The 56,666-nt window shown below is 71.3% G+C and carries 53 protein-coding genes and 1 pseudogene (1 of these 54 running past the window's edge); 20 read left to right on the forward strand and 34 right to left on the reverse strand.

The genetic code is table 11. The features are described from left to right. Positions 1–49: 49 nt before the first annotated feature. The gene (locus tag H958_RS0121645; protein ID WP_028060177.1) at positions 50–328 is read right to left on the reverse strand and encodes a hypothetical protein; all 279 of its coding nucleotides are present in this window, start codon (positions 326–328) and stop codon (positions 50–52) included. 253 nt (positions 329–581) lie between these two features. Between H958_RS0121645 and H958_RS0121650 the strand changes: the two genes are divergently transcribed. The 3 genes and pseudogenes from H958_RS0121650 to H958_RS0121655 all read left to right on the forward strand — a co-directional run bounded on the left by H958_RS0121650 (position 582) and on the right by H958_RS0121655 (position 2,082). Next, a complete protein-coding gene (locus H958_RS0121650) occupies positions 582–1,277 on the forward strand; it encodes a response regulator transcription factor (protein ID WP_028060178.1) in 696 nt (231 codons plus the stop codon). Then, a pseudogene (locus H958_RS49150) lies at positions 1,278–1,506 on the forward strand (two-component sensor histidine kinase); the annotation flags it as partial. It abuts the gene before it with no gap. A gap of 144 nt (positions 1,507–1,650) precedes the next feature. Beyond that, entirely contained in the window at positions 1,651–2,082 is a 432-nt protein-coding gene (locus H958_RS0121655; RefSeq protein WP_028060179.1) for a hypothetical protein, read from the forward strand. Positions 2,083–2,221: 139 nt separating this feature from the next. On the opposite strand, the gene H958_RS39420 is transcribed toward H958_RS0121655, so the two are convergent. The 9 genes from H958_RS39420 to H958_RS0121700 form a co-directional block, all read right to left on the reverse strand. Then, a complete protein-coding gene (locus H958_RS39420) occupies positions 2,222–4,963 on the reverse strand; it encodes an ATP-binding protein (RefSeq protein ID WP_051324647.1) in 2,742 nt (913 codons plus the stop codon). Between the two features lie 41 nt (positions 4,964–5,004). Then, entirely contained in the window at positions 5,005–5,490 is a 486-nt protein-coding gene (locus H958_RS47755; RefSeq protein ID WP_028060180.1) for a ferritin-like domain-containing protein, read from the reverse strand. A 77-nt stretch (positions 5,491–5,567) separates the two neighbouring features. Then, positions 5,568–6,278, reverse strand: a complete 711-nt coding sequence (locus tag H958_RS0121670; RefSeq protein ID WP_028060181.1) for an alpha/beta fold hydrolase — start codon at positions 6,276–6,278, stop codon at positions 5,568–5,570. A gap of 185 nt (positions 6,279–6,463) precedes the next feature. After that, positions 6,464–7,753, reverse strand: a complete 1,290-nt coding sequence (locus H958_RS39425) for an NAD(P)/FAD-dependent oxidoreductase (RefSeq protein WP_037411124.1) — start codon at positions 7,751–7,753, stop codon at positions 6,464–6,466. Next, entirely contained in the window at positions 7,750–8,628 is an 879-nt protein-coding gene (locus H958_RS0121680) for an NHL repeat-containing protein (RefSeq protein WP_028060182.1), read from the reverse strand. Before H958_RS0121680 ends, H958_RS39425 begins: the two co-directional genes overlap by 4 nt. Continuing rightward, entirely contained in the window at positions 8,625–9,551 is a 927-nt protein-coding gene (locus tag H958_RS0121685; RefSeq protein WP_037411107.1) for a 3-hydroxyacyl-CoA dehydrogenase NAD-binding domain-containing protein, read from the reverse strand. Before H958_RS0121685 ends, H958_RS0121680 begins: the two co-directional genes overlap by 4 nt. Before the next feature lie 8 nt (positions 9,552–9,559). Then, a complete protein-coding gene (locus H958_RS0121690) occupies positions 9,560–10,324 on the reverse strand; it encodes a crotonase/enoyl-CoA hydratase family protein (RefSeq protein ID WP_028060184.1) in 765 nt (254 codons plus the stop codon). Beyond that, positions 10,321–11,538 (reverse strand): CaiB/BaiF CoA transferase family protein, encoded by a 1,218-nt coding sequence (locus tag H958_RS0121695; RefSeq protein ID WP_028060185.1) that lies wholly within the window; start codon positions 11,536–11,538, stop codon positions 10,321–10,323. The genes H958_RS0121690 and H958_RS0121695 overlap by 4 nt, the downstream gene beginning before the upstream one ends. 5 nt (positions 11,539–11,543) lie before the next feature. Next, positions 11,544–12,767, reverse strand: coding sequence for an acyl-CoA dehydrogenase family protein (locus H958_RS0121700; protein WP_051324673.1), 1,224 nt, complete (start codon positions 12,765–12,767; stop codon positions 11,544–11,546). A gap of 132 nt (positions 12,768–12,899) precedes the next feature. Here H958_RS0121700 and H958_RS48900 point away from each other — a divergent pair, with 132 nt between their 5' ends. Next, the gene (locus tag H958_RS48900; RefSeq protein ID WP_051324648.1) at positions 12,900–15,578 is read left to right on the forward strand and encodes a LuxR C-terminal-related transcriptional regulator; all 2,679 of its coding nucleotides are present in this window, start codon (positions 12,900–12,902) and stop codon (positions 15,576–15,578) included. A gap of 204 nt (positions 15,579–15,782) precedes the next feature. Here H958_RS48900 and H958_RS0121710 read toward each other — a convergent pair whose 3' ends face one another. Together H958_RS0121710 and H958_RS0121715 are read right to left on the reverse strand one after the other, a co-directional pair. Then, the gene (locus H958_RS0121710; RefSeq protein ID WP_196807484.1) at positions 15,783–15,944 is read right to left on the reverse strand and encodes a hypothetical protein; all 162 of its coding nucleotides are present in this window, start codon (positions 15,942–15,944) and stop codon (positions 15,783–15,785) included. Between the two features lie 52 nt (positions 15,945–15,996). Then, entirely contained in the window at positions 15,997–17,301 is a 1,305-nt protein-coding gene (locus H958_RS0121715) for a PucR family transcriptional regulator (protein WP_156028134.1), read from the reverse strand. A 224-nt stretch (positions 17,302–17,525) separates the two neighbouring features. On the opposite strand from H958_RS0121715, the gene H958_RS0121720 reads away from it, so the two are divergent. Further along, positions 17,526–17,783, forward strand: a complete 258-nt coding sequence (locus H958_RS0121720) for a hypothetical protein (protein ID WP_028060190.1) — start codon at positions 17,526–17,528, stop codon at positions 17,781–17,783. 155 nt (positions 17,784–17,938) lie between these two features. Here H958_RS0121720 and H958_RS0121725 read toward each other — a convergent pair whose 3' ends face one another. After that, positions 17,939–18,493, reverse strand: coding sequence for a GNAT family N-acetyltransferase (locus tag H958_RS0121725; protein WP_028060191.1), 555 nt, complete (start codon positions 18,491–18,493; stop codon positions 17,939–17,941). Between the two features lie 402 nt (positions 18,494–18,895). Between H958_RS0121725 and H958_RS0121730 the strand changes: the two genes are divergently transcribed. The 6 genes from H958_RS0121730 (at position 18,896) to H958_RS0121755 (ending at position 26,978) form a co-directional block, all read left to right on the forward strand. Then, positions 18,896–22,183 (forward strand): S8 family serine peptidase, encoded by a 3,288-nt coding sequence (locus tag H958_RS0121730; RefSeq protein ID WP_156028135.1) that lies wholly within the window; start codon positions 18,896–18,898, stop codon positions 22,181–22,183. 655 nt (positions 22,184–22,838) lie between these two features. After that, the gene (locus H958_RS0121735; protein WP_028060193.1) at positions 22,839–24,068 is read left to right on the forward strand and encodes an efflux RND transporter periplasmic adaptor subunit; all 1,230 of its coding nucleotides are present in this window, start codon (positions 22,839–22,841) and stop codon (positions 24,066–24,068) included. After that, complete coding sequence (locus H958_RS0121740) at positions 24,065–24,769, forward strand: ABC transporter ATP-binding protein (protein WP_028060194.1); 705 nt, start codon at positions 24,065–24,067, stop codon at positions 24,767–24,769. Before H958_RS0121735 ends, H958_RS0121740 begins: the two co-directional genes overlap by 4 nt. Further along, positions 24,766–25,986 (forward strand): ABC transporter permease, encoded by a 1,221-nt coding sequence (locus H958_RS0121745; protein WP_028060195.1) that lies wholly within the window; start codon positions 24,766–24,768, stop codon positions 25,984–25,986. The genes H958_RS0121740 and H958_RS0121745 overlap by 4 nt, the downstream gene beginning before the upstream one ends. A 30-nt stretch (positions 25,987–26,016) precedes the next feature. Continuing rightward, positions 26,017–26,550: a DUF5666 domain-containing protein gene (locus H958_RS43855; RefSeq protein WP_051324649.1), complete on the forward strand. Its 534-nt coding sequence runs from the start codon at positions 26,017–26,019 to the stop codon at positions 26,548–26,550. Next, on the forward strand, positions 26,547–26,978 hold the full coding sequence (locus H958_RS0121755) for a hypothetical protein (protein ID WP_028060196.1): 432 nt from the start codon (positions 26,547–26,549) through the stop codon (positions 26,976–26,978). The genes H958_RS43855 and H958_RS0121755 overlap by 4 nt, the downstream gene beginning before the upstream one ends. A gap of 152 nt (positions 26,979–27,130) precedes the next feature. Here H958_RS0121755 and H958_RS0121760 read toward each other — a convergent pair whose 3' ends face one another. Together H958_RS0121760 and H958_RS39435 are read right to left on the reverse strand one after the other, a co-directional pair. Then, a complete protein-coding gene (locus tag H958_RS0121760) occupies positions 27,131–28,060 on the reverse strand; it encodes an LLM class flavin-dependent oxidoreductase (RefSeq protein ID WP_051324650.1) in 930 nt (309 codons plus the stop codon). 116 nt (positions 28,061–28,176) lie between these two features. Then, positions 28,177–28,710: an alpha/beta hydrolase fold domain-containing protein gene (locus tag H958_RS39435; protein WP_051324651.1), complete on the reverse strand. Its 534-nt coding sequence runs from the start codon at positions 28,708–28,710 to the stop codon at positions 28,177–28,179. Between the two features lie 215 nt (positions 28,711–28,925). Here H958_RS39435 and H958_RS46555 point away from each other — a divergent pair, with 215 nt between their 5' ends. From H958_RS46555 to H958_RS39445, 5 genes are all read left to right on the forward strand, one after another. After that, the gene (locus H958_RS46555; protein WP_156028136.1) at positions 28,926–29,678 is read left to right on the forward strand and encodes a preprotein translocase subunit YajC; all 753 of its coding nucleotides are present in this window, start codon (positions 28,926–28,928) and stop codon (positions 29,676–29,678) included. A gap of 53 nt (positions 29,679–29,731) precedes the next feature. Next, positions 29,732–30,640, forward strand: coding sequence for a LysR family transcriptional regulator (locus H958_RS39440; RefSeq protein WP_051324652.1), 909 nt, complete (start codon positions 29,732–29,734; stop codon positions 30,638–30,640). Between the two features lie 80 nt (positions 30,641–30,720). Then, entirely contained in the window at positions 30,721–32,325 is a 1,605-nt protein-coding gene (locus tag H958_RS0121790) for a thiamine pyrophosphate-binding protein (protein ID WP_028060200.1), read from the forward strand. After that, positions 32,322–33,716, forward strand: coding sequence for a type I glutamate--ammonia ligase (locus tag H958_RS0121795; protein WP_196807485.1), 1,395 nt, complete (start codon positions 32,322–32,324; stop codon positions 33,714–33,716). The genes H958_RS0121790 and H958_RS0121795 overlap by 4 nt, the downstream gene beginning before the upstream one ends. Then, positions 33,700–34,914: a M20 metallopeptidase family protein gene (locus H958_RS39445; protein WP_051324653.1), complete on the forward strand. Its 1,215-nt coding sequence runs from the start codon at positions 33,700–33,702 to the stop codon at positions 34,912–34,914. The genes H958_RS0121795 and H958_RS39445 overlap by 17 nt, the downstream gene beginning before the upstream one ends. On the opposite strand, the gene H958_RS0121805 is transcribed toward H958_RS39445, so the two are convergent. The 6 genes from H958_RS0121805 to H958_RS0121830 are packed head-to-tail and all read right to left on the reverse strand — an operon-like array spanning position 34,860 to position 39,314. Then, complete coding sequence (locus H958_RS0121805; protein WP_028060202.1) at positions 34,860–35,684, reverse strand: DUF6885 family protein; 825 nt, start codon at positions 35,682–35,684, stop codon at positions 34,860–34,862. The two genes, H958_RS39445 and H958_RS0121805, sit on opposite strands and share 55 nt — an antisense overlap. After that, positions 35,684–36,517: a carbon-nitrogen hydrolase family protein gene (locus tag H958_RS39450; RefSeq protein ID WP_051324654.1), complete on the reverse strand. Its 834-nt coding sequence runs from the start codon at positions 36,515–36,517 to the stop codon at positions 35,684–35,686. Before H958_RS39450 ends, H958_RS0121805 begins: the two co-directional genes overlap by 1 nt. 23 nt (positions 36,518–36,540) lie before the next feature. Continuing rightward, on the reverse strand, positions 36,541–37,083 hold the full coding sequence (locus H958_RS39455; protein ID WP_051324655.1) for a thiamine pyrophosphate-dependent enzyme: 543 nt from the start codon (positions 37,081–37,083) through the stop codon (positions 36,541–36,543). Further along, the gene (locus H958_RS0121820) at positions 37,070–37,591 is read right to left on the reverse strand and encodes a thiamine pyrophosphate-binding protein (protein ID WP_231379338.1); all 522 of its coding nucleotides are present in this window, start codon (positions 37,589–37,591) and stop codon (positions 37,070–37,072) included. Before H958_RS0121820 ends, H958_RS39455 begins: the two co-directional genes overlap by 14 nt. Then, positions 37,588–38,361, reverse strand: a complete 774-nt coding sequence (locus tag H958_RS0121825) for an RraA family protein (RefSeq protein WP_037411110.1) — start codon at positions 38,359–38,361, stop codon at positions 37,588–37,590. Before H958_RS0121825 ends, H958_RS0121820 begins: the two co-directional genes overlap by 4 nt. Beyond that, positions 38,361–39,314: a polysaccharide deacetylase family protein gene (locus tag H958_RS0121830; RefSeq protein WP_051324657.1), complete on the reverse strand. Its 954-nt coding sequence runs from the start codon at positions 39,312–39,314 to the stop codon at positions 38,361–38,363. Before H958_RS0121830 ends, H958_RS0121825 begins: the two co-directional genes overlap by 1 nt. A 41-nt stretch (positions 39,315–39,355) precedes the next feature. On the opposite strand from H958_RS0121830, the gene H958_RS39460 reads away from it, so the two are divergent. Beyond that, positions 39,356–40,030, forward strand: a complete 675-nt coding sequence (locus H958_RS39460) for an HpcH/HpaI aldolase/citrate lyase family protein (RefSeq protein WP_051324658.1) — start codon at positions 39,356–39,358, stop codon at positions 40,028–40,030. Here the strand turns inward: H958_RS39460 and H958_RS0121840 are convergent. The 9 genes from H958_RS0121840 to H958_RS0121880 form a co-directional block, all read right to left on the reverse strand. After that, entirely contained in the window at positions 40,027–41,145 is a 1,119-nt protein-coding gene (locus tag H958_RS0121840) for an aminotransferase-like domain-containing protein (RefSeq protein ID WP_051324659.1), read from the reverse strand. The genes H958_RS39460 and H958_RS0121840 overlap by 4 nt on opposite strands. A 7-nt stretch (positions 41,146–41,152) precedes the next feature. Next, positions 41,153–41,929, reverse strand: coding sequence for an SDR family NAD(P)-dependent oxidoreductase (locus H958_RS0121845; protein ID WP_028060207.1), 777 nt, complete (start codon positions 41,927–41,929; stop codon positions 41,153–41,155). A 9-nt stretch (positions 41,930–41,938) separates the two neighbouring features. After that, positions 41,939–42,688, reverse strand: a complete 750-nt coding sequence (locus H958_RS0121850) for an SDR family NAD(P)-dependent oxidoreductase (protein ID WP_028060208.1) — start codon at positions 42,686–42,688, stop codon at positions 41,939–41,941. Positions 42,689–42,697: 9 nt separating this feature from the next. Then, the gene (locus H958_RS39465; RefSeq protein ID WP_051324660.1) at positions 42,698–43,387 is read right to left on the reverse strand and encodes a cysteine hydrolase family protein; all 690 of its coding nucleotides are present in this window, start codon (positions 43,385–43,387) and stop codon (positions 42,698–42,700) included. Positions 43,388–43,396: 9 nt separating this feature from the next. Continuing rightward, positions 43,397–44,878 carry an APC family permease gene (locus H958_RS0121860; RefSeq protein ID WP_196807486.1) on the reverse strand — a complete coding sequence of 494 codons (1,482 nt, stop codon included), beginning with the start codon at positions 44,876–44,878 and terminating at the stop codon, positions 43,397–43,399. 86 nt (positions 44,879–44,964) lie between these two features. After that, entirely contained in the window at positions 44,965–45,780 is an 816-nt protein-coding gene (locus H958_RS39470) for a carbon-nitrogen hydrolase family protein (RefSeq protein WP_051324661.1), read from the reverse strand. Further along, the gene (locus H958_RS39475; protein WP_037411112.1) at positions 45,780–46,751 is read right to left on the reverse strand and encodes a cyclase family protein; all 972 of its coding nucleotides are present in this window, start codon (positions 46,749–46,751) and stop codon (positions 45,780–45,782) included. Before H958_RS39475 ends, H958_RS39470 begins: the two co-directional genes overlap by 1 nt. A 112-nt stretch (positions 46,752–46,863) precedes the next feature. Continuing rightward, positions 46,864–47,613, reverse strand: a complete 750-nt coding sequence (locus H958_RS0121875) for a FadR/GntR family transcriptional regulator (protein WP_028060210.1) — start codon at positions 47,611–47,613, stop codon at positions 46,864–46,866. Between the two features lie 10 nt (positions 47,614–47,623). Then, positions 47,624–48,781, reverse strand: coding sequence for an acyl-CoA dehydrogenase family protein (locus H958_RS0121880; protein ID WP_156028138.1), 1,158 nt, complete (start codon positions 48,779–48,781; stop codon positions 47,624–47,626). A gap of 82 nt (positions 48,782–48,863) precedes the next feature. On the opposite strand from H958_RS0121880, the gene H958_RS0121885 reads away from it, so the two are divergent. Continuing rightward, on the forward strand, positions 48,864–50,078 hold the full coding sequence (locus H958_RS0121885; RefSeq protein WP_028060212.1) for a CaiB/BaiF CoA transferase family protein: 1,215 nt from the start codon (positions 48,864–48,866) through the stop codon (positions 50,076–50,078). A gap of 108 nt (positions 50,079–50,186) precedes the next feature. Here H958_RS0121885 and H958_RS39480 read toward each other — a convergent pair whose 3' ends face one another. The 4 genes from H958_RS39480 to H958_RS0121905 all read right to left on the reverse strand — a co-directional run bounded on the left by H958_RS39480 (position 50,187) and on the right by H958_RS0121905 (position 55,422). After that, positions 50,187–50,492 (reverse strand): cupin domain-containing protein, encoded by a 306-nt coding sequence (locus tag H958_RS39480; RefSeq protein ID WP_255325445.1) that lies wholly within the window; start codon positions 50,490–50,492, stop codon positions 50,187–50,189. A 31-nt stretch (positions 50,493–50,523) separates the two neighbouring features. Next, positions 50,524–54,663 carry a GH92 family glycosyl hydrolase gene (locus H958_RS43860; protein ID WP_196807487.1) on the reverse strand — a complete coding sequence of 1,380 codons (4,140 nt, stop codon included), beginning with the start codon at positions 54,661–54,663 and terminating at the stop codon, positions 50,524–50,526. A 286-nt stretch (positions 54,664–54,949) separates the two neighbouring features. Next, a complete protein-coding gene (locus H958_RS0121900; RefSeq protein WP_156028139.1) occupies positions 54,950–55,117 on the reverse strand; it encodes a hypothetical protein in 168 nt (55 codons plus the stop codon). Positions 55,118–55,161: 44 nt separating this feature from the next. Then, positions 55,162–55,422 (reverse strand): hypothetical protein, encoded by a 261-nt coding sequence (locus H958_RS0121905; protein ID WP_028060214.1) that lies wholly within the window; start codon positions 55,420–55,422, stop codon positions 55,162–55,164. An 86-nt stretch (positions 55,423–55,508) separates the two neighbouring features. Here H958_RS0121905 and H958_RS0121910 point away from each other — a divergent pair, with 86 nt between their 5' ends. Beyond that, a complete protein-coding gene (locus H958_RS0121910) occupies positions 55,509–55,946 on the forward strand; it encodes a transposase (protein ID WP_028060215.1) in 438 nt (145 codons plus the stop codon). Positions 55,947–56,106: 160 nt separating this feature from the next. After that, a protein-coding gene (locus H958_RS0121915; RefSeq protein WP_028060216.1) for a glutathione S-transferase family protein crosses the window boundary here: on the forward strand, positions 56,107–56,666 show its 5' portion. It continues 94 nt past the right edge of the window; 560 of the gene's 654 nt are visible here — the first part of the coding sequence; its start codon is at positions 56,107–56,109; the stop codon falls past the right edge of the window.

The following is a 56,666-nucleotide window of genomic DNA, read 5'->3' on the forward strand; positions in this document are numbered from 1 at the left end:
GGTCGGTAGGCGGCGGCGCGTGTGCGCCGCCGCCTACGTGTGCACGCTCCTACGGTGTCGTGGTGGACAGCGTGAACGTCAGCGTCTTGCTGTAGCTGCCGGTGCGCAGCGCGTCGTTGGCACCGATCCTCTGGCGCAGCGCGATCGTCACCGGGTCGTGGCTGACCGGGGCGCTCCAGCTCAGCAGCGCGAGCGGGTCGCCCGAGACCGGGGCCAACGCGCTGCCCGAGCCCGCGGCGGGGCTGCCGGCCTGGGCCCGCAGCGGTTGCGGCAGAGAGAACGAGCCGTTGACCAGGTGACCGGCCGCGACGCCGCTCGGGTCGGCCACCGACAGTGCCGCTTGCGCGACGCGTTTCGCAACTTGGTCACGTGCGCCGATTCCGTGTCACATACCGCGTCCTTGTGGAACTGAAGCTGGATGCCCGCGTGCGCCGTCGTGGACCATCCCTCCTCCGCGGGCCGTGCGCGGATCGTCGTCGACGGCCGCCTCTGGGGCACGATCGCCGGCGGCCGGCGGTGTTGCCGGCACGTATGCGATTTTCGATACGCCGACGATATGCGCCCGCTCGTAGCATCCGAGCATGCGCGTGCTGATCGTCGAGGACGAGCCCTACATGGCGGACGCCATCCGCGATGGTCTACGCCTGGAAGCGATCGCGGCAGACATCGCAGGCGACGGCGACACCGCCCTGGAGCTGCTGAGCCTCAACGCCTACGACATCGCCGTCCTCGACCGCGACATCCCCGGACCCTCCGGCGACGAGATCGCCAAGCACATCGTCGCCTGCGGCAGCGGCATGCCGATCCTCATGCTCACCGCCGCCGACCGCCTCGACGACAAGACCACCGGGTTCGGGCTCGGCGCCGACGACTACCTCACCAAGCCCTTCGAACTCCAAGAGCTCGTGCTCCGTCTCAGGGCGCTCGACCGCAGGCGTGCGCACCACCGGCCACCCGTGCGAGAGATCGCAGGCCTGCGACTGGACCCGTTCCGGCGCGAGGTCTACCGCGACGGCCGCTACGTCGCGCTCACCCGCAAGCAGTTCGCCGTGCTCGAAGTGCTCGTCGCCGCCGAAGGCGGAGTCGTCAGCGCCGAAGAGCTGTTGAAACGGGCGTGGGATCAGAACGCCGACCCGTTCACCAACGCCGTGCGCATCACCGTCTCGGCACTGCGCAAACGCCTCGGCGAACCCTGGATCATCGCCACCGTGGCCGGCGCCGGGTACCGCATCGGCCCCGCACCCGGCTCCGGGCGCGAGGGAGGAGACGGTGGATAGAGCCCTGGTTTGAAGCTGCAGATGGCTACGAACCTCGTGCACAACGCGATCGTCCACAACCTGCCCGACGAGGGCACCGTGTGGGTCACCACCAGCATTCACCCCAAGAGCGTCGTGCTCACCCATCACCCAAGCACACGACGGAACTCTCACCCTCACACCCCGCGCCGCCGGCGGACTGTGCGGTACGGTGCAACTCCCCGCCACCGCGCCGCACACTGACAGATGAGCTTCGGCGGCCGCGATCGTAGCCGCCGCCCCAGAACATCGCGGCGGCTTCGAAGGCGTCGATCTGAGGAAGTCGGGCGCGGAAATCTCGGCACGCGCCGGTTCAGGCCCACGCCGCGAACGTTGAGCGATATCCGAGGCCGCAGTGGTCGAGCTTGACGCCGTCGCGGTGTCGTGGGATGGTCGGACCACTGCACAGCGAGAGGAGGACCCCATGCAGCAGATCTGCCTGGTCCTGCCCGTGAGTTCAGGCCGCGGCACAAACGCGCGGGACTTCATGCAGGAGCTGGAGGAATCCCGCAAGCAGGACTACGCGCGCTCCGAGGAGCGCATCGGGATCACCAAGGAAGTCTGGTACCTCGCGCCGTTGCCCGCGGGCGAGGTCCTGGTCGCGTACATGGAGACAGAGGACTTCGGGAAGGCTTTGGGGCTCTTCTCAGAGTCCCGTGATGACTTCGACATGTGGTTCAAGCGTCGGTTGGCCGACGCGACCGGCGTGGACTTGAACGACCCACCCGAGATGACGCTCCCGGAGCTGCTGTCGAGCTACAGCGCGACGCCCGCACCGGTCCAGTAAACGCCCCCGTCCCGGCGCCGCAGGACGCTTGTGACCTGCATGGCGTCCGGCCGGACGCAGTGCCCACCGCGAGATTCTCCGTCGTGGGATCGGCGAGGCCGCGGCGCGCCCGCCGAGCACAGTCCTCGGCGTGCGTCGGCTAACGACCGTCGTCAGCCGCGTCCGGGGCCAACGGGACCGGCGTGAGCGCGCCGCCCAGCTCGCCGCGCGAGGTGATGCCGAGCTTCGGGAACACGCGGTACAGGTGCGTGCTGACCGTTCGATGCGAGAGGTAGAGCCGCCGCCCGATCTCGCGGTTGGAGAGTCCCTCCGCCGCGAGCTGCGCGATCTGCAGCTCCTGCGCCGTGAGTTGGTCGCGCGCCTCGGGCTCCCGCCGGCGGCTCCGCTCGCCCGAGGCGCGCAACTCGCGCCGCGTCTGGGAGCTCCACGAGGTGCATCCCAGCGCGTCGAAGGCGTCGCGGGCCGCCCGCAGGGCCGCCCGCGATTCAGTGATCTCACGGCGACGCCGGAGCCACCGGCCGTAGGCGAGGAGCAGGCGGGCCCGGTGGTAGGGCCACCGGGTCAGATCCGCGCCGAGGGCGGCCTCGAAGCGGCTCGCGGCGTCGTCCTCCGCGAGCACCGCGCAGGCGTGGCGCAGGTTCAGCGCGATCCACGGTGCGGGATGTGCGCCCACCGCGGTCTCGATCTGCGCAAGCCGTTTCCGGCCTTGCGCGACCCGGCCAGCCTGCAGCGCGGCCTCTGCGAGATCTCCGATGACCCAGCGGGCCAGCATCGGGTGGTGGGCGGGATCGAGCGGATCGAAGAGCCGTTCGGCGAACTCGTATGCCTCGATCGGCCGGCCGGCTCCGAGAGCCGCCGCGACGCGACCGAACTGGGCTTGGGCGACGATGGCGTTCACCCTTGCCGGGAGTCCGAATTCCTCAGCTCGGGCGGCCCCCGCCTCCGCCGCATCCTCGTCTCCGCGCATGCCGGCGATCAGCGAGGCGGCGAAGTCGCCGCCTGCCGCGTAGAGGGGCTCATTCAGCTCACTGGCCAGCCGCCGGAGCTCCTCCGCGGCCGGCCTTGCGGTTGCCCAATCGGCGAGGAATGCGGCCACGGTCGCCTGCAGCGAGAGCATGCGTGGCAGAAGCCCGAGACGGCCCTCGTCGCGGAGGCCGTCGACCGCGCCGGCGAGAAAGACGCCGGCGCTCTCGAACTCGCCGACCACAGCCGCAGCCGGTCCGAGGTGCAGCGCCGCATCGGTCGTGTAGCCGCCCTCCGCGGCGACCCTCCGAAGTCGTGCTGAGAGCGCCGCCGGCGGGTTGAGTGGATCGGCGGCGAGTCGAATGGCGAGCCCGCGACCATCATCGGCCGGAGGGCTGAGGCGCCGGACCGCCTCGACGAGGATCCGCCGGGTCGCGGGACTCGGGTCCGCATACCAGGCGCGCGAGACCACGAGCCAAAGCAGGTCAGCGTCATCCCCGGCCTCGGCGATCGCCAGCAGCGCGGTCACGCGCTGCTCGTCGAGCGGCTTCGGGTCGACCATCTCCTCGATCCAGGCGAGGCGTGCACGCTCCGGCGCGCTTGGACGCAGCGGCTCGATCTCTCGCAGGAGTCCGACCACGACGTCCGGCTGACCCGCTTCGAATGCGAGCTCGGCCGCGGCCAGCAGTCGCCGGCCGCGCTGCGCAGTCTCGCCGAGCTCGGCCGCGCGCCGCGTGGCGGTCACAGCCACCGCCGTCGCTCCGCGCCGCCTTGCGCGACGGCCCGCCTCCTCGAGCTCCACGGCGACATCCTCATGCGTCCCGCTGATGAGCGCCGCGCGGTGCCACGCACGCCGGTCTCGATCCTCCAGGACGTCCGCAAGCGCCTCGTGGACGCGCCGCCGGTCCGCGAGGCCCGCGCTCTGCGCGACGGCCGAGCGAATGAGCGGATGCCGGAAGCGGAACGTGTGCAGGTCGACGTCGGCGATACCCGCCTCAGCCGCAGGCTCGGCGGCGCCGAGATCCAGCCCCGTGCCGGCGACCGCGCCGGCGGCCCGGAGGATCTCGTCGATCGCGTCCTCTTCGCTCAGCGCGGCGACCAGCAGGACGACGCGAGTGTCGCCGGGCAGATCGGACACGCGATCCGCGAATGCGCGCTCGAGGCGCTCGCTCAACGGCAAGCCGCCTGGCAGCGCATCCTCTGGCCGGCCCGCGGCCGCGGGCAGCTCGAGGAGGGCGAGCGGATTCCCGGCGGCCTCACGCAGCACGCGGTTGCGCGTGGTCGGCGAAAGGTGCGCAGCCGAGGCGTCGAGCAGGGCCGTGGCCGTTGCGTCCTCGAGACCGGCGAGCCTGTGCTCCGGCAGCCCCGCATCGGCGAGTGCCGAGGGGTAGCCGTCGCGCACGGCAGCGAGCAGGAGCACCGGGTCGGACTCGATTCGCCGGGCGACGAAGGCCAGGACGTCCGCGGTGGGGAGGTCGAGCCAGTGCGCGTCCTCGACGACCAGCAGCAACGGGGCGTCGGCGGCGACCTCGGACACGAGGTCGAGCGAGGCCATCGCGATCCGGTAGGGCTCGGGTGCGACGTCGTGCTCCAGACCGAATGCTGCGTCGAGCGCGGCGCGCTGGACGGCCGGCAGCTCGACCACTCGCTCGCGTACGGGACGGAGCAGCTGATGCAGCCCGGCGAACGGCAGATGCGCTTCGGATTGCACCCCGCTGGTGGTGAGCACCGTCATTCCCCGGTCGCGCGCCGCTCCCGCGGCCACCGACAGCAGACGCGACTTGCCGATCCCCGGCTCGCCGCGAAGCACGAGCGCCTGGCCGCGCTCGGCCACCCCGTCCAACAGCGACGTCAGGAGCGCCTGCTCCTGGGCGCGACCGAGGAGCGGAGTGGCGACGTCGCGGCGCGTGCCGACCATGAAACGTCCATACTGGCACCCCCGCGCTCGTAGCGAGGGATCTAGTCCGCCAACTGCGACCGCAGCATCCAGAGCTGGTCTTCGAGCTTGCGCTGCACCCCCGTCAGCACGTGCTGGGAAACGGCGTCGAGCGTGCCGACCAGCGCTCCGCGCCTCCGGACCCGAAGCGCCACATCCCAGAGCTGTGAGCAGAGCCGCTCGACGGCGCATCCGACCTCGGTGAAACCCGGCTCCAACGGCCGATGATCGTCCAGTTCGATCACCGCGGCAGAGCTCCAGTCGAGCGCGATCCCGATCGCGGCCGCGCGCCCCGCGACGACATCCTCGAGCTCTCGCCATTCGCCGACGACCTGATCCAGGTGACGGTGGACGCTGACGAACTCACGGCCGTAGGAAGTCCATTGCGACTGCTTCCCGGCCAGTGACAATGCGATCAGCTCGACCAGCGTGAGCTGAAGCTGCTTCCCGATCTCCTCGGATACCTCATCGGGAAGCGGCGGGTTCGGCCTTTCGGGCTGTCTTGACACGGCGAGCTCCGATCCGGTGCATGGACCCGAAGTGCGGGCGGCCGGCAGGTCCAGCAGCGTCCTGCCGGCCTTCGCGGTCAGGCCGCCCCCGCCGCCTCGACGAGGGCTCCTTGCGCCGCGCGCTCGATCAGGTCGGCGGTCACGCGGGGCTGAGACACGTAGATCGAATGGCTGCCAGGCGCTTCGACGACGGTCGAGCCGGCCCGCTCGGACATCGCTCGCTGCGCGGGCGGCGGGATCATCCGGTCATCCGCGGCGACCAGATACCAGCTCGGCTTGCTGCGCCACGCCGGCTCACTGACCGCACCGCCGAGCGCATCGACGCCCCACGGGACCTGAGAGTCAGCCATGAACGCCGCATCGTCTGCCGGGAGGTCCGCGGCGAACGACCCCGCGAACTTGGCGCGGTCGAGGAACAGGAACCCGTCCTGCGGCGGCAGGATCGGCGGCACCGGCGCATCCGGAGGCGGATCGGCGATCAGCGTGTTGACCGACTCACCGGCATCGGGCGCAAACGCCGCGATGTACACGAGCCCCGCGACGCGCTCGTGGCGGCCGGCCTCGCTGATGACCGCTCCCCCGTAGGAGTGGCCGACGAGGATCGCCGGGCCGTCCTGCTGGTCGAGCACGTTGCGGGTGGTCTCGACGTCGCTCTCGAGCGAGAGCGTCTGGTTCTGCACGACGCTCACGGTGTACCCGTCCGCCTTCAGCAGGTCATAGACGCCCCGCCAGCCGGACCCGTCCACGAATCCGCCGTGGACGAGAACGACGTTCTTCACATCGGTCATGGATGACCTCCTTGGTCGGTGACCGGCCTCGAATGATGTGCAACTTGGTCATCCGGACTCTTGTCCGCACCCCCGCGGCATCGCATGCGTCAGGTGACGACATTCTCGGGCGGCCATGTACGTACGCGCTCGACGCCGTCGAGGACGAGGCCCTCGCAATGCCGGGAAGCGGGTGGTGCTGTTGGTCATCCGAGCTCCTTCTTTCTCGCGAACACTTGCCGCTCGGTGATCGTGCGCTGCCGGCGACCGTGGCCGAGGAACGCCACGGCCCAGTTGGCCGCCGCCGCGAACCGGTTCTTGAAGCCGGTCAGGAAGACGAGGTGCACGAGCAGCCACGTCAGCCATGCGGCCAGTCCCGTCAGGCGCACGCGGCCGATGGAGACGACCGCCCGGAAGCGGGAGATGGTGGCCATCGTGCCGAGGTCGCGGTAGCGGAACGGCCGCCCGCGCGTGTCGCCGCGCAGTCGGCGTGCGATGGTTCGTGCCGCGTGGGCGCCGGACTGCATCGCCACCTCGGCGACGCCCGGTAGTCCGTCGAGGCGCATCAGATCGCCGATCACGAACACCTCCGGGTGGCCGGGCAGCGTGCAGTCGGGTCGCACGGAAACCCGCCCGGCGCGGTCGACGGTAGCGCCTACCTGCCCGGCGATCATCGCGCCGAGCGGCGACGCCTGCACGCCGGCCGCCCAGATCTTCGTCCGCGCGTCGATGCGGCCGTCCACTCCGTCTCGCGTGACATCGAGCCCTTCCTCGTCGACACCTGTGACGAGCGTGTCCAGACGCACCTCGACGCCGAGCCGCTCGAGGTCGTGCCGCGCGCGGTGTTGCAGCGGTTCGGGGAACGGTGCCAGCACCTTGCCGGCGGCCTCGACGAGGATTACGCGCGCGTCCGCCGGATCGAACGTGCGGTAGTCGCGCTTGAGGGCCCGGCGCGACAGCTCGGCGATCTGCCCGGCCAGCTCGACGCCGGTCGGCCCCGCCCCCACGACCACGAAGGTCAGCCACGTGTCCCGCCGCTTCGCCTCGGCCTCCAGCTCGGCCAGCTCGAAGGCGCCGAAGATGCGCCCGCGGAGCTCGAGCGCGTCGTCGATCGTCTTCATCCCCGGCGCGTGGACGGCGAACTCGTCGTGGCCGAAGTACGACTGGGCCGCTCCGGCGGCCACGATCAGGCTGTCGTAGGCGATTCGCGACCGCTCGCCGACCGTGTCGACGACCAGCTCGCGCGCTTGCAGATCGACGTCGATGACCTCGCCCAGCAGCACGCGGGCATTGCGCTGGTTGCGCAGCACGTCGCGGATCGCCGGCGCGACGTCGCCCTCCGAGAGCACGCCGGTCGCCACCTGGTAGAGCAGCGGCTGGAAGAGATGGTGGTTCGTGCGATCGACGACCGTCACGTCGACCGGCGCCCGGCGCAGGGCACGCGCCGCGAACAGCCCACCGAACCCGGCGCCGACGATCGCGACACGGTGGCTCATGCCGCGAGCTCCGCGTAGGCGATGCCCGTGAGGTTGCCCTGTGCGACGCGGAGCACCCGGCGGCCGGAGCCGTCCATGCCGGCCTCGTACACGCTGCCCGCGAGGTCGGTGATGAACATCCGGCCGCCGCGGCGGTCGAGCGCGATCCCGATGCCCTCCATCAGGTGGTTGCAGAGGATCTCCGGCTCGCGGGAGCCGTCGACCGGCGCGCGGTTGACGGTGTTGCCGCGCGGCGGGTCGCCGCGGTCGGTCCAGTACAGCGTGCGGGTCGCGAGGTCCAGCTCCAGGTCGATCGGCTCGGGCAGCCCGTCGAAGAGGACCTCGACGTCGCGGCGTTCAGCCGCCGTCGCGCCGGCGGGCAGCTCGATCGCGGCGCGCAGGATCCTCCCGAGACCCCCATCGCTCGGGCCCTTCTGCGTCCAGTAGAGCTGCCCGCCGGCGGCATCGACGGCGACCCCGACGCACCAGCGCGTCTGATCGCGCCGGTCGTCGTCGCCTTCCCCTGTCTGCACGAGCGTCTCGACGTGCGAGCCGTCGAGGTCGCAGCGCATCACCCGCATCCCTTCGCGATCGGACCAGTACAGCTTGCGACCGACGGGCTCGAGCTGCAGCTGCTTGGGCGTGTATGTGACGCCGCTGGGAACGATCGTCACGCGGTTGGCGCCGTCCAAGTCGGCGCGCTCGATCGCGCCGTCGTCCGCCGGCGGGTTGCCCATGTCGGTCCAGTAGACGTACCCGTTCTCGACGTCGACCGCGACACCGTCGGGGATCCGGCAGCCGGTGACGAGGACGGCCTTGCCGGAGCCGTCCGGGTTCAGCGAGACCACGCGGCCGCCGCCGCTGATCTCGAGCATGAAGAGCCGCCCCGCGCTCATGGTTGGTACCTCGCGCGCACGCCCTCCAGCGCGATCAGCATCGCGTCGCGCTCCGCGGCGAGGTCGTCGATCGAGCGGCCGTTCGCCTCCGCCACCACGCCCTCGACGATCTTGTGCTCCAGCTCGGGCGTCACCTGCGGGTTGCCGAGCGCCGGCCACATCGCGGCCATCGGACCCATCAGCGTGTCCATGAAGTGCTGGATCCCGCCCTCGCCGCCGCCGAGGTGCCACAGCAGGCTCGGACCCATCACGCCCCAGCGCAGGCCGGGGCCCCAGGAGACGGCGTCGTCGGCATCGGCGACGCCCAGCACGCCTTGGTCGATCAGATGCACGACCTCGCGATACAGCGCCGCCTGCAGGCGGTTGGCGACGTGGCCCGGCAGCTCCTTGCGCAGGCGGACCGGCTTCTTGCCGATGGATGCGTAGAACACCATCGCACGCTCGATCGTCTCCGGGGCTGTCCGCTCGCCGCCGACCACCTCGACGAGCGGGATGACGTGCGGCGGGTTGAACGGGTGGCCGATGACCGTCCGCTCCGGACGCCGGCACTCGGCCTGCATCACGCTCATCGTGATCGCGGACGAGCTCGACGCGATGATCGACTCCACCGGTGCGGCGTCGTCGATCTCGGCGAGCAGCTTCACTTTGAGCTGGGGCCGCTCCGGCGCGTTCTCCTGCACGAAGACGGCGTCCGCCACGGCCTCCCGCAGGTCGGCCGTGAAGCGCAGGCGATCGCGTGATGCTCCGGGCACGACGCCGAGCGTGCTCGCCGCGTCCCAGGCCGCGTCGACATACGAGCGCAGCGCCGCCTCGGCGCCGGGCGCGGGATCGGTTGCCACGACGTCGAAGCCGCGAGCGAGATAGTGGGTCGCCCAGCTCGCGCCGATGGTGCCCGTCCCGATGATCGCGATCTGCGCTGACATCGAACTCCTCACCGTCCTCGCCACACCGGCGCGCGCTTCTCGGCGAACGCCTGCGCGCCTTCGCGCACGTCCTCGCTCGAGAGCAGCCCGGCAATCATTTGGTCCTGGCGTTCGAAGGCAGCCCGGTCGTCGAGGCCCTGCGTGGCGCGCAAGACCCCCTTGACCGCGGCCAGCGCCAGCGGCGCGTTCTTCGCGATGCGCGCGGCCAACTCGCGCGCCTTGTCGAGCGCGGCGCCCGGCGCGGTCAGCTCATCGACGAGCCCGTACTCGGACGCCTCGCCGGCACTCAGCGGATCGCCGGTCAGCAGCACCCGCAGCGCGACGTGGTACGGGATCCGGCGCGGCAGCCGGATCAGGCCGCCCTCGGAGGGGACGAGGCCGTGCGTGACCTCCGGTGCCCCGAAGCGAGCATCGTCCGCAGCGACGATGAGGTCGCAGCCCAGTGCCAGCTCGAAGCCGCCGCCGAGCGCCCAGCCTTCGACCGCGGCGATCAGCGGCTTGCGCACCAGCGCCCGCGTCAGCCCGCCGAACCCTCGGCCATCGAGCACCGGCAACTCGCCATGCGCAAACGCCTTCAGGTCCATGCCGGCGCAGAACGTGCCGCCGGCGCCGGTGAGCACGCCGACCGAGACGCCCGGGTCGGCGTCGAGCGTGTCGAGCGCGGACGAGAGCTGAACAGCCAGTTCGTGATCGACCGCGTTCTTCTGCTGCGGTCGGTTGAGGGTGATCGTGAGCACGCTGTCGCGCCGCTCCACGAGGACGAGGTCGGTCATCGCGCCGCCTCCATCTGCGCCGCGCCGGGGATCGCGCCCGTGCCCCGAAGCGCCTCGATCTCCTCGCCGCTGAATCCAAGCTCGCGCAGCACGTCGTCGTTGTGTTCGCCGAGCTTCGGCGCTCGGGTCGCCGCTCGCTTGGCCGTCCCGCGAACGGCGATCGGGCTGCCGATCGTCTCCTTCAGCATGTCGTCGCCATGCAGGGGCACGACGATGTCGTTGGCGCGCAGCTGCGGGTCGTGCGCGGCCTCCTCCGGCGTCTGGATCACCGCGCAGGTGATCCGCGCGCGCTCGAGGACGCCCTGCCAGTGCGCCAGCGGCTGCGAGCCGAAGGTCGCGTCGAGCAGTTCGGTCAGCTCGGCGGAATGCTCCGCGATGCTTCGCGGATCCGCGAAGCGGGGATCGTCGAGCAGCTCAGGATGCCCGACCGCGGTCGCGAGCCCCGGCCAGTGGGGCGGCGAGGCGACGAGCATGAACCAGCGGCCGTCGGAGCCGCGGTAGGGGTTGATCAGCGGGTTCGTCGGCGCGGTGGGGTTGTGCAGACCGTACGACCGGCCGCCGGCGAGCGCTCCCGCGACGAACGTGCCGGCCGCCCACACGCCCTCGGCGAGCAGCGACGTGCCGACGCTCGCGCCCTTCCCGGTCCGCTCACGGTCGTACAGGGCGGTCACGATCGCCGCGTAGAGCCCCATCGCGGTCGCGTGGTCGCCGCTGCCGGGGATCGGCACCGTCGGCGGCGCCCCCACGTCGCGCGTGGAGGACAGCAGCCCGCTGCGCGCCCAGTAGGCGGTCAGGTCGAAGCCCGGCAGCGCCGCGTCAGGCCCGGCGTCGCCGAATCCCGTGACATCGGCATAGATGACGCGGGGATTCCAGCCCGCGACCTCGTCATAGCCGAGGTGCAGCCGCTCGCGGGTCGGGTGCGGGAAGTTCGTGATGACGACGTCGGCCCACTCGACGAGCCGCCGGAGGATCCTCGTCGCGCCCGGCGCCTTGAGGTCGATCGCCATGCCGCGCTTGTTGCGGTTGGCGAGATGCCAGGCGTAGTTCGCCGGCGCAGGCGGGCTCGGCGGTACGGAGCTCAGCAGCCGCTGGAGATCGCCGGCCGGAGGTTCGACCTTGATCACGTCGGCGCCGAAGTCAGAGAGCACGGTGGCGGCCGCCGGCCCGGCGATGAAGCTGGCGGCGTCGAGGACCTTCAGGTCCTTGAAGACCATGATCGTCACCCCACGAAGGCGCTCAGGCCGGTCACCGAGCGGCCGACGATCAGCGTCTGCATCTCGCGCGTGCCCTCGTAGGAGTAGATCGCCTCCGCGTCGGCGACGAAGCGGCCGATGTTGTAGTCGAGCACGATGCCGTTACCGCCGAGCAGCTCGCGCGCCCAACCGACGGTCTCGCGCAGCCGCACGGTGCAGTAGGCCTTTGCCAGCGCCGACTGTTCGTCCCGATAGACGCCGGCGTCCTGCAACTGGGCGAGCCGCACCATCATCCCGAACGACGCCGTGGCGTTGCCGAGCATCTTTACCAGCAGGTCCTGGACGAGCTGGAACTTGCCGATCGGGCGACCGAACTGCTCGCGCTCCTTGGCGTACTGCAGTGCGATCTCGTAGGCGGCGAGCATCATCCCGACCGCTTCCCAGGCCACGCCGCTGCGCGTCTGGCGCAGGATCTTCGCGGTGTCCTTGAACGAGTTCGCGTTCTGCAGGCGGTTGGCCTCCGGGACGCGGCAGTCCTCGAGCACGATGTCGGCGTTCTGCACGATCCGCAGCGCGATCTTGCGCTCGATCTTGGTCGCGTCGAACCCGGGCGTGCCCTTCTCCACGACGAAGCCGAGCACCTGATTGGTCTCGACGTCGCGGGCCCAGATGACGACCAGGTCGGCGAACGTCGCGTTGCCGATCCAGCGCTTGGCGCCGTTGAGCACCCACTCGTCGCCGTCGCGGCGCGCGGCCGTCTCGAGGCCGCCCGCCACGTCCGACCCGCCGTGCGGCTCCGTCAGCCCGAACGCGCCGACCTGCTCGAAGCGGCTCATCGCCGGCAGCCAGCGGCGCTGCTGCTTCTCGTCGCCGCAGGCGAGGATGCTGCCCATCGCCAGGCCCGTATGCACGCCGAAGAAGGTCGATACGGACGCGTCCGCATGCGCAAGCTCCAGCGAGATGATGCCCCGGAGCAGGTTGCTCGGCGCGGCCTCGGGTGAATCCGGATCGGCCCACCCGTTCAGGCCGAGGGTCGCGAAGCGCTCGATCAGCTGGAACGGGAACTCGGCCCGTGCCCAGCAGTCGTCGACGATCGGCGCGACCTCCGTGCGCAGGAACTCGCGCAGCCGCGCCACGATCGCCCGTTCCGGATCGGAGAGCAGCTGCTCGTAGGAGTAGAAGTCGCCGGGGAGCAGTCCCGAGTCCAAGTACGGCCCGGACGTTGCCGGCGAGGTGATCGTTGCGTTCATCCAGTCGAGCGTCACGACAGAAGGGATGAGCGGCGCTCATACAAATCGGATGGTTGCGGTGTCACAAGGCGGTCTTGCGACTTTGTCGCCCGGCCCATAGGCGCGCACGGCCGTGCCTCGTACGTTCTCGCCATGGTCATCTCGCGGGCCCGGCCCGCAACCGATCCCCCCGCACTTCCGGGCATCCTGCGCAGCGCGCTGTTCGAGCGGCTCGCGAGTGCCGGCCGCGTGACGCTCGTGTCGGCCTCCGCGGGAAGCGGCAAGACCATGCTGCTGCGGACCTGGATCGCCGAGGCGCGGCTGACCGACCGCGTGGGCTGGGTGAGCGTGCGGCGCGGGGAACGCGACCCGCAGCGGTTCTGGATCGCGGTGCTCGACGCGCTGCGACGCACGCAGGCCGGCTCCCGCGCCGTGGGGTCGCTCACGCCGGCGCCCGGGCTCGAGGGCGGCGCGATCGTCGAACGGCTGCTCGAGGATCTGGAGTCGCTCACCGAGCCGCTGTGGCTGGTGGTCGACGATCTCCACGAGCTCGGCGACGACGAGACGCTGCGCCAGCTCGGCGTCTTGGTGCTGCGCGCCCCCGCGGCGCTCCGGTTCGCGTTCGCCACGCGGCGCGACCTGCGGCTCGGTCTGCACCGGTTGCGGCTCGAAGGCGAGCTGACCGAGCTGCGCGCCGGCGATCTGCGATTCACGATCGCCGAGGCCCGGGCCCTGTTCGACGCGGCGGGCGTGACGCTGCCCGAGCCGGCGCTCACGCTGCTGCACGAGCGCACTGAAGGTTGGGCCGCCGGACTTCGGCTGGCGGCACTGTCGCTGGTCCGTCATCCGGATCCCGAGGGCTTGGCCGCCGACTTCGGCGGGAGCGAGCGGACGGTCGCCGAGTATCTTCTCCACGAGGTGCTCGAGCGCCAGCCCGACGAAGTCCGGCGGCTGCTGCTCAGGACCTCGATCCTCGATCGCGTCAACGGTCCGCTGGCCGACCTGCTGACAGGACGCTCGGGGAGCGAGCTGATCCTGCAGGAGCTCGAGGAGGCCGGCGCGTTCGTCGTCTCGCTCGACGGCCCGCGCTCCTGGTTCCGCTACCACCAGCTGTTCTCGGAGCTGCTGCAGCTCGAGCTGCGGCGAACCGCGCCGGACGAGCTCAGCGCGCTCCACGGCACCGCCGCGGCGTGGTTCGCCGAGCACGACGACCCGGCGGCGGCGGTGCGACATGCGCAGGAGGCAGGCGACTGGGCGACGGCCGCCCGCGTGTTGGCCGACAACGTGTTGGCGCTCTGGGTGGACGGGCGAGGAGACACCATGGGCGAGCTGCTCGCCCGCTTCCCCGTCGGCGCCCTGGACTCCGACCCGCGGCTGCTCGCGCTGCTGGCGGGCCGCGAGGTGACGCGGGGATCGCTGCCGGCGACAGAGCGATACCTCGCGCTGGCGACGCAACGGCTTACGGCAGAGGCCGGGGACACGCGCGGGACCAGCCAAGCGCTGCTCGCGGTCATCCGCCTCCGGCTCGCGCGCCAGCGCGTCGACCTGCCGGCGGCGGTCGAAGCGGCGCAGCAGCTGCTCGCCCCCCACGCCGGGGCGGAACTCCAGTCGCACCGGATCGACGACGAGCTCCGGACGCTCGCGCTGCTGAACCTCGGCACTGCCGAGTCGTGGGCGGCGCGCTCCGAGGACGCCGAGCGCCACCTCGAGTACGCCCTCGCCCTCGCGCGCCGCACGCGGCGTCCGTACCTCGAGATCGGCTGTCTGGCAAACCTCGCGCTCACGCTGATGGCCCGCTCGTTCGAACTCGCACGGCGGGCGAGCCTGAAGGCGATCGAGCTCGCCCGGACGCACGGCTGGGCCGAGGAGCCGATCGTCGGGATCGCCTACACGGTGCTGGGCGGGATTCTGGTCTGGCAAGGACGGCTCGACGAGGCTGAGCCATGGCTGGGTCAGGCGCGGCGCGCGCTGCGCGCCGAGCTCGAACCGGCCGAAGGCCTGTTGTTACGGCGTGCGCATGGCATGCTCCAGCTCGCGCGCGGCCACGACGAGGAGGCGCTGACCGCGCTCCGTTCCGCCACGCGGCTCGACGAGTTGCTGAGCGCCGCGGGCGCAGGGACCCGCCCGCACGCGCTCGCCGCGCATGCGCACGCCCTGATGCTCCAAACCAACCTGCGACTCGGTGAGCTCGAGGCCGTCGAAGCGGCGCTCGCCGAGATGGCTCCTGAGCTGCGCGACGGCCCGGAGGTGCGCAAGGCGATCGCGGCGCTCCGGCTGGCACAGGACGAACCGCAGGCCGCGACCGCCGTGCTCGCACCGGTCCTCGACGGCTCCGTCGCGAGCAGCCATCGTGCCTGGCTGATCGAAGCGCTCGTGCTCTACGCGATCGCGCGGCACGCGCTCGCCCAGCCCGCCGCGGCGGAGGAGACGCTCGAGCGCGCGCTCGACCTCGCGGAGCCCGACGGCGTGGTATGGCCCTTCCTCGTCCACCGCACCGCCGCGCTGCTGGAGCGCCACCAGCGCCACCGCTCGACGCACGCCGCGCTGATCTCCGAGATCCGCACCGTGCTCGCCGGAGACCGGCCAACTCCCTCAGGCGAGCCCCAGCGGCCGCGCGAGCCGCTCAGCGAGAGCGAGCTCCGGGTCCTGCGTTATCTGCCCACGAACCTCACCGCACCCGAGATCGCCGGCGAGGTCTACCTCGCGGTCAGCACGGTCAAGACGCACATCCAGCACATCTACGCCAAGCTCGGCGTCAACCGCCGCGCGGACGCGGTCGAACGCGCTCGCGACCTCCGCCTGCTGGCCCCTTCCGCGCTCACGCGCCAATAGGCAGCTCGACCGCCAGCCGCGTGCCGCGGCCGGGGCGGCTCTCGACCGTAAGGTCCCGCCCATCACATCGACGCGCTCCTCGAGGCCCGCCAACCCGGAGCCCCGCGGGTCGGCGCCCCCGATGCCATGGTCCACGACGGACAGGCGCCGGCTTGCGCCGGCGACCTCGACGGTGACCTAGCCGACCTCGTCATGACCGGAGGATCAGGGCCGGTCCGGGAGGCGCCGAACCTCCAGCAGCCCCAGCCCGAGTGCCTCGAGCTGGGCCAGGACGCCGTACAGCGCGGCGTGGTCCGGAAGGGTGCCGCTCAGCACCGTGTCGGTCCCCCGCGTCTCGGCGCGAAGCGCCGGGAACGCGCGCCGCATTGTCTCACCTAGGTGGCCTCGGACGCGAATCTCGCATCTGCGCTGCAGCTCGTCACGGTTCATCGCGGCCAGATCGTCGACGCGCGTAGGCTGACCGCGCGTCCTCCGAATGGACTGATCCGTCATCCAGCACAGCCGGTCCCAGCGCGGCGGCGAGCTTCAGGGCGCAGGTCAGCTCGATCGAGTTCTCGCTGACCTTGCGGCCGAGCAGCTCCTCCGCTTTCTTGACCCGGTAGGCCACGGTGTTCTGGTGCACGTAGAGGTCCTTGGCGACGCGCGAGGCGCTACCGCCCGCGACGAGATAGGCCAGCACGGTGTCGCGCAGCCGCTGGGACGACTCGGCGGCCGAGTCGAGCCGCCCCAGCCGGCTCGCGACGAACGTCCTCGCCCGTGGCAGGTCGGTCGCGAGCAGCGAGACGAGCTCCACGCGCGCGTAGCTCGTGACCGCGGCGGCACCGGCGGGCGCCAACGAGCGGATGCGGGCCGCTTGCAGCGCTTCGACATGCGAGCGGAGGAACCCCCCGACACCCTCCGCAGGCCGCCCGAATGCGATCAGCACGCCCGGGACGGGCTCGTACCGCTCGAGCCGATCCGTCGCAGGCGGATCGAACGAGCCGCACCACAAGTCGAAGCGCGCGGCGCCGGACGGCACGACGAGCGGCTTGCCGATGGCGAGCGTCGCGGCCGCGTCCGCGACGGCGCGTTCGAGCCCGCGAACCTCGCTGGCACCGCTCGATACGCGGAGCGCGACGTGGTGCAGCCGCAGGTCGTAGCCGAGCCGCCGCGAGGCCGCCTCCTCGTCGACCGGCTCGCCGCCCAGGATCGCACGAACCGTCTCCGCGCGCTGCTGGGCCGCGCTGCGCATCATCCGGTCGCGCTCGGTCCCGAACTCATCGACGAGCACGTCGCAGACCTTGTCGACGTAGGCGAACATGAGCGCCGAGCTGTGGTCCTGTCCCGCGGCGAGCTCGCCCGAATCCGCGACGCGATCCTGGAGCGCCTGCGACCACCGCTCCCACAGCCACGCGTGCCCGAGCCGGTAGGAGCGCAGCAGCGCCGCCAGCGGGATGCCGCGGCGCACGATGCCGCGCAAGAACCCCAGCGCATCAGAGGGGACCACCGCGTCGCCGGTGCTCGCTCCGTGCGCCAGCAGCCGCAGCACCTGTCCGACGTTGGCCGACGTGCTGGCGAGCAGCTCCGCCCGCAGCTCGTCGTCGTGCATGACAGCGAGCTCCGGGATGGCCGCGTACAGGTAGTCGGCCATCGCGCGCCCCAGCTCCGGCGTGCGCGGCAGCAGCTCGGCCGCGACCTCCCGCACCACGGGGGTCGTCCGCGCCTGCTCGGCCACGACAGACATCTCCGAGGCCGATCGTACTCCCGCGACGGAGGCCTGACTATGCGAACGCGCTGAGAGCCGCGCCGGCATCAACGCGACCGCAAGCCAATCGCGCCGGCGCGTACCCGCGATCACCGACACACCCCGCAGCGTACGCGCTGGTCTCGCGGCGCGGCCCCCCTTCACAGCGCGCGTGCTTTCAGATCGCCTACGTCGGCTTCGCCACAACCGGCGCGAATCCGGCGGTGCTCGCCGCGTGCTTCGCCGCGGCCGGCGTGGCGATCGGCTGCGTCGAGACGGCCGAGCACGCCGCTGTCGCGGCGCTGGCGCCCGCCGGGCTGCGCGGCTCGGCGTTCGGCCTGCTCGCCGGCGTGCAGAGCTTCGGCAACGTCGCGGCGAGCGGCATCGCCGGCATCCTCTGGACGGCGGTCTCGCCGGCCGCCGGGCTGCTCTTCGCCGCGGCGCTGATGACCGTCGCGCTGATCGCAGGCGCGCGCCGCTAGTAGTGCGCTTCTTGCGCTTTGCGATAGCGCACGGATGAAGACGCGCGCTGACTGTCTGTGCCTCGAAGGCAGCGCGCCACGGCCGCCAGGATCGTCACGCGTGGCGATCTCACTGGACTGCTCCTCGTGGTCCGACGGGGCAGCTTCATGTGGGGCTAGGGCTGGCGGATGGTGCGTCGCATTTCGATGGCCGCGGTCTCCACGCCGTCAGGCATGGCCACCATCGTGCGCCCGACCTCCTCGAAGCCGAACGCGCGGTAGAGCGGCTCGCCGGGGAGCGTCGCCATGAGCACGAGCGACTGAAAGCCTTCCGCGCGAGCGGCGCGCTCGCACGACTCCAAGATCGCGCGGCCGAGGCCCCGGCGGGTCCAGTCGCTGCGCACGAACATCGCGCGCACCCGGGCGGCCTCGCCTGCCGGGTTCAGCAGTCGCTCGTCACCGGGTACCTCGCCGCCATCGGCGTAGAGCCTGGCGCGTCTGCTCCAGCCGCCGCAGGCGACGAGCTCGCCGTTCGCTTCGTGGACGAAATAGGTGCCGTCCTCGATCAACGACATGTCGAGCTGCGCGATGTGGACCACCGCGCTCGCGGTCTGCCGCGCGTCGTAGAAGCGCGGAAACAGTTCTCGCGCTGACATGCGCATCAACGCCTGGATGCGCGCCGCGTCATCCACGACGGCCAGCCGCTGGGGTGCCGCGAGGATCCCCGTCATCGCGAGCTGAGTCTCTCAAAGCGCCGCCCGCCACGACAGTAAGTCTGCTCGAGGTCCCATGCCGGACTCATTGGACGTTGGCGTGCCGGGCTTGCGTCAGGGCGTAGGCCTGCGGCTCCCCGGCGGTGGGTCGAGTGCGGCCGTCGCCTTTAGCGCGAGTCTTGGTGCTCACACCCGATTTTCATGGGGCCGATGATCTAATCCGCCGCGCCGTAGTAATGCGTTGCGGCTGATCATTTATCTCTCGGAGGGGGAACCTTGTCTGACGTCGGACCCGGAGAATCCGGGCGACCTCGTCGTCGCCTGACCACCGTCGCGTTGTGTGCCGCCACGCTGACCGCGGCGGGGGCGGGTGTAATCGCCAACGCCACGGCCGCGACCCCGAGCCCCGCATTGGCGCCGGTGCTCGGCAGTGCCGGTCAGGGCGGTGCGGTGATCGTCTGGCTCAATAACGATCACACCAACCTCAACCTGCGCCGTTCCGCCGGCGCCCGAGTCGCGGCCGCGCACAACGACCAGAAGCCGGTCGTCGCCGCCATCCGTGACAACGGTGGCACCGGCATCGTCCAGCTGGTCAGCGTCAACGCGGTGGCTGCGCACGTATCGGCCGCCGGCGTGGACGCGCTGCGCCGGCTGCCCGCGGTGAAGGAGATCATCCCCGACGCCACCGTGCCGATCGGCGACCCCGCGCCCACCGGGCCGCAGGTCAAGAACGCCAAGATCGTCCCCGACGCGACGGCCCTCAGGGCGAAGAAGGGGTCGAAGTCCGCGACGGCCGACCCCGGGGCCAATCCGTTCCCGACGGCGAACAACTGCGGCACCATCGACAACCCGCTCATCGAGCCCGAAGCGCTGCAGACGATCAACGCGCCGGCGATGACGAACGCCGGCCTGGCCACCGAGCCCGGCCACGGTGTGGTCGTCGCCAACGACGGGATCAGCACCGCGCCGCGCGGCGATCTCGTGGGCAACCCGAACTTCGTCCGCCCGGCTGCCGACGGCGGCGGCAGCGTCGTCATCGGCGCGACGCCGGGCGACACCACCGACAGCACCGACGGCGAGTACTACGGCGACGCCTCGTCGATCGACGCGCAGGGCACGGTCCTGTACCAGTACTCCAAGGAGCTGCCCTACTCCGGCATGCCGGACACTTGCTACTTCAAGCTGGTGGGTGACGCGCCCGGCGCCTCGCTCGTCGACACGAACAGCATCGACACCCCGGAGAGCGCCGCCGGCGACCGCTCGGTGATGAGCGAGTCCGAGCTGCTGGCCGGTATCGACGCCGCGGTGATCAAGAAGCACGCCGACGTCATCAACGAGTCCTACGGGTACTCGAACTCCCCGGGCAGCTACGCCATCCACTATGCGGCGAACGACGCCGCCGTCGATGCCGGCGTGACCGTCGTGGCCTCCTCCGGGGACAGCGGCGTCTCCGGCACGGTGTCCTCCCCTGCCAGCGACCCCAAGATCATCGCGGCCGGCGCGACGAACACCCACCGGCTCAACGCGATGGCCTACGGCTTCGCCGGCTGGGTGAACGACGACATCACCCCGCTCTCGTCCGGTGGGACGACCCCCGACAACAAGCTGGTCGACCTGGTCGCTCCGGGCTACGGCGGCGAGGCCGCCTGCAACCCGCACGGCAGTGACTGCCCGACGAACACGCAGACTGAGGCGTTCGGCGGCACCAGCGAGTCCTCTCCGCTGATCGCGGGCGCGGCTGCGGACGTCATCCAGGCCTACCGTGACTCGCACAACGGCGACAGCCCCTCGCCGGCGCTGGTGAAGCAGCTGCTCGTCAGCACCGCGCGCGACGTCTACGCGCCGGCCGACCAGCAGGGCGCGGGTCAGGTCGACATCGGCGCCGCGGTCGCCGCCGCGCAGCAGACGGCGAACACCACGGTGACGAGCGCCCCGGCGACGAACGGCCTGATCTCGACTCCGACCCAGCTGGACCTGAGCGGGGACGGCGGCTCGACGAGCTTCCAATCGGTGAAGCTGTACAACACGAGCAAGTCGTCAACGACCGTGACGGGGTCCTACCGTGAGCTGGGCCCGGAGCACCAGATCGGCCAGACGGTCACCGAGAACGTCAGCGCCCCGGACCCCGCCCTGCCCGTGCCGGCCGACGGCGCCCAGGCGGCCCCGGACATCACGTTCGACGTGCCGGCCGGCCTCGACCGGCTCGACGCGGACATGATCTGGCCGGACGCGACCAACGGCACGATCCTCAGCTTCATCCTCACCGACCCGACCGGCCGGCTGCGGCAGATCTCCTACGACTACGGCACGGCGTCCGCGACCGCGATCGGCACCGTGCCGAACATCGGGCACGTGGAGGTCGCGAACCCCGAGGCCGGCACCTGGCGGGTGCAGATCAAGTGGGCGAACGGCCGTGCGCACCTGCAGTCGCTGCCCAATGTCCCGGGCACCTACACCGGTCCGGTGAGCTTCAAGGCCTCCGGCCAGAACTGGATCACCTCGCCGGCCGCGCCCACGACGACCATCGCGGCGCACGGGTCGGCGACGATCCCGCTGCAGGTGGCGTTCCCCAACGCGCCGGGTGACCACCCCGAGTCGGTGCAGTTCACCGCCGCCAACGGCGCGACGACCTCGCTCCCGATCGCCCGGCGCACGCTGGTGCCGAGCACCGGTGGCGAGTTCGACACCCAGATCACGAGCACGGTCGGGCGCGGGATCGGCCAGATCAGCACGTTCAACGTCAACGTGCCGGCCGGACGCTCGGACCTGGGCGTCACCGTGACGACCCCGGACACGAGCACGGACGACCCGATGACGCTGTACCTGGTCAACCCGGCAGGGACCTCGGTCGCCACCCACACGACGACGACGGGCAGCCCTCCGAGGACGCGCACGGTGAACGGTGTCCTGTTGACCACCCAGACGGTCAACGGCACGCCGATGCAGACGGCCACCTTCCACGTCGCGAACCCGATGGCGGGGACGTGGGAGATCGACGTCGCGCTCAACCTCACCAGCAGTGGCAAGGAGTTCACCCAGACGGTGGTGGGCGACGTGCTGCCGCAGGCCCCGACGATCACGTCGCCGGCCGGCGGGGCGACGCTCACGAGCACGACCCCGCTCATCTCCGGGACCGGCGTGGCGGGTGACACGGTGACGGTCTCGAACGGCAGCACGGTGGTCTGTACCGCCACCGTCGGTAAGGACGGGACCTGGTCGTGCACCCCGTCGCCGGCCCTGCCGGGCGGCTCGGCGGCGCTGACCGCCACCCAGGCCGACCAGACGGGTAAGGCGTCGGCGGCCTCGGCGCCGGTCGCGATCACAGTGCCGCTGGGGTCGACGAGCAGCACGACCACGGTGTCCGCGACGACGCCGGCGACGCTAGCGCTCTCGCTCGGCGCGCCCGCCTCGTTCGGGGCGCTCACGCCTGGCATCGACAAGACCTATACGGCGGCCACCACGGCCGACGTGGTCAGCTCGGCGGCCGACGCGACGCTGAGCGTCGCCACCCCCGGCCATCTGACCAACGGCGCGTTCAGCCTGCCTGAGCCGCTGCAGGTCTCGCTCTCCAAGAGCAGTTGGTCCGGTCCGGTCTCGAATGACGCGGTGACCGTCGGCCTCACGCAGCACGTCGGTGCGAACGACGCGCTGCGGACCGGCAGTTACAGCCAGACGCTGACCTTCACGCTGTCCACCATTCAGCCCTAGGTCAAACCAACGTGGCCGCCGCCCAAGTGGCGGCGGCCACAACGCCGGCGGCGGAGTTCCGAAAGAACCCGGCAGACGTCCTACATCAGCACGCGACGGGCGAGTGCCACCCGGTTGAATTCGCGATTTGCAGGCGATTCAAGCCGGCAAGCGCGACGCTGCCCGTGCCGGAGGTCGCGGGTTCGAGCCCGTCGCTCCCGTGAGGCGAAGAAGTCCCGCAAACGCGAGCCTTCTTCGTGTGGGGGGCGATGTGATCATTACCTCGTCGGGCGCTGAAGGCTAACGGGGAGATGACCAGCTCGCCCTTGCGGACGCTGGTGACGTTTCGTTAAGCCGGGCGTGAGCCTCAACCCCGCCGACACGAGCTACGGCGAGCAGGTCCTCCAGCCCGCGCTGCACCGCCGTTAGCACGAACACGAGACGTCGTCGTCCCCGAACACCGTCCGCAGCCGCCACTTCGACCGTTGGAGGCGATTCCTCGGGCGGCGGCGCCGACGGCTTGGCGCGACGAGCCGTCGTGACCCGTCCCGGGCTATCGGGCCGCCTACGCGAGCCGGGGTGACACGCCAACCCCGGCAAACGCCTGAGGAGGCACTCAGCGATCCCCCAGCCCCAGTAGACGCCTTGTTTACGCGGGCCGTCGACAGTCAGGGGCATGACTCTCCGAGACCGCCCCTCGCCGACGCTCATCGCCCTCTCGGCCTTGGCCGCCACCGCAGTAGCCATCGCCGCCATCGTCGTCGGCTCTCCCGTTGCGACGGCCGACTCCGGTCGAACGGTCACGGTGGCGCGCGGCGTCATCCAGTCCACGGTCTCCGGCAGCGGCAACCTCGCGCCGGCCAACCAGCTCGAGCTGAACTTCGGCACCAGCGGCGATGTGACGAAGATCTCCGTCGAGGAGGGCGAGCATGTCAGCAAGGGACAGCTGCTGGCCCGGATCGACGACAGCAGCGCGAAGGTCGCCGTCGCGCAGGCTAAGGCCGATCTGGCGAGCGCCGAGGACCAGCAGGCGACCGCGTCGACGAGTACGGCGAGCGCGTCGGCAGCCGCTGCGGTCGACAGCGCGCAGCTCGCGCTCAAGAGCGCCGAGCAGGCGCTTGCCGACACCGCGCTACGCGCGCCCGTCCCGGGTACGGTCACCACGATCGCCGGCGCGGTCGGTGACGCCGTCGGCTCGGGCTCCGGCACGTCGAGCTCCTCCGGGGAATCGTCGAGCGGCACGTCGAGCTCGTCCGGCGCATCGTCTTCGGCCTCCGCCGACGGTGCGGCCACCTCCACCTCCACGACGGGCAGCTCGGGCTTCATCACCCTCGCGCAGCTGAGCCGCCTGAAGATGGACGTCTCCGTCGGCGAGGCCGACGTCGGCAAGATCAAGGTCGGCCAGGCCGCGACCGTGACCGTTGACGCTGTCCCCGGGCTGAAGCTCGCGGGCCACGTCGCGGCGATCGGCGTCCTCTCGTCGTCGTCATCGTCGAGCACCGCCAGCGCCGTGTCCTTCCCCGTGACGATCGCGCTGGACCAGGCGTCCACGACGGCGCGCGCGGGCATGAGCGCATCCGCCGACATCGTCGTGTCGCAGGTCTCCGGCTTGAGCGTGCCGTCCCAGGCGGTGTCGGGATCGGCCGTGATGCTGGTCGAGAACGGCAAGCAGGTCAGGACGCCCGTCCAGACCGGCGTCGCCGGCGACACCACGACGCAGATCGTGAGCGGCGTCAAGGCGGGCGACCAGGTCTACGTGCAGTCGCCCAGCGCCGCAGCCGGCGCGGCGGCGACCGGCTCGGCCTCGGCGAGCGGTCAGCAAGGCGCGCGCCCCGGTCGGGGTGGCGGCGGCTTCGGTGGCGGCGGCTTCGGCGGCGGCGGCTTCGGCGGCGGAGGCCGGGGATGACGCCGCCGGTCATCGACGTGCACGAGGTCTCGAAGACCTACCACGTGACCGACGACATCGTCGTCCGCGCGCTCGACCGCGTGTCGTTGCAGATCGCGCGCGGCGAGTACGTCGCGATCATGGGCACGTCCGGCAGCGGCAAGAGCACGCTGATGCACATCCTCGGCTGCCTTGACGCGCCCACGTCGGGCACCTACAGGCTCGACGGCCACGTCGTACAGGACATCGCGGAGGACGACCTCGCGGACCTGCGCAACCGCCGCATCGGCTTCGTCTTCCAGAGCTTCAACCTCGTGCCACGGACCACCGCCCTGGCCAACGTCGAGCTGCCGCTGGCGTACGCAGGCATATCGCGACCCCTACGTCGGCGGCGCGCGCTGGCGGCGCTGGACGCCGTCGGCATGGCCGACCGCGTCGGCCACCTGCCGTCCGAGCTCTCCGGCGGTCAGCAGCAGCGGGTCGCGGTGGCGCGCGCGCTGGTGACGAATCCGTCGCTGATCCTCGCCGACGAGCCGACCGGCAACCTCGACTCGCGCTCCACCGACGAGGTCCTCGCGATGTTCGAGCGGCTCAACCGAGAAGGCCGCACGGTGGTGCTGATCACCCACGAGCAGGACGTCGCGGAACGCGCCCGGCGCGTGATCCGGCTCGGTGACGGGCACGTCCTCGAGGACCGGCTCGCGGCGGGAGTGGCGGCATGAGCGTCGCAGAGACCCTGCGGATCGCGTTCGGCGGCATCGCCGCGCACAAGCTCCGCTCCGGGCTGACGATCCTCGGGATGACGATCGGCGTGGCGGCCGTGATCATCCTCGTCGCCGTCGGCAACGGCTCCAAGCACGCCGTCCAGGCCGGCATCGACGCGCTCGGCACCAACGTCCTGCTCGTGCAGCCGCAGCTCGGCCCCGGCGGACCCGGCGGCCGCAGCGCCGGCAGCGGGTTCTCACTGACCGCGCAGGACGCCGAGGCGCTGCAGAACGGCTTCGACGCCCCCGACGTCAAGAGCGCCTCCCCGGTCGTCACCGCCTCGAGCGTCACGCTCGTCAACGGCGCCACCAGCTACCAGCCGTCGACGTTCGTCGGCACGACACCGAGCTACGCCGGCGCCCGCGACGACCAGCTCGCCGACGGCGCGATGTTCACCACCGCCGACGTCACCAAGCACGCCCGCGTCGCGGTGATCGGCCCGACGGTCGCGCAGAACCTCTTCGCCGGTCAGAGCGCGATCGGACAGTCGATCCGCGTCGACGGCACGAGCTTCCAGGTCGTCGGCGTGACGAAGTCCAAGGGCTCCAACGGCACCCAGGACCGGGACGACTTCGTGATGGCGCCGATCACAGCGGTCCAGGACGCGCTCACCGGCTACGGCTCACTGAGCTCGATCACCGTCCAGGCTGTCTCCTCGGAGAGGCTCGACGCCGCACAGGCCGAGGTCCAGTCGATCCTCACGGACCGCCACCACGTCACCGACCCCGCCACCCCCGGCTTCCAGGTCCTCAACCAGGGCTCCGTCCTCGCCGTGTCGGACGCGAGCACCAGCGTCTTCACGACACTGCTCGGCGCAGTCGCCGCGATCTCGTTGCTCGTCGGCGGCATCGGGGTGATGAACATCATGCTGGTCACCGTCACCGAGCGCACGCGCGAGATCGGCATCCGCAAGGCGATCGGCGCCCGCCGAGCCGACGTCCTCAAGCAGTTCCTCACCGAGGCGGTGCTCGTCTCGCTGCTCGGCGGGCTGGTGGGCGTCGCCGTCGGCGTCGCGGGCAGCGAGCTCACGATCGCCGGCGTCCAGCCTTCGATCGCCTTGTACTCGGTGTTCCTCGCGTTCGGCGCGGCCGTACTCGCCGGATTGTTCTTCGGCACCTACCCGGCGGCACGCGCCGCCGCGCTCAAACCGATCGACGCCCTGCGCTTCGAATAACCCATGCCACCCATCGGAGTTCTCTTCCCAATGACCGACACGACACTCGACCAATCGACCTGGCTCGACGACGAACAGGAGCTACCGCGCCGCGCGCGCCGCAAGCTCGTGACCCCGGCGACGGCCGCCCTCACCGCCGTGATCATCGCGGCCGCCGGGTTCGCCGGCGGCGTCGAAGCGCAGAAGAGCTCAGGAACCTCACCGACCGCCGGCGCCGCGGGCGCGCGGCAGGGCGGCTTCGCCGCAGGGCCGGCCGGCGCCGCGGGCGCGGTCACGACCGGCCAGGTCAAGAGCAAGGACGGCTCGACGCTCTACGTCACCGGCGCCGACGGCACCACGGTGAAGGTCAAGACGACGAGCAACTCGAAGATCTCACGCGACGCGACCGCCGGCGCCGACGCGATCCACCCTGGCGACACCGTCGTCATCCAGGGCACGACCGGCGCCGACGGCACCGTCACCGCGACCAGCCTCAGCGCGACCGCGAGCGGTGTGAGCGCCGGCCGGCCCGGCGGCGGCGGCGCGTCTCCCGACAGCACCACGTCCAGAGGAATCACGCGATGACACGACGAAGCATCCGTTCCGGGGCGGTCGCCCTGGGCTGCGCAGCGCTGCTCGCCGTCGCCGGCTGCGGCGGCGCCACCACCGCGGCGACGCCGACCCCCACCGGCCAGGGCGCGCAACGGCAGGCCCGCGCCGGTGGCCCGTTCTCTCAGGCCAACATGAGCGCCCTGGCCAAGGAGCTCGGCGTGAGCACCACGCGCCTGCAGCAGGCGCTCGCCGGCGCGCGACCGGCCGGCGCGCCGAACGGCACGCGGCCGAGCGGGCAGCAGGGATCGGGCACGCCGCCGGCGGGCGGCCCTGGAGGCCAGATGGCCGCCAACCTTGCCAAGGCGCTCGACCTGCCCACCGCCAAGGTCCAGCAGGCGTTGGCCAAGGTCATGCCAGGCCGCCCGCAGGGAGCCGCGACCTCGGGCTCCGGCGGGAACTGACCCCGAGCCCCCTGGGCCGGCGTGCCCCGCCGGCCCGAGGGGCGTCGCCGAGCCTCAGGCGGCGCGCGCCGCCGTTCCCAGGCCGAGACCGCTCGCGACGCGCGCGCCCAGTCCGGCGTCCGCGACTCCGCGACGCGGCCCAGCAGGAGCCGTCAGGCGGCGCGCGGCGTACCGGCGAGCCGCGTGCCGACCGTGCCGGCGAGCAGGTCGATCTGCTCGCATCGCGCCTGGCACGGGAAGGCGATGATGTCGTCAGCGCCCGCGGCGGCGAAGGTCTGCACGAGCTCGCGGACGGCCGCAGGGGCCGTCGCGGCGGCGCCGGCCACGCGCGCGGCGAGCGCGTCCCCCTGCCAGGCGTAGTAGCGCAGCCGCTCGCGCCGCGCGTGCTCGGCGGCGCCGGCGCCGAGCGAGAAGAAGAACACGGCGACGATGCGCGGCCGGCCGGCATTCCCGTGGCGCGCCCACGCCTCGGCGAGCATCGCCTTGCCCGCCACGAGGTCGGCCGGATCGCCGACGCCGCCGTCGCCGCGGCCGCCCGCCACCGCGAGCGTCCACCCCGCTCTGTGGCGCGCGACGCGCTCAGCGGCATAGCGCGGGTCGCCGCCGATCAGCAGTTCCGGGCCGCCGGCGCGCACCCGCGCCGGGCCGATCGGCCCGTCGGTGCCGTAGCGCTCACCGGCCCAGATGCGGCGCAACTCGTCGAGCTGCTCGTCGAGCCGGCGGCCGCGGCCCGCGGTCGAGACGCCGGCGACTGCGAAGTCGTCCTCCCGGCCGCCGAGACCGATGCCGACGGTCAGCCGCCCGCCGGACAGCCGATCGAGCGTGGCGGCCTCCTTGGCGAGCAGCGCCGTCGGGCGGACCGGCCCGATCAGCACGGTCGTCATCAGCTCCACCCGCTCCGTGACGGCGGCGGCCGCCGCCAGCGCCAGCAGCGGGTCGTAGGAGTCATAGACGATCCGGTCGATCGTCGCGAGGCTTGCGAACCCCGCCCGCTCCGCGCGGCTCGCCCACTCGGTGATGAGGCCACCGGCGGCACCCGGTACCGCATTGGGCAACCCGATCCCGATGCGCACGCTCGCCATGAGCCCACGCTAGGCCCCGAACGACACCACGGGACGAACGTCAGCGGGGGATATAGACGAAGGTGCCGGGATGCGGGCCGGCCCGGCCGGCCTGCCCGCGGTCGAGCGCCGAGATCCTAGGCCCGCACCGCGGCCGTCGCCTTCTCGGCCAGTGCGATGGCGTCGTCGCGGATGACCTCGTGGTCGCCGACCTGGATCAGCAGCGGCGGAAATCCCGCGAGGTCCTGATTGAGGGGCGACGCGGCCGCCGGATCCCCATGCGGGAGGAACAGCGGCACGTTCAGGAGCACCAGGTCCCGGGTCACGAACCCCTCGTTGGCCGCGTTCGTCCGCCACGACGCTCGCTCGCAGTTGAAGTCCACCAGCGGTGAGATCGCAACCGCCGCCGCCGGGAGCGGATGTCCGCCGTCGAGCAGCGCGGAGATGACGGCGCACACAAGGCCGCCGCCGGCCGACTCGCCGGCGAGGACGACGCCGGCCGGCGGCGTGCCGTTCTCGATCAGCCAGAGATACGCCGCGACGGCGTCCTGGACCATCGCGGGATACGGGTGCTCCGGGGCCAGCCGGTACCTCGGCAGGAGCGCGCGAGCGTGCGCGACGCGGCCCGAGTGCGCCGCCGGCGTAACGGCGACCTCCGGGCTACCGACCACGAAGCCGCCGCCGCCCCCCCCTCATGCGATCGATCCCCTCGTCAGCATCGGAATCCGCCATGGTCACGACCATCCTCGTCTCCCGCGCGGTTGCGAAGCCGCGGAACCGCCTCGGGTGTGCGTCGAGACGGTGAGCGGCCATACGTTGGGCGACTCCGCGCCGAGAGCCGGCCGACGGCGGCACGCTCGTCGCCGCGGACATCCCGATCCTCGGGTTGCGGTCGACCGAGACTCAGGAACTTCCGAGCCTTCCCCGTCAACCTCGTCGCATGACAAATAGAAGACTGAACAGACTCCTCGCCATCGGCGCCACGGTCGTCGTGATCGGAGGCGGCGCCTACGGGGTCGTCGGCGCAACCTCAGGCTCAGCCGGTGCCGGCATGGTGCAGACGGCCAGCGTGGCGGCGACGGCGACACCGGGATCCAACGCCCGGTCCGGACCGGCTGCCGGAGGCGTCGTCGGTACGGTCGCCAGCGTGTCGACGTCGGGCTTCACCGTGTCGACCTCGGCGGGTCAGAAGGTCACCGTCAAGAAGTCGTCTTCCACGAAATATCGGACGGCGACCCGCTCGACCTCGGCAAGTGCCGTTACCAAGGGCAAGCACGTCCTCGTCCTCGGGAAGACCGACGGGACGACTATCACGGCATCGCAGGTCATCGTGCAACCGGCGAGCGGCGGGTCCGCGACGTACTCGCCGTCGAAGGTGATCGCCTTCAAGCGTGGAGCACCGGCCACGTCGAAGCAGGACGGCCAGATCCCGGCGAACTACACCGAGGGCTCGGGGACGATCGTCAGCGGCACGACGGCGAACAAGGCGACCGAAGCCGCACTGGCCGCCTACCCAGGCGGCGTCGTCGACCGCGTCGTCAAGCTCAGCAACGGCGAGTACGAGGTCCACAACATCGGCGTCAGCTGGCCCCACCACATCTTCGTCAGCAAGAGCTTCAAGGTCGTCGGCGCCAACTAGCGTTTGATCATTCCACTCGACCGATCGAAGCCTTCGATTACGATCGGCAATGAATGGATCTCGCGCTCCTTCGCTCGTTCCTCGAGGTCGCGGAGCGGCTGCACTTCGGCCACGCGGCCAACCGGCTGAGCATCAGCCAGCCGACGCTGAGCCATCAGATCCGGCGCTTGGAGGAGTACGTCGGCGCGCCGCTGTTCGATCGGACGAGCCGGAGCGTGCGATTGACCGAGGCGGGACACGCGCTCGTGCCGGAGGCGCGCCGCGTCATGATCGACGTCGAGCGCGCGCTCACCCAGACGCGGACCGCCGCGTCCGGCGGAGCGGGGCACTTGTCGATCGCCTCCATCGGCGCCGGACTGAACAGCCTGATCCCGCTGATCGTCAGGCGGCTGCGCGACCGCGTCCCGGGCGTCGCCGTGCAGATCGTGCAGATGGGCACGCCGGAGCTCTTGAGCCATCTGCGTATGCGGGAGATCGACTTCGGCATCGTACGCTCGGCCGACGGGGCGGCCGGCGTGCGCATCGAGACGCTCGTCGACGAGCCGATGGTCGCGGTGCTGCCGGCCGGTCACCGCCTGGCGCGAGACGCTGCCGTCGTCGCGTCCGACATGCGCGACGAGGACTTCGTGCTGTGGCCGCGCACGTCGAACCCGGTCTTCCACGACCAGGTGCTCGCGCTGTGTCACGCCGAGGGCTTCGTCCCCCGCGTCGTGATGGAGGGGGCGGACATCGAGACCCAGCTCGGACTCGTGAGCGCCGGGATCGGCGTGTCGATGCAGCCCGCCTCGTTCGCCAACCTCGGTCGCAGCGGCGTCGTGTGGCGCCCCCTGCACGGCGAGTCGCCGACCTCGTCACTGCAGATGAGCTGGTGCGAGCCGGTGCGTACGCCGCTGATCCTGATGGCGACGGAGATCGCGCGGGAGCTTGGAGCGGCGTGGACGCTCCCGCAACCGCGGGCCTAGGTCTTTGATGCGCCGATTGCATCGAAGATGTGGATCATTCGATTGGACCGATCGCCGCCTCCGCCGTTACGTTGCCCCAGGTGGACGCGTCACCCACGGTCGCCGAGGCGATCGCCGCCGAGATCGTCCGCGCCGGCGTCGCGCGGGTCTTCGGCTTCCCCGGCGGAGGCGGCAACCTCGACCTGATGGACGCGTTCGGCGCGGCCGGCGTCGAGTTCGTCCTGGCGCGGAGCGAGGGATCCGCGGCGCTGATGGGTTGCGCGCACGCGGAGCTGACAGGCCGGCCCGCCGTCGTCGTCGTCGGGAGCGGCCCGGGACTCGCGAGCGTGGTCAACGGCGTCGCCAATGCTCACCTCGACCGCGTGCCGCTGGTCGTGATCTCCGATCGGCAGACGGACGCTGAGGCTGCCACGACGGGGCATCAGCTGCTCGACCAGCGCGCGCTGCTCGCGCCCGTCACGAAATGGGGGACGACGCTCCAGTCCGCGGGCGCGGCGAGCAGCATGCGCCGCGCGCTCGGGGTCGCGTCGGCGTACCCGCGCGGCCCGGTGCACCTCGATCTCCCACGGGCGACGGCGGGCGAGCCCGCCCGCCCGGGGCCTGAGCCCGAGCTCCAGCCGGGCGCCGTCACCGCCGACCTCGACGCGATCGCGACCGGCTTGGGCGCAGCTGAGCGGCCGCTGCTCCTGATCGGGCTGGAGGCGGCCCGCGGCGTCGATCAGCGCGACGTCGTCGAGCTGGTGCGAAGGCTCCGCTGTCCCGTCCTGACCACGTACAAGGCGAAAGGCGTCGTCCCCGAGAGCGACGGCGCGTGGGCCGGAATCCTCAGCGGCGGCGAGCTCGAGCGCCCGCTGCTGGAGCGCGCGGACGCGCTGCTCGGCGTCGGCCTGGACCCCGTCGAGCTGCTGACCAAGCCGTGGCCGTATGAAGCGCCCTTCTACGCGCTGCGCGAGGCCGGGCTCGGGGACGAGTACTTCGCTCCGGCGGCGTCGGCGGCCGGAGCGCTCGGCGAGCTCGCCGCGCAGCTCTGGCGGGCGCTTCCGGAGCGGACCACCGGCACCTGGACGCGCGCGGAGATCGAGCGGTGCCGCGACGGCGTGCTGCCCGCGCTCGACATCCGTGCCGACCACCTCAACGCCGGCGCCGTCGTCGACATCGTCCGCCGCCACGCTCCCGACGCGATCGTCGCCGTCGACGCAGGCGCGCACATGCTGCCCGTCACCACGACCTGGCGGGTCGAGCGACCCGGGCGCTTCCTCATCTCCAACGGCCTGGCGACGATGGGCTTCGCGGTTCCCGCCGCGATCGCCGCCGCCGCCCTGGATCGGGACGCGGTCGTGGTCGCGTTCACCGGCGACGGCGGCCTCGCATACAACCTCGCCGAGCTCGAGACCGCCCGGCGGCTCGGCGTCCGCGTCGTCGTGGTCGTCTTCAACGATTCGAGCCTGAGCCTGATCCGGATCAAGCTCCAGGCCACAGGGCGCCCGGGAACTTCGCTGGACCTCGCCGAGACCGACTTCTCGGCGCTGGCGCGCGGCTTCGGGTGCGAGGGGGAGATCGCGCGCACGCCGCAAGAGCTGTCGGACGCGATGGCTCGCGCCCTCGCCCGCGAGCACAGCACGGTCCTCGACGCCCGGCTGTCCGGCCTCGAGTACGGACCGCTGCTGAAGGTCATCCGCGGGTGACCGCCGCTCGCTCGTGGCGTCCGGCGTGCGAGGATGCGCACGTGCTCGCGTCGCCAGGCGCTGAATCGACTGTGGCGGAGGGCGACGAGCTGGTCGCGTTCCTGTACGCCGACCTCTCGGGGCTGAATCGGGGGAGAGCGGTCCCGCTGCGCAATCTCGAGCGCAGCCTCCGAACCGGCGTCGGCTGGGTCCCCGCGGACCAGGCGATCACCGTCCTCGGACCGCTCGCGGAGCCGAACCCGTGGGGTTCGCTCGGGGACCTGCGGCTGGTGCCGGACCCCGAGACGCGCACCAGGGTGGACCTGTGGCCGGACCTGCCGCCGCTGCACTTCATGCTCTGCGATGCGCTCGACCTCGACGGCGAACCGTGGGATGCGTGCCCGCGCTTCCTGTTGCGGGGCGCGCTCGAGCGGCTCGAGCGCGAGACCGGCCTGCGGCTGTGGGCCGCGTTCGAGCACGAGTTCGTGCTGCAGGGACACAGCCCCGCGCCGCCGCCGGCGTTCAGCATGGAGGCGCTGCGGCTGGCGGAGCCGATGGGCACGCAGGTCGCGGCCGCCCTTCGGCTCGCGGGCCTCCATCTGGAGAACTTCCTGCCCGAGTACGGCGACGACCAGTTCGAGGTCACCGTCGCCCCGCGCACGGCGCTCGCGGCGGCCGACGCGGCCTCGATCGTCCGCGAGCTCGTGCGCGAGATCGCGCGCCGTCGCGGCTGGCGCGCGAGCTTCGCGCCGCTCATGCGCCCCGACGGCTCGGGCAACGGCGTGCACGTACACATGAGCTTCCGCGACGCCGACGGCGCGCCCGCCACCCACGACCACGAGCGCCCAGGCGGGCTCAGCCTCGTCGCCGGCCGGTTCGCCGCCGGGGTGCTGGCGCACCTGCCGGCGATCTGCGCGGCCGGCGCCCCGACGCCGGTGTCCTACCTGCGGCTCGTGCCGCACCGCTGGAGCGCCGGCGCGGCCTGCCTCGCGGCGGGCAACCGCGAGGCCGTGCTGCGCATCCCCACACCGACGGCCTTCGGCGGCGCCGATCCGGCCGCCCAGGCACGCCTGGAGCTCCGCGCCGCCGACGGCGCGTGCTCGCCGCACCTCCTGCTGGCGCTCGTCGTGCTCGCCGGGCTCGCGGGCATCCGTGAGCGGCTCGAGCCCCCTCCGGTGGTCATTGGCGACTTCTACTCGCTGCCCGAGGATGAGCTGCGCCGGCTCGCGATCGGCCGGATGCCCGGCTCGCTGGCTGAGGCGGTCGACGGGTTCGAAACCGACGCGGTCGTCCAGACCGCGGTGCCGCGTGACCTGCGCGACGCCTACGCGGCGATGAAGCGCACCGAGATCGCCCTGCTCGAGGCGAGCTCGGACGAGGAAGGCTGCGCGCGCTATGCGCGCATCTACTGACACGGCCGCCGAGCTGCTCGGCCGGCTGCTGGAGGCGCTCGAGCCCGAGCTCGCGGCCGCCGAGGCGCTGCGCGAGCGCCTCCACGCCCGCCCGGAGCTGGCCCACGCCGAGCACGAGACCGCCGCCACGGTGCTCGCGGCGCTCGAGGCCGACGATGCCGAGCGCGTGGTCGGCACGGGAATCCTGGCGCGGCTCGGTCCGCGTGGCGGAGGAGCCGTGGCGCTGCGCGCGGAGCTGGATGCCCTGGCGCTGACCGAGCGCACCGGCGCAGCGTTCGCCGCGAGCCCCGGCGCGATGCACGCGTGCGGGCACGACGTGCACATGGCCGCGCTCGTCGCGCTGTTCCGCGCCGCGCGGCGCGTGGAGGACACGCTGCCCGCACCGCTGGTGGCGATCTTCCAGCCGAGCGAGGAGGACTATCCCTCGGGCGCGGTGCGGCTGATCTCGGAGGGCGGGCTGGAAGCCGTCGAGACCGTCGTCGCGGCGCACGTGCATCCCGAAGTCGCGCCCGGCGCCGTCACGGCCGACGACGGGCCGGTCAACGCGTCGTCGGACAACTTCCTGGTCGTGATCGAGGGTCACGGCGGCCACGCCGCGTACCCGCACGCGACGCGCGACCCCGTGGTCGTGCTGGCAGAGGTCGTGGTCGCGCTCCAGACGCTCGTCGCGCGCACCGTCGACCCGCTGCACAGCGCGGTGCTCAGCGTCACGCGGCTGATGGCGGGCACGGCCGAGAACGTCGTGCCGGAAGAGGCTCGCGCCGCGGGCACGCTGCGGGCGCTCCAGCCCGAGGTCAGGCCGCAGCTCAAGGAGCGGCTACGCGAGCTCGTCGAGCACGTCGCGGCTGCGCACGGCTGCGCGGGACGCGTCGAGCTGACCGAAGGCGAGCCGGCGATCGTCAACGACCCGCACCTGACCGCCCGCGTGCGGCCGCTGCTCGTCGCGGCCGGACTGCCGGTGGCGTCGCCGATGCGCTCGTGCGGCTCCGACGACTTCGGCATGTTCGGGGCGGCCGCCCGACTGCTCTTGCTCTTCGTCGGCTTCGAGCTCGCGCCCGGAGCGCCACGCGTGCCGCTGCACCATCCGCGCTTCCTGCCCGCGACGGCGACGGTGCGGCCCGTCGCGCGCGCCCTCGCCGCCGCCTATGCGGCGGCGGCGAGCGGCTCGCTGCCGTTGTCCCAGTCGCGCAGCTCGTAGCCGTCGGCCTCCAGCTGCGCCCGCAGCGCGCCGGCCTCCTCCCTGCGGCACACACACAGCACCCCGCCCTCGCGGCCGTCGCGCCGCTCGAGCGCCGCGGCGACGGCCGCCGGCGGCTGCAGGTGCAACCCGTTCCAGCCGAGCGAGCGGTACGTGTCGCGAATGCCGACGAGCGTGCCGCCCGCGCCGCGGACGAGCAGGGAGAGCGAGACGAAGTGTCCCTCGTCCCACTCGCACGGCGGCCCCTCGACCGCCTCTCCGGCGAGCACCGAGAACAGCAGCGTGGGCGAGGGATGCGTCGCCCACAGCGGCCCGGTGCGCAAGTTGGCGACCAGCACCGCGTCGGGTGCGAGATCGAGCGCGCGCTCCATCAGTCCGGTCACGGTGGCGGCGGTCCACGGGCCCGCCACCGGCACCGCCGTCAGCGTCCCGCCCGAGATCCGCTCGACCGCGCCGCCCAGCGGCGGGGCCGCGGTCCCCGCGGTGCCGGGATCGTCAGCGAAGGGCAGCTCGAGCCGGTAGTCCGCGCGAGAGCGCTCGCCCGGAGGGACCCACTGCAGCGGGTCGCCTTCGGCAAGGGTGGTTCCCGCCTCTCGGGCGACGAGGTCCTGGTCGACCGGCTCGCCCTCATGCTCGCGCACCCCGTGGGCCCGCAGCGCCAGGCAGGTCCAGAACGCGCCGCACAGCTGATCCTTCTGCGGCAGCTCGGCGTCGTGCTCGGCCGCGATCGCGGCGGGGCCGTGGACGCGGACGTCGGCGGCGTCAGGCATCAGGTGCGCACTCCTTCGTGATGCAGCAGCGGCTCATAGAGCTCCGGGCGGCGGTCGGCGAACAGCCGCACCGAATACGGCCCGTCGCCGGGCTCCTTGGTCTTCGCGCGCGCGAGCTCGAGATCGAGGTCGGCGACCACCAGCGCCTCGTCGGCGCCGGCCTCGGCGAACCGGCGGCCGAGCGGGTCGACGATCTGGCTCCAACCGAAGAACGACACCCCGCCTTCGTCGCCGCAGCGGTTGGCCGTAAGGAAGAAGACCGCGTTCTCGGCGGCTCGCGCGCGCGTGATGAACTCCGCGATCTCGCGCGCCTGCGACGGCGAGTTGGTCGGATGGGCGATCACGTCGGCGCCCTGCAGCGCGAGGATGCGAGTGACCTCCGGGAAGCGCCAGTCGTAACAGATCTGGATCCCGATCCGGCCGATCGGGGTGTCGAAGGCCTCGTAGGCATCGTCGCCGGGCACGGTGAAGCAGTCGACACCGACGCAGGCCACGTGCGACTTGCGATAGCGCCCGATCAGCCCGTCCGGCCCGATCAGCGCGGCGGTGTTGCGCAGTCGGTCGCCGTCACGCTCGAGCAGCCCGATCACGCAATGGACCCCGGTGCGCGCGCAGGCCGCGGCGAGCGCGTCCGTGGACGGTCCCGGCACGGGCTCGGCGAAGCGCATCGCGGTCTCGGCGTCGGTGAACATGTACCCGCTGAGCGCGCATTCCGGGAACACCAGCAGGTCGCAGCCGGCGTCGGCGCCGGCCTGGATCCGCGCGATGCAGGTCGCGAGGTTCCCCGCCACGTCCCCGAGCCTGGGGTTGGTCTGCACGACGGCGGCGCGCATCGAGGCACGCGATCCTACTCCGGTCATACGAGCGCCTCGAGGAAGCGCGCGCACACGCGCGGCGGGTCGACGAACGGGCTCGGCCCCGGCCACCCCGGCTCGTCGATCGCCGCGACGACGACGCAGGGCCGGGCGAGCCGGGTGACGGCGTCCGCGACCTCGGCGGGGGTCCGTGCCTCGGCGCCGGTGACGCCGGGCAGTGCGCGCGCGACGCTCGCCGCGACGGCCGGCGCGACGACCGGCTGGCCTCCCGTGATCGAGTAGCTGCCGTCGTCGAGCACGAGCACGAGCAGATTCGGCGGGGCCAGGCCGGCCAGCGACCACAGCGAGCCGGCTCCCATGGCCAGCTCGCCGTCGCCGAGAACGGCCACGACTGCGCGCTCCGGGCGGCGATCGGCCACGCCGAGCGCGGCCGCGAGGGCGCAGCCCATCGCGCCGCCCATGTACAGGTGGGGCCCATCGCCTGACGCGAGCCGCAGTGCCGAGGTGGCGGTGCCCAGCGAGGAGACGAACAGCGCATCGGGCGCCGCTCCGACCGCGGCGGCGACCGCCTCAGATGGATTCACGCTGACCTCCCAGCGCCGGCTCGAGGATGACGGCGGCCGAGCAGCGCCCTTCGTAGGCGAGCGTCAGCGCGCCGGCGGTCGCCGGGCCGGCATCGGCCTCCGCCGCGACCGGGAACGCCTGGATGCCCAGCGCGGCGAGCAGCGCCGGCGTCGCGCGCCCCATGGGGACCTGCGACGGGTTCGCCTCGCCGAGCGTGCCGCGCATCGAGAGCACGACGGGGACGCCGAGGCCGTACGGGATCGCGAACGAGCCGAACGCATTCAGCGCGTTGCCGAGCCCGGAGTTCTGCATCAGCACGGCGGCGCGGCCGCCGGCCGCCTGGAATGCCGCGGCGTACGCGACGCACTCCTCCTCGCGCGTCAACGTGCGCACTCGCTGCCCGTCACGCTCCAGCGCGGCGACGATGCCGCGCAGGCGCGCGTCCGGCACGTAGGCGACCGCTTCCACGCCGCCGGCCTGCAGCGCGCCGGCGATCGCCTGCTGCCACGGTAGGATCGACACGCTCACCAGCGATCCGGACGCAGCTCGCGCGCGATCTGCGCGGGGGTGGAGCCGCTGTCGATGGCGGCCTCGATCTCGCGCTCGGCCGCTTCCGCCGCGCGTGCGTGCTCGAGGACGTCCGGCGCCCGCTCGCGCGGCACGACGCAGACCCCGGTCACGTCCGCCAGCACGAGGTCGCCGGGCTCCACCGTGAGCCCGGCGAGCGCGACCGGCCCGTTGAGCTCGACCGCGCGCAGGCGGTGCTTGCCGCTCACCGGCGTGATGCCGCGAGACCACACCGGGACGCCGACATCGAGCACCGAGTCGACGTCGCGGATCGCTCCGTCGACGACGCACCCCGCGATGCCCAGCCGGCGTGCCCAGCGTGCGGACAGCGAGCCCATCACCGAAGCGCCGGTGAATCCGTGGCAGTCGAATACCGCGACGTCTCCGCCCCGTCCGATGCCGTAGAGGTCGCGCTCGGCCAGACGGGCGCGCTCGCCGCGCGCCAGCAGCGCGGCGGGACTGCCGCCCTCGGCCGTGTAGCGGATCGTGATGGCGGGTCCGCAGATTCGGATCGCGGGCCGCAACGGCGCGAGCACCGATGCGCCGACCGCGCCGCCGATGCCCAGCGAGTCGAGCACGTCCGAGACCGTCGAGCACAGGTCCGAAAGCGCGAGAAGACCGGCCACGACGCCCTGGTCCGGCCGTTCGATGTCCACGCGCGCGATCCGCTCCTCCTCGATCAGGCCGAGGAGGCGCTCGCGAACCGGCGCCAGCTCCGCCTCGGTCGCCATCAGACGCTGACCCACTGGCTCGCCGGCTGCTGCTCGATGAAGGTCCGCGCGATGTCGATCCGGCGCGCGAACCAGACGTCGCCGAGCGACTGCGCGTAGTCGATGAAGCGGGCCAGCGCGTCGGCGCGCGCGGGATTGCCGGTGATGCGCGGGTGCAGGCCGATCGACATCATGCGCGGGACGTCATCGCCGTCGTCGCGAAGGCGGTCGAGGTGCGCCTTGGCGGTCTCGAAGAAGTGCTCCGGGCTGCCGAAGCCCTGCGGCACGACGTAGCGGGCGTCGTTGACGACGAGGCCGTAGGGCACGATCAGGTGCGGGCGCCCGAGCACGACGGTCCAGTACGGCAGGTCGTCGTTGTAGACGTCGGAGTCGTAGAGGAATCCGCCCTCCTCCACGACCAGCTCGCGCGTGTTGACGCTCATCTCGCGGCAGTACCAGCCGAGCGGCCGCGAGCCGGTCGTGCGCTCGATCGACTCGATCGCCCGGCGGATCGCCTCGCGCTCCTCGTCGCGCGTCATCTCGAAGTGATTGCTCCAGCGGAAGCCGTGTCCGGCCGCCTCGTCGCCGCGGCGCGCGAGCTTCTCCGCCACCGCGGGGTTGCGCTCCAGCGCGACCGCCGCCGCGAAGAACGTGACGGGGATGTCCGCCTTGTCGAAGACCCGCAGCAGTCGCCAGATCCCCGCGCGCGTGCCGTACTCGTACATCGTCTCGACCGCGAGGTCGCGCTGGCCCTCGAGCGCGAACGGGAGCTCGTAGAGGATGTCGTTCTCGCCGTCGCCCATCGCGAAGGTCTTCTCCGAGCCTTCCTCGTAGTTGATGACGATCTGCACGGCGACCTTCGCATCGCCGTCCCAGCGCACACGCGGCGGATGCTCGCCATAGCCGATGAGCTCGCGCGGCGGGCCGGCGACCGGGAAGTCACGCGACTGGAAGAACTTGGGGTCGAACGTCATCCCGGCTCCTTGCTCGTGTCAGTGGATATCGTGCGCACGGCGTGCCCGCCCTGCCCTTCCGCTCGCTGCTGTTCCTCGGCGCCGATGACCCGGAGCGGCTGGCCTCCGCGTTCGAGACCGAAGCCGACGCCGTGGTCGCCGACCTCGAGGACTTCACGCCGGCCGATCGCAAGGACGCGGCGCGCCGCACCCTTTCCGACGTCTTCCCGGGCGCGCGCGGCGCCGCGCGCCTGGTGCGCATCAACGTGCCCGGGAGCGAGTTCGCGGCGGCCGACCTGGACGCGATCGGCGGCCTCGAGCTCGACGCGATCGTCGTCCCGAAGGCGACGCCCGAGGGCATCGCGATGCTCGGCCCCGAAGGTCCGCCGCTGATCGCCATCATCGAGTCCGCGGCCGGCCTGCACAGCGCCTACGAGATCGCGCGCTCGGAGCGCGTCGGCGCGCTCGTGCTGGGCGCCAACGACCTCGGTGCCGACCTCCGGCTCCAGGCGCGGCCTGACGCGCTGGAGCTCCTCTACGCGCGTTCGCGGGTGGTCGCGGAGTCGGCCGCGGCCGGCATCCGCGCGCCGTTCGACCGCGTCTTCAATCGCTACGACGACCCGGACGGCCTCGAAGCCGACGCGCGCTTCGCCCGCTCGCTCGGCTTCGGCGGCAAGGGCTGCACACACGTCTCGCAGCCCGGCGTCGTCAACCGCGTCTTCGACGGGCACGCTTAGCGCGCCTCCCGCACGAGCGTCGCGAGCCGCCGGGCGCCCTCGTCGATCTCCTCGACCGACGGGTAGCTGAAGGCCAGCCGCGCCGTCCCGGCGCCGCGCTCGCCGGCGAAGAAGCCGGCGCCCGGCACGAACGCGACGCCGGCGGCGGCCGCGCGCGCGTTGAGCTCGGTGGCGTCGAGCGACGCGGGCAGCTCGAGCCAGAGGAAGTAGCCGCCGTCCGGGCGCGTCCACGTCGCGACGCCTTCGAGCTGGTCCTCGAGAACGCGCAGCAGCGCGTCGCGGCGCGCGCCGAGGAAGCCGCCGAGGTGGCGCAGGTGCGGGCCGAGATGCCCGCCCTCGAGGAACTCCAGCAGCTGGGCCTGCGCGAGCAGCGGCGGCGAGACGTACGTGTGCGTGGCCATCGCCTCGATCGGGGCTGCGAGCTGCGGCGGCAGCAGCGCGTAGCCGACCCGCAGCCCGGGCGCCACGGTCTTCGAGAACGAGGAGGTGAACAGCGCCAGCTCCTCCGCGCCGCGCTCGTACAGCAGCGCGTGCAGGTACGGCTCGTGCTCGCCTTCGATGCGGACGTCGCGGTAGGGGTCGTCCTCGTAGATCAGCAGCTCGTGCTCGATCGCGAAGTCGACCAGCGCGACGCGCTGCTCGCGGGTCAGCGTCCGGCCGGTGGGGTTGTGGAACGTCGGCAGGACGTAGAGCAGGCGCGGTCGCTCGCCCTCGCGCAGCAGCGCTTGGAGCCGGTCCAGGTCCAGCCCCGCGTCGGTGCGGTCGACGGTCACGACGCCGGCGCCCGCTTCGGCGAGCGCGCGCAGCATGCGGTCGTAGGTCGGCGCCTCGACGATCGCGCGGCCGCCGCCGGCGAAGCGCTCGCGCACGATGAAGTTCAGCGCGATCAGCGATCCAGGGGTCAGCGCCACGCGGTCGGCCGTGGTGCCGTGGCGCTCTGCGATCCACTCCCGCAGCGGCTCGAAGCCGAGCGGCGGGCCGTAGTTGAGCGCGACCCTGCCGTGCCGCTCGACGGCGCGGCGAGCGCAGTCGGCGAGCAGCTGGGCAGGGAACATGTCGGGCGACGGGATGCCGCGCGCGAGCGAGATCACGCCGGCCGCGGGCAGGACGCTCATGCCGCGGTCAATCCAGCCCCGCCAGCGAGCGCGCGCCGTCGGCGACGATCAGCTGGCCGGTGACGTAGGCGGACTCCTCGCTGGCGAGGAACCGGTAGAGATACGCGATGTCCTCGGGCTGGCCGACGCGCCGCAGCGGCACCTTCGGCGCGACGGCCGCGACGCCGTCGGGCCCGAGCGAGTTGACCGGGTCGAGCGCCTGCGGCGTCTCGATCACGCCCGGCGCGACCGCGTTGGCCGTGATGCCGTCCGGCCCGTAGTCGACCGCGAGGTTCTGCACGAGCCCGACGATCGCCGCCTTGGACGCCGCGTACTGCGGATGCAGCGGCCATGCGGAGACCGTTCCCGCGACCGACGAGGTGGCGATCAGGCGCCCGTAGCCGGCCTTGCGCATGTGCGGCAGCACGGCGCGGAAGACGCGCCAGACACCGGTGAGGTCGACGTCGAGCGTCGCGTACCAGGCGTCGTCGTCGAGCTGCTCGAGCGGGACCGTGCGGGCGATGCCCGCATTGGCGACGGCGATGTCGACCGAGCCGAGCTCGGACACGCAGCGCTCGACCAGCGCCTCGACCTGGCCGCTGTCGCGCACGTCGACCTCGCAGACAAGCGCTCTGCGCCCGGCCGCCTCGACCGCGGCGCGCACCGGCTCGACGTCGTGCGGATCGCCGGGATACCAGGCGATCCCGATGTCGGCGCCGCCCTCCGCGAAGATCCTCGCGGTGGCCGCGCCGATGCCGGACGCCGCCCCGGTGATCACCGCGACCCTGCCTTCTAGATCGAACACGCAGCCTCCTTAGAGCATCACGTCGCCGCCGTTCGGGCAGAGCGTCTGCCCGACGTAGTACGACGACTCGTCCGAGGCCAGGAACACCGCCGTGGGCGCCACCTCGTGGACCTCGCCGAAGCGGCCGATCGGCAGCTCCGACAGCTTCTGCGCGGCCCACTCGTCGGTCTCCTCGGCCATCATGTCGGTGAGGATCGGGCCGGGGGCGATGGCATTGACGTGGATGCCCTTGGTCGAGACCTCGCGCGCCAGCGCCTTGGTGAACCCGATCACGCCGGCCTTGCTCGCGCTGTAGTGGACCATCTCGGTCCCGCCGATCTGCCCGAGCTGGGACGCGACGTTGATGATCTTGCCGCGGCCGCGGTCGAGCATCCGCGGAAGCACCATGCGCGTGCACAGGAAGACGCCGCGGAGGTTGACCCCGATCACGCGGTCCCACTCCTCGACCGCGAGGTCCTGCAGGAAGAACTGGCCGAACGTGCCGGCGTTGTTGACCAGCACGTCGATCTCGCCGAACTCCTCGTAGGCGCGGTCGACCATCGCACGGACCGACGCCTCGTCGGACACGTCGGTGTGCACGAACACCGCTCTGCGGCCGGCGTCAGCGACCGCGTCGAGAACCGGCCGGGCGGCGTCCTCGCCGAGCCGGTCGGCGATCACGACGTCCGCTCCCTCGCCCGCGAACGCGGTCGCGATGGCGCCGCCGATCCCGCGGGCGCCTCCGGTCACGATCGCGACCCTGTCGAGCAACTTCTCCATCTCGTCTCCTTAGGGCCGGCGACCGGACTCGGACTGCGACCATTCGGCGAGGATCTCCTCCGAGGCGGCGAGATCGAAGCGGTGGCGCATGAGCAGCAGCGACGCGTCGTGCTGCGCGCGGTCGTCGCTCGCGACGCAGTCCTCCGCGATCACGACGTAGTAGTCGGCGAACAGGCCGTCGCGCGCGGTGGACTCCACGCACCCCTCGGTCGTGCAGCCCGACACGACGATCGACTTGATGCCGTTGCTGCGCAGCAGCATGTCGAGGTTGGTGCCCCAGAACGCGCTGGAGCGGTACTTCTTGACGATCCAGTCACCATCCTGCGGCGCGAGTTCGGGGATCACCTCTTGGCCGACGGAGCCGTCGGGCGTGTAGCTCAGCGGCTCCACGACGCCGTCGGCCCCGAGATGCAGCCGCAGGTTGAAGCGGATCTGCGCCGGCGACTCGCTCCGGCGCCCTGGCAACACCGTCATCTGGATGTAGATGACGGGGGCCCCGGCGGCCCGCGCGCCCTCGATCAGGCGGGCGAGCCGGGGGATCATCAGCGGGTACATCGAGATGTCGACGCCGAGCTTGTCGAACGCGCCGCCGGGAATGCAGAAGTCGCGCTGCATGTCGACGACGACCAGCGCCGTGTGGCGCGGGTCGACAAGCTCCGTGAGCGTCGTGAAGACCTCCTTGCCCTCGATCTCGATCACGGGCGACCCTCAGCCTGCATGCACGGGCGCGGATGCGAGCTTGCCCTCGGCGAGGTCGTCCTCGTCCTCGGCCAGGGCCCTGCCGATGGCGGTGAGCTTCTCCGGCGCGCGCGCCCGCAGATACATGTAGGCGGCCAATCCGAGCACGATCCAGAGCAGCACGAGATACGGGACGAGGTTGTACGGGTGCGCCTGGCCGGGCTTTGAGACGTAGTACAAGGGGTACGCCAGCGCGAGGATCCCCGCAACGGGCGTGACGACATGGCGCCAGACGTTGCGCTCCGGGTCCCTCGCGAAGAACCGGATCAGTGCGAGGTTGGCCATGATGTAGACGAGGATGACGGCGACGGTGCCGAGCGAGCCCGTCCAGCCGTAGACGTCGGTGATTCCCGAGCCAAGCCACGCCGACAGGAGGATGCCGGCGACGATCGACACGCCGGTGACCGTGTAGATCGCCGCGTACGGGGAGTGCCACGAGTGATGCACGCGCCCCAGCGCCCTCGGCAGCGCGCCGTCGCGGCCCATCGAGTACAGGACGCGCACCGACGCGTTCTGCACGGCGAGCAGGCACGAGAACAAGCCGAGGATCGCCGCGATCTCGATGATCTGCGTCATCCACGACGCGTACCGGTCGGCGAGCGTCGGGAACGGCGTCGCGTCGCCGAGGAACGCCTTCAGCTGCGCCGGGTCGTTGAGCTTGTAGCCCGCCGTGAGCGCGTACATCATGAAGATGTAGAAGACGCCGATGATCGCCATCGCGCCGAACACCGCGCGCGGGATGTTGTGGCGGGCGTTGCGCGTCTCCTCGCCGAGCACGGCGGCCGCCTCGAAGCCGACGAACGACAAGATCCCGAACACCGCGCCGAGCGCGATGCCCTTGACGCCGTCGGGCGACGCGGACGGCGTGAAGTAGTGCAGCGTGTTGCCATCGCCCGCTTTCGCGATCGCAATGACGCCGAGGACCAGGAAGACGAGCATCTCGAAGCCGAGCAGCATCAGGTCGACGCGCACGGAGGCCTTGATCGAGCGGATCGACAGCAGGAACACCAGCCCCATGAGGACCAGGCTGAGGATCCACCAGGGGATGTCCGCGCTCCACTCCGACTGCAGGTAGTCGTGGAGGAACGCCCCGTTGGCCGTGAACAGGCCGATCGCGAACATGCTGAAGGCGGCGAAGTAGAGCCAGCCGGTGAAGAACCCGGCGCCGCCGCCGAGGCCGTGACTGACGAACGTGTAGAACGAGCCGCTCGACGGCAGCCGGCGCGCGAACTCGATCACCGAGTTCGCCACCAACGCTGTGGCGATGAACGCGGCGAGGAACGAGAGCGGGAGGCCGGCACCTGCATTCGGCGCCGCGGCGGGCGCGTTGAGGATCACCGCGATCACTGGTGCCATGACTGCAGCCGAGAGCGCAATGCAGTTGGGCAGCGAGAGCTGCCCCTTCTGCAGGCGCGCTCCGCCGGTTTCGATCACGGGCGTGTCAGCTGCCATCTGTGAACCCTCCTCGACGTGCGTCGCGTACATCCGGGCCGGTCTCCTCAAACCGGCGGATTCGCGGCAGCATACCCATGTCTGACTTAAGGCACCAGACCGGTTCGGTTCAAGTTCCGTAAGTCTCCGTAGAGATCGGGCCTGCGGTCGTCCATCAGCGGATACGTGCGCTCGTCGGAACCGCTTCTGAGCCGGTCGACCCACTCGAGATCGAGATCGGCGAAGCCCAGCGCCTCTCCTGCCCCGAGCCTGACGACAACCTCGCCGAGCGGATCGATCACGCAGCTTGCGCCGAGGAACCGCAGATCGCCGACCGCGCCCGACTGGTTCACGCAGACGACGTACGCGACGTTCTCGACCGCGCGCGCGGCGACGACCCGCTGCATCACGAACCCACGCGCCACCTCCCAGGCCATCGGGGCGACCAGCGCCCGCGCGCCACGCAGCGCGAGCACGCGTCCGGCCTCGGGGAACGCGACGTCGTAGCAGCACGCGAGGCCGATTCCGCCCGGAGCGACGATCAGCTCCGACCCGGGCGAGAAGATCGCGCGCTCCTTGACGTCCAGGTGGGTCTTCGCGTAGGCCACCGCGTCAGCGCCGGGCGGCTGCATGACGACGCCGTTGACGAGCGCGCCGTCCTGTCGGATCGGCGCGCCGTAGATGATCGCGACCCCGAGCCGGTCGGCGTCCTCGGCGAGCGTGCGCCGCGCAGACTCGACGGCCGCGAGCAGCACGTCGGTGTAGGCGTCGCGATCGAGCAGGTACCCGCTCAAGCAGAGCTCCGGGAAACAGGCGAGCGCCGCGCCGCCCGCCACGGCGCGCTCGAGCAGGGCCTGGGTGCGCGCGAGGTTGCCCGCGACATCCCCGGGCCGGGCGCCGAACTGCCCGAGCGCGACGCGCATCAGGACCGCAGCGGCACGGCCACGGGACGGATGGGCGAGCCCGTCGCGCCGCGGATCTTCAGCGGGAACGCGAGCAGCGCGAACTCGTGGACCTTCTCGGCCGCGATCTCCTCCAGGTCGAGCACCTCGATGATCTGCGCGCCCGCGGTGGCGAACATGTAGCAGTGGACCGGGACGAACGCCTCGGGATCCTCGTGCGGCGCGACGTCGAGGCTGACCGCGTCGGTGCCGATGCACATCGCCCCGACGTCCTCGCACAGGTAGCGGGCGCCGCCGAGCCCCAGGCCCGGGTTGTCGGGGATGTAGCCGTCGAAGTCGGGCCATCGCTGCATGCGTCCCGTGCGCAGGACGACGACGTCCTTCGGGCGCAGCTCGGTGCCCTGCTCGCGCGCCGCCGCCTTGAGGTCCTCAGGCGTGATCACGTGGCCGTCGGGCAGGCAGTCGACCCCGTGCAGCCCGGCGATGTCCAGCAGCACTCCGCGGGCGATCAGGGGCGGGTACTTGTCGGCGCCGCCCTTGTTCCAGACACGGCTCCCGAGGTCCTTCTCCGCGGTCCAGCCGTTCCAGAACATCCCGAAGTACCCGAGGTGGTTGAGCGTGTCCAGGTGGGTACCGGTGTGGATGTACATGTGGATCGAGTCGCCGCAATAGCTGTACTTCTCATGGACGTCCGGCCCGGCGCCGGACAGGTTGTCGTTGACCGATCCCTGCGGCGTGTGCGTCATCCAGATCTCGAACTTGGGATCGTGCGCGGCCGCCCAGCTGGGCATGCCGAAGAAGTACTCGATGCCGAGGTCGAAGACCCCGGAGCCGTCGAGCCTGCTGAGGATCTCGCGCTGGGATTCCGGCGTGATCCAGTTCATGCGCCCGATCTCGTCGTCCGGGCCCCAGGGGCTCTTCGACACCTTGACGCCATCGCGCTCGAGCAGCGCTTCGTACTGCAGCTGCAGGTCCTCTGGTTCGGCGCTCATTGTCTCCTCTTGGATCCCGCGACCGGACGTGCCGGCCGGCACGATGAGGAGGCCGACGATACGCCACGCCTCGGCCCGCGCGCAAGCGCGCGCCGTTGTCTGACCTAAGCCGTCAGCGCGCCGGACGCCTGGCCTGCCGCCACGCCTTCTCGTACATCGGGCGCAGGAACGCGAGGTGGTCGAGCATCAGGCCGCCGGCCGCGTCCTCGTCGCCCGCGTCGACGGCGTCCGCGAGCGCGAGGTGGTCCTCGTTGATGCGCTTGTGGAACTTGTTGCCCAGCGTCGAGCGCTGGAGGTTCGTCTGCAGCACCGAGAAGATCGGTTGCGCCGCGATCGCGATCAGCGCGTTGCCGGTCGCGAGCACGAGCGCCGAATGAAAGCCGCGGTTGAGGACGAACTGGTCCTCCGTCGCCATCCGCAGCGGGCTCTCCGGGATCGCCGCGCGAAGGTCGTGGACGTGCGTCGGGTCGCGGCGGCGGGCGGCGAGCCGCGCGGCCGGGACCTCGAGCATCTCCCGAAGCTCCAGGAACTCGTCGAGGCTGACGTTCTCCGTGGCGCTGAGCAGCGAGATGTTGGCGCTCAGGTAGTCGGAGATGCGGTCGACGGTGGGAAGCGTGATGTAGCTGCCGCCGCCGGTGCCCTTCGTGGTGCGCAGGAGATTCTGGGTCGAGAGCACGCGCAGCGCCTCGCGAACGGTCGCCCGGCTCACCCCGAACTCCCGGGCCAGCGTCGCCTCGTTGGGCAGCCTCTGCGCTGGAAGGATCTCTCCCGTTACGATCAGCTCGCGCAACTGGTCGGCGACCTGCTCGTACGCCTTCCGGATGCGCCGCACCGGCATCGAAGTCGTCTCGGACGCGCTCACGCGCGGTAGCCTAGTAGGTGCGTGGCATACCGAGGACGTGTTGTCCGACATACGCCTGCACGAGGTGATTGGAGATCGGCGCGACCTGGTAGAGCCGTGTCTCGCGGAACTTGCGCTCGATGTCGTACTCATGCGCGAAGCCGAAGCCCCCGTGCGTGTCGAGGCACGCGTTGGCCGCCTGCCAAGAGGCCTCGGCAGCGAGGTACTTCGCCATGTTGGCCTCGGGGCCGCACGGCCGGCCCTGCTCGTATAGCCGGCACGCCTTCCAGCGCATCAGGCTCGCCGCCTCGATCGCCATGTGCGCCTTCGCGATCGGGAACTGCACCCCCTGGTTGGCGCCGATCGGCCTCCCGAAGACGTGCCGCTCGCTCGCGTAGGCACACGCGCGATCCGTGAAGAAGCGCCCGTCGCCGACGCACTCGCCGGCGATCAGGATGCGCTCGGCGTTCATGCCGTCGAGGATGTAGCGGAACCCTCTCCCCTCCTCGCCGACGAGCGCGTCGGCGGGGAGCTCGAGATCGTCGAAGAAGACCTCGGTGGTGGCGTGGTTCATCAGGGTCCGGATCGGCTTGATCGTCAGGCTCTCGCCGCGTTCGCGCATGTCGACGATGAAGACCGACAGCCCGTCGGCCGGCTTGGCGACCTCCGAGAGCGCCTTGGTGCGCGCCAGCAGGATCATCAGGTCGCTGTGCTGGGCTCGCGACGTCCACACCTTCTGGCCGTTGACGACGTAGCCGTCGCCGGTCCGCTTCGCGCGCGTCTGGATCCGCGTCGTATCCGAGCCGACGGTCGGCTCGGTCACCGCGAACGCCTGCAGCCGGAGCTCGCCGGCGGCGATCGGGGGCAGCCAGCGCCGCTTCTGCTCGGGGCTGCCGTGGCGCAGCAGCGTGCCCATGACGTACATCTGCGCGTGGCAGGCGCCCGGGTTCCCGCCACTGGCGCTGATCTCCTCGAGGATCACGCTCGCCGCGCTCAGCGGCAGGCCCGAGCCGCCGAACTGCTCGGGGATCAGCGCCGAGAGCCAGCCGTGCTCGGTCAGGCTGCGCACGAACTCCTCGGGATAGCGGTCGGGCTCCAGATCTCGCCAGTACGAGCCGGCGAAGCGGTCGCACAACTGGCGGATCGCGGTCCGTATGTCCTGGAGCTCCTCGGAGAGCTCGAAATCCATCAGCCCCTCCATTCAGTCGGCCGCCGAAGGCTACTCAATGGCCTGAAGTCAGACATTGGCAGGCTCGGGTATCTTCGGCTCCATGCCCGACGGCCATGATGCCCGCGCGCTGGCGGACGTCCGCGTGATCGCGGTGGAGCAGTTCGGCGCCGGCCCGTGGGCGACGCTGCAGCTCGCCGACCTCGGCGCCGAGGTGATCAAGGTCGAGGATCCGGCGACCGGCGGTGACGTCGCCCGCTACGTCCCGCCGTACTCCGACGGCGAGGACTCGCTGTACTTCGAGAGCTTCAACCGCGGCAAGCGCAGCGTCTCACTCGACCTCCGGACGGACGCCGGGCGCGCGGTCTTCGAGCGGCTGGTGCGAGAGTCCGACGCCGTGTTCTGCAACCTGCGCGGCGACCAGCCCGAGCGTCTCGGCCTCACCTATGACGCGCTGAAGCACGTCAACCCTCGGATCGTCTGCTGCGCCCTGACCGGCTTCGGGCGGACCGGTCCGCGCGCGGCCGAGCCGGCCTATGACTATGTGCTGCAGGCGATGGCCGGCTGGATGAGCCTCACCGGCGAGCCCGACGGGCCACCGCTGAAGTCAGGGCTGTCGCTCGTGGACTTCGCCGGCGGCTACGTGGCCGCGCTGGCGCTGCTGGCCGGCGTCTGGCGCGCGCGCCGCGACGGCGCCGGCTGCGACTGCGACACGTCGCTGTTCGAGACGGCGCTCTCGCTGCTGGCGTACGTCGGGACGTGGGCGGCGAGCCGGGGTCACGTCGCCGCGCGGCTGCCCGAGTCGGCGCATCCGTCGATCGTCCCGTTCCAGGCGTTCGAGACCGCGGACGGCTGGATCACGGTCGCGTGCGCGAAGCCGAAGTTCTGGCTCGCGCTGTGTCGCGCCCTCGACCGGCCGGACCTCGCGGGCGATCCGCGTCTGACGTCCTTCGACGGCCGCTTCGAGCACCGCGGCGAGCTGCTCGCGCAGCTGCGACCGCTGTTCCGGGAGCACCCGAGCGCCGATCTCCTCGCGCGCCTGGCGGCCGCCGGCGTGCCGTGCGGGCCCGTCAACGACGTGCGGTCCGCGCTGGAGGACCCGCAGGCGCAGGCGCGCGACGCGGTCATCGCCTACGACCATCCGCGCCTCGGCACCGTGCGCCAGGTGGCGACACCGCTACGGCTCGACGGGCCGCCTCCGGAGTATCGCCGCGCGCCGTCGCGCGGCGAGGACATGCAACCGCTGCTGACCGGACTGTGCGGGTACACCGCGGCGGAGGTCGAGCAACTGCGCGCATCCGGAGCGTTCGGACGTTGAGCGCCGCACTCGAGTACTTCTCCGAACCGGATGGCGACGAACGTGCCCTGATCGACGGCAGCGGCGACCTGCTGCGCCTTCCGCCGCCCCCGACTCGGGTCCGGGAGGTCAGCTCGCCGGCAACTCGAGGATGCCGGCGCGCGGCGGCGTAAAGACGTCGAGGGCGTTGCAGCCTTCAGGGCCCGCAGCGCCGCCGTGCTCCACGTGGGGCGGGATCACGACGCAGTCCCCGGCGTGCATCACCCTCGTCTCGCCGCCGGCGGTGAAGGTGAGCTCCCCCGAGAGAGCGATCGCGATCTGCTGCTCGACGTGATGGTGCATCGGGGCGACGGCGCCCGGCTGGAAGGAGCAAGGATCCCGCGTCCGTCCTCGATTTCTCGCCGCCGTGCTGCAGACGGCCGCTGGCGGGATCACGGCCGCCGTCGCGGCCGCGATCCCCGATGCGTTACGGGTTGGTGGTGGCCAGGGTGAACGTGAGCGTGCGGCTGTAGGAGCCGGTCCTCAGCGCGTCGCCGGCTCCGATGTGCTGCGTGAACGCGATCGCGGACGTCCCGTTTGAGACCGGGCCGGTCCACGCGGACGGCGTCATCGAGACCTGCAGCGCGTCGGGCAGCGCGAAGCTGCCGTCGGTCAGGTGGCCGGGATCTGAGACGCTGAGCGTCGCGTCCGCGGCGGTGCTCGTGACGGTCGCCGTAGTCGCCGCGCTGTAGGTCTGCTCGACTCCCGGCGTGAACGCGCCAAAGGACGCCGGCGCGCCGAGCGTGAGCGCGAGCGTGGCGGGGACGTCTCCGCCGACCGTCGTGCCGGCGCCGGTCTCGGTCGCGGTGATCGCGACCCTCTGCGGCTCGACCGCGTCGGCCGGCAGCGACGCCGCGGACGCCGAGACGTGGTAGTTCCCGGTGGCCAGCTGGTGGGGCACGTCGACGGCGCCCGAGATCTCGCCGAGCGCGTTCGCCTCCAGGACGGACGTGGCGGACGGCGTCGAGTCGAGTGAGATCGTGACCGGCTCGCCTGCGGCGAAGCCGGACCCGGTCACGGCGATCTTTCCGCCGGCGTTGACCCGGTCGTCGGCTTGGATGGCCGGGGAATCTCCCGCGACCTCGAAGACCCGCTGGCCGGTCCCGGCCGTCGGGAACGTGATCGAGGTGACCTTCCAGCCCTTCGGAGCCACGTACGGCTTCGTCGCGAACACGTAGGCGCCCGGATCGTTGGCCGTCTCGGTCGCGAGACGGTGGGGCATCCACGCCACGACGGTGTTGTCGTACTGCGGCTGGAGCGTGCCGTTCTGGACGTTGCCGACGGTGGAGGGCAGGACCCAGTTGGAGAACGCGACCGGATAGGTCACCGTGTCGACCTTGTCGCCGTCGGTGATCTGCAGCGACGCCTGGATCGTCGTGCTGCCGGTGTAGGACGCGCCCACGAGCGAGAAGCTCGCGCTGGGACGCTCGAGCGTGATGGTCTGGTTCGCGGCGGGCTGGGAGGCCTCGGCGAACCCGACGGGTGCCGTCGGCCAGATGACCGTCAGCGGCACGTCGCCGGCGGTGAAGTGCTTGACCGCCCCGGGTGCCAGGCCCACGGAGGCCAGCTGCTTACGGTCGTAGGTGTTGGTGGTCGTGTTGTCGCCCATGTTCGTACCGTTGCCACCGGACCAGGTCACGCCGCTGCCGCCGTCGAACGAGCCCTTGAGCGCGTCGTAGGAGGCAGTGCCGGTGACCGTCCTTGCGGCCTCCAGCGATCCGGGCTTGGCCACCCGGAGGATGGCCTTCTCCGAGGTCGACGCCCCGCCGGATGTGAGCTTGACGGTCGCCTCGTAGTAGCCCGAGGCGAGGTACGGGTCGACGGTGAACGACAGCGGGACGTGGGCTCGTCCGTTGGCGTCGAAGGACTGCGACGGAACCTTCGCCGCGACGATGCCCGGGTTCGAGGTGGTCACCGCGACGTCGAAGCCGTCGGAGGTCGAGCCGATCCGCTGGACGTCCAACTGCGCGGTGCCGGTTGCGCCCGGCTGCAGCACGACCGCCCCAGAGGTCGGGGAGCCGACGGTGCTGACGTTGAGCGCGGCCGGCTTGGAGCCGTCCTTCCACGACGGCGGCAGGTCGGCGTCGGCGGTGCCCCAGGTGTTCGGCTGCGAGCCCAGGGTCACGTCGATCATGGTGTCCTTGGAGAGGGTCCGCCAGTCCAACCACGACTTCGAAGTGGAGGCTCCGTTGATCGCGACCTGGTTGATGTACTTGTGGCCGTCGGGCGCCTGGTAGTTGCGGTTGGTCTGGGCGCCCTCGGCGTTGATGGTCAGCGAGTGGCCGTTTCCGAGGTGGACGACGGACTTGTCGAACATCGGGGCGTTGAAGGTCACGACCGACGAGCCAGAGCTCTCGGGGTACAGGCCGAGCGCTGCCCAGACGTAGAAGTTGGCCAGGGCGCCGAGGTCGTCGTTGCCCGGCTCAGAACCCGAGGGCTGGTAGCCGAACAGGCTCTGCGTGATCTGGTCGACCACCTCGGTCGTCCGGTCCGGACGGCCGAGATAGTTGAAGATCCACGGTACGCCGAAGTCCGGCTCGTTGTCGAGGTTCATGTAGGGAACGCCGACGCTCGCTCCTTGCACCAGGCCCTTCGAGAGGAACGTGTTCAGTCGCTGGACTGCCGCGTCCTTGCCGCCCATCGCCGTGATCAGGCCCGCGAGGTCGTCCGGGACCATCCAGACGTACTGCTCGGCGTTGCCCTCCTCGAAGCCCTGCTGGCCGAGGTCGTAGACGTTGCCGCGATAGCCGAACGAGGCCGGATACTGCTGGTTCGGGTCGGCGTTGTCGGGATAGCGCCCGTTGATGTCGCGCGGCTGGATGCCGTTCGCCGTCGGGTTCCACAGGTTCTGCCAGTACTGGGCGCGATCGAAGAACTGGTTGGCGATGTCCGTCCGCCCCCGTTCCGCGGCGAGCGTGGCAACGGAGAAGTCGTCGATCGAGTACTCGAGCGTGTAGGACGCGCCGGTGACCATGTGGTCTTCCTGGAAGGGCCGCACCTGGGGCGCGTACTTGAACACGTTGTAATAGTCCGCGCCGGGCCGTTGCATGACGGGCAGCCGGACGTTGAGCATCCCGTTCGTGCCGCCGGCTCCGGTGTTGGTTCCGCCCGTGAACGTGCCCGCCTTGTCGCCGACGATGTTGTCGACCATGACGTCGAGCGCCTTGTCGACGTCCCAGTCGCGGGCGCCGAACTCCCAAGTGGACGCCAGAAGGGGACCGACGCTGTCGCCGTTCATCTGGTCGGTCGAGCTGTTGGCGACCGTCCACCGTGGGAAGGATCCCATCTGGCCGGCGGCGTTGACCAGGGACTGCGCCACGTCGGACGCGACGTCCGGGAACAGTGCCGACTGGAAGGCCACCAGGTTCCGGTAGGTGTCCCAGTCGGAGAACATCGAGTACTGGACCCTCGTCCGTCCGCCGGCGCCCGGAGACTCAGAGACGTTATGGACCTTAGGTGTGCTCTCGAACCCGAGATAGTCGCCGTTGACGTCGCTGAAGGTGGCCGGATGGGTGAGCGAGTGGTAGAGCCCCGTGTAGAAGGTGCTCAAGTAGTCGCTCGACTGCCCCTCGGCCGGAGTGGAGACCTGGACCTTGCTCAGGTCGGCGTTCCAGGCAGCGACGTTCGCCTGCCGCACGTCGTCGAAGCTGCGCGTGTTGGGCAGCTCGGTGTCGAGGTTGAGCTGGGCGTTCGCCGCCGACGTGTACGAGACCGCCATGCGGGCGGTGATCGTCTGGGTGCCGTCGGGGAAGGTGAAGTAGCCGCCGGTCTGGGTGTTCGAGCTCGTCGACACGTGCGTGCGTCCCGCCTGCGCCGCCTGGCCGTTGACCCACGTGCCGAAGTCCGCCCACGGCTGCTCGAAGCGCAGCGCGTAGTAGATGTTGTGCTGCTCGCCCTTGCGGCAGAAGTTGCCCACCAGGGCACGGCCCGTGACGACGCCGGTCGCGGGATCGATGGTGAGCTCGGAGTTATAGGAGGACGTCGACCAGGCGGTCTGGTTCGTGCGCAGGAAGACCTTGGGCCGCGGCGTGTCCGCGGGGAAGGTGAACCGCGCGATGCCGCCGCGCGTCGAGGCGCTCAGCTCGCTGGTGATCAACCGTCCGGCGGCGGTCGTCCCGCTCATCGTCGAGGTGTCCCGAGCGGTGACCTTGTAGTAGCCCGCCTCACCGGTCTCCGGGTACGTCGTACGGCTCAACGCGAGCTTCTGGGCCCACGGAGCGGCCGTATTGCTCGTGGCGGTGAGGTTGTCGTAGCTGGTCGGGAGAAGGGGAAAGTCGCCGCCCATGCCGCAGCCCTGCGAGGCGTGGGTCGCGCCGAAGCCGATCAGGTAGTTCTGGTTGTACTTGTAGCCGGCGCCGGTCGGGCCGGTCGTGCTCTGGACGTTGCCGCCGCTCGCCGTGTCGGGCGAGAACTGGACCATGCCGAAGGGCATCGCCGGCCCGGGGAATGAGTTGGTCGCGCCCTGCGTGCCCGCCAGCGTGTGAACGTACTGGGCCGGGTCGGTGACGAGGGAGCCGGCCGCCATCGCCGACGGCATCTCGACGACGGCGGGAGCAGCGAGTATCACCGCCGCGATGCTCGAGACGACCAGGCGCCTCGTACACCCTTTCCTCCGTGAACTGGCAGACGTCATCGTCCCAATCTCTCCTCTCGTTGGGTGCAGCGCCCAGAAACGTGGGCGAATGGAGCTCTGACCGCATCTCACTCGGACGGGAGCAATGCGATCCGTACGACGGTCGTCGCTGTCACGACTGTAGAGCCCTCTGACAACGTTGTCATGCGAGCCATTTTTGAGGATACTCAACGAACGACGGCTCCGCAAGGGTTACGCTCACTTCCACATCTCACCAAGCTCACACTCGCCGTCGTACGCGACGGCGGCGTCGACCGCTCCGTTGCGGGCCACGCGTTGCGTGCGATGAGCTGCCGTCGCCGCCCACCACGGCGATGCCCTCGACCGCGCTGTCCTCGATCGAGTTCTCCACGACGCGGTTCTCGTGCCTGCCGACGTCGACGATCACGCCGCCGGCCTTGAGAACGCACACGTTCGCCCGGCCTTCGGGCGCTAAGGAGCGTCGGGCCGCGGGACGCGCGCCGGCGAGCGGTTGGGCGGGGGCGTCACGGTGACGGCTCGAGCGTCGCTTGGCGCCTGGATTTGCAGGAGCTTGCGGTTAGCGGGTGTCGCGTCGAGCACCTTGAAGATCACGAAGTCGGTCCGCTGGAGCCCACCATCAGGCCGGCGCAGCTCGCGCCTGACCATCTCGGGCGCGTCTTGCGCGATGTACCAGCGCACGTGGACGTCGGCTCCAGGGAGCTCGAGCTGCACCCGGCCCGCACGGGCCGCCGGCCACACCGGGCAAGATCAATCTCACCGACCCCGACTCGCGCAATGTCACGACGCCGCGCGGCTAGGTGCAGGGCTACAACGCCCAGGCGGTCTGCACTCAAAACCAGATCGTGATCGCCGCCGAAGTCACGGCCGGCTCACCAGACTTCGGGCACCTCGCGCCAATGATCACGGCCGCCGAAACCGAGCTCACTGCGGCCGGCATCACTGAGCCTTTGGAGATCGTGCTCGCCGACGCCGGCTATTGGCATCAGGTGCAGATCGAGCAGCTCACCGGTCGCGGAACGGTCGTCTTGATCCCGCCTGATGCCGGCAAACGCCAGGGCACTCGTCCGGGCTGGGACGGCGGTCTTTACGACTTCATGCGGCGCGTGCTCGCGACCGATCGCGGCGGCGGGCTCTACGCCCAACGCAAAGGCATGATCGAGCCGATCTTCGCCGACAGCCACCGCGACACGCGGCAGCGATGCCGACTGATCAGCGGGCTGCCTGTCTCGCATTGAAGGCGAGCGCCCGAACGCCATGGCCGCTGCATCCAGGCGAAGCAGCATTTTCGTGCTGCCGCCGCTTCGCGTCGGCGATCGACAAGTCGGCGGCCAGCGATGAGTTTTCGATGTGGGCCGAGTCCGATGCGTATGACCCCAACCGGAGATGAGGAGAACGATGACCATCGTCATCACCGCCTTTGAGCTGTCGCCCGATGGCGGCATGGGCCTGGCGCGCGATACACGCGTTCGCTGGGCGCTGGAAGAGGTGGGCCGACCGTACGAGGTGCGCCTCGTCTCGTTGCAGGCCAAGAATGAACCCGCGCACCTGCGCCTTCATCCGTTCGGCCTGATTCCGACCTATGAGGAAGGCGATCTTGCCCTGTTCGAGACAGGCGCGATCATCTTTCACATCGCCGAGCACCATGCGGGCCTGTTCCCGGACGATGCCAATGCGCGGGCGCGGGCCATCACCTGGATGTTCGCCGCGCTCAACACCGTGGAGCCGCCGATCCTCGATCTCGTGACCGCCAGGTTCGCGGAGGGCGACAAGCCCTGGGCCGAAGAGCGCCTGCCGCTGGTCAAGGACCGTATTCGCGATCGACTGGTCCAGCTTTCTGCCCGCTTGGGTGATGCCGACTGGCTCGACGGGGCGTTCAGCGCGGGCGATCTGATGATGGTGTCGGTGCTGCTGAGGCTGCGACCTTCGGGCCTTCTGGACGAGTTTCCGAAGCTGGC

The organism is Candidatus Solirubrobacter pratensis (assembly GCF_000425945.1).
Lineage (GTDB): Bacteria > Actinomycetota > Thermoleophilia > Solirubrobacterales > Solirubrobacteraceae > Solirubrobacter > Solirubrobacter pratensis.

Coding starts and splice junctions, on each gene's coding strand:
- H958_RS39475 (WP_037411112.1), bottom strand. CDS start 46,751: ATGAGCGCCGAACCAGAGGACCTGCAGCTGCAGTACGAAGCGCTGCTC.
- H958_RS0121670 (WP_028060181.1), bottom strand. CDS start 6,278: ATGACCGATGTGAAGAACGTCGTTCTCGTCCACGGCGGATTCGTGGAC.
- H958_RS43855 (WP_051324649.1), top strand. CDS start 26,017: ATGACCGACACGACACTCGACCAATCGACCTGGCTCGACGACGAACAG.
- H958_RS0121805 (WP_028060202.1), bottom strand. CDS start 35,684: ATGCCTGACGCCGCCGACGTCCGCGTCCACGGCCCCGCCGCGATCGCG.
- H958_RS0121860 (WP_196807486.1), bottom strand. CDS start 44,878: ATGGCAGCTGACACGCCCGTGATCGAAACCGGCGGAGCGCGCCTGCAG.
- H958_RS0121885 (WP_028060212.1), top strand. CDS start 48,864: ATGCCCGACGGCCATGATGCCCGCGCGCTGGCGGACGTCCGCGTGATC.
- H958_RS0121825 (WP_037411110.1), bottom strand. CDS start 38,361: ATGGCGACCGAGGCGGAGCTGGCGCCGGTTCGCGAGCGCCTCCTCGGC.
- H958_RS39425 (WP_037411124.1), bottom strand. CDS start 7,753: ATGAGCCACCGTGTCGCGATCGTCGGCGCCGGGTTCGGTGGGCTGTTC.
- H958_RS0121745 (WP_028060195.1), top strand. CDS start 24,766: ATGAGCGTCGCAGAGACCCTGCGGATCGCGTTCGGCGGCATCGCCGCG.
- H958_RS0121710 (WP_196807484.1), bottom strand. CDS start 15,944: ATGCGGCGCGCGTTCCCGGCGCTTCGCGCCGAGACGCGGGGGACCGAC.
- H958_RS48900 (WP_051324648.1), top strand. CDS start 12,900: ATGGTCATCTCGCGGGCCCGGCCCGCAACCGATCCCCCCGCACTTCCG.
- H958_RS0121650 (WP_028060178.1), top strand. CDS start 582: ATGCGCGTGCTGATCGTCGAGGACGAGCCCTACATGGCGGACGCCATC.
- H958_RS0121680 (WP_028060182.1), bottom strand. CDS start 8,628: ATGAGCGCGGGGCGGCTCTTCATGCTCGAGATCAGCGGCGGCGGCCGC.
- H958_RS0121755 (WP_028060196.1), top strand. CDS start 26,547: ATGACACGACGAAGCATCCGTTCCGGGGCGGTCGCCCTGGGCTGCGCA.
- H958_RS39450 (WP_051324654.1), bottom strand. CDS start 36,517: ATGCGCGCCGCCGTCGTGCAGACCAACCCCAGGCTCGGGGACGTGGCG.
- H958_RS0121695 (WP_028060185.1), bottom strand. CDS start 11,538: ATGGTCTTCAAGGACCTGAAGGTCCTCGACGCCGCCAGCTTCATCGCC.
- H958_RS0121740 (WP_028060194.1), top strand. CDS start 24,065: ATGACGCCGCCGGTCATCGACGTGCACGAGGTCTCGAAGACCTACCAC.
- H958_RS0121880 (WP_156028138.1), bottom strand. CDS start 48,781: ATGGATTTCGAGCTCTCCGAGGAGCTCCAGGACATACGGACCGCGATC.
- H958_RS39440 (WP_051324652.1), top strand. CDS start 29,732: ATGGATCTCGCGCTCCTTCGCTCGTTCCTCGAGGTCGCGGAGCGGCTG.
- H958_RS0121690 (WP_028060184.1), bottom strand. CDS start 10,324: ATGACCGACCTCGTCCTCGTGGAGCGGCGCGACAGCGTGCTCACGATC.
- H958_RS0121685 (WP_037411107.1), bottom strand. CDS start 9,551: ATGTCAGCGCAGATCGCGATCATCGGGACGGGCACCATCGGCGCGAGC.
- H958_RS0121715 (WP_156028134.1), bottom strand. CDS start 17,301: ATGTCTGTCGTGGCCGAGCAGGCGCGGACGACCCCCGTGGTGCGGGAG.
- H958_RS0121760 (WP_051324650.1), bottom strand. CDS start 28,060: ATGGCGAGCGTGCGCATCGGGATCGGGTTGCCCAATGCGGTACCGGGT.
- H958_RS39420 (WP_051324647.1), bottom strand. CDS start 4,963: ATGGTCGGCACGCGCCGCGACGTCGCCACTCCGCTCCTCGGTCGCGCC.
- H958_RS0121830 (WP_051324657.1), bottom strand. CDS start 39,314: ATGACGTTCGACCCCAAGTTCTTCCAGTCGCGTGACTTCCCGGTCGCC.
- H958_RS0121840 (WP_051324659.1), bottom strand. CDS start 41,145: ATGAGCGTCCTGCCCGCGGCCGGCGTGATCTCGCTCGCGCGCGGCATC.
- H958_RS0121700 (WP_051324673.1), bottom strand. CDS start 12,767: ATGAACGCAACGATCACCTCGCCGGCAACGTCCGGGCCGTACTTGGAC.
- H958_RS0121725 (WP_028060191.1), bottom strand. CDS start 18,493: ATGACGGGGATCCTCGCGGCACCCCAGCGGCTGGCCGTCGTGGATGAC.
- H958_RS39445 (WP_051324653.1), top strand. CDS start 33,700: ATGCGCGCATCTACTGACACGGCCGCCGAGCTGCTCGGCCGGCTGCTG.
- H958_RS0121850 (WP_028060208.1), bottom strand. CDS start 42,688: ATGGAGAAGTTGCTCGACAGGGTCGCGATCGTGACCGGAGGCGCCCGC.
- H958_RS39470 (WP_051324661.1), bottom strand. CDS start 45,780: ATGCGCGTCGCGCTCGGGCAGTTCGGCGCCCGGCCCGGGGATGTCGCG.
- H958_RS0121735 (WP_028060193.1), top strand. CDS start 22,839: ATGACTCTCCGAGACCGCCCCTCGCCGACGCTCATCGCCCTCTCGGCC.